Annotated in this window: 46 protein-coding genes and 1 tRNA gene (1 of these 47 cut by a window edge); 24 read left to right on the plus strand and 23 right to left on the minus strand. The window is 66.3% G+C overall.

From position 1 onward, the window contains the following. Positions 1-811, plus strand: partial view of a glutamate-5-semialdehyde dehydrogenase gene (locus TW83_RS00700; protein WP_045980843.1) — the 3' portion only. Its footprint begins 455 nt before the window's first position; 811 of the gene's 1,266 nt are visible here — the last part of the coding sequence; its start codon lies off the left edge, out of view; the stop codon is at positions 809-811. Here the strand turns inward: TW83_RS00700 and TW83_RS00705 are convergent. Continuing rightward, positions 808-1,431 carry a histidine phosphotransferase family protein gene (locus TW83_RS00705; protein WP_045980844.1) on the minus strand — a complete coding sequence of 208 codons (624 nt, stop codon included), beginning with the start codon at positions 1,429-1,431 and terminating at the stop codon, positions 808-810. The two genes, TW83_RS00700 and TW83_RS00705, sit on opposite strands and share 4 nt — an antisense overlap. Positions 1,432-1,473: 42 nt before the next feature. Here TW83_RS00705 and TW83_RS00710 point away from each other — a divergent pair, with 42 nt between their 5' ends. The 4 genes from TW83_RS00710 (at position 1,474) to TW83_RS00725 (ending at position 5,755) form a co-directional block, all read left to right on the plus strand. After that, on the plus strand, positions 1,474-1,653 hold the full coding sequence (locus TW83_RS00710) for a DUF3553 domain-containing protein (RefSeq protein WP_045980845.1): 180 nt from the start codon (positions 1,474-1,476) through the stop codon (positions 1,651-1,653). 187 nt (positions 1,654-1,840) lie between these two features. Beyond that, positions 1,841-2,566, plus strand: coding sequence for a GNAT family N-acyltransferase (locus TW83_RS00715; protein WP_045980884.1), 726 nt, complete (start codon positions 1,841-1,843; stop codon positions 2,564-2,566). Beyond that, complete coding sequence (locus tag TW83_RS00720) at positions 2,563-3,396, plus strand: lysophospholipid acyltransferase family protein (protein WP_045980846.1); 834 nt, start codon at positions 2,563-2,565, stop codon at positions 3,394-3,396. Before TW83_RS00715 ends, TW83_RS00720 begins: the two co-directional genes overlap by 4 nt. Before the next feature lie 94 nt (positions 3,397-3,490). Further along, a complete protein-coding gene (locus tag TW83_RS00725) occupies positions 3,491-5,755 on the plus strand; it encodes an adenosylcobalamin-dependent ribonucleoside-diphosphate reductase (RefSeq protein ID WP_045980847.1) in 2,265 nt (754 codons plus the stop codon). 266 nt (positions 5,756-6,021) lie between these two features. Here TW83_RS00725 and TW83_RS22225 read toward each other — a convergent pair whose 3' ends face one another. From TW83_RS22225 to TW83_RS00735, 3 genes are all read right to left on the minus strand, one after another. Continuing rightward, on the minus strand, positions 6,022-6,150 hold the full coding sequence (locus tag TW83_RS22225) for a hypothetical protein (RefSeq protein ID WP_255352761.1): 129 nt from the start codon (positions 6,148-6,150) through the stop codon (positions 6,022-6,024). Positions 6,151-6,460: 310 nt separating this feature from the next. Beyond that, positions 6,461-7,003: a CAP domain-containing protein gene (locus TW83_RS00730; protein WP_084697150.1), complete on the minus strand. Its 543-nt coding sequence runs from the start codon at positions 7,001-7,003 to the stop codon at positions 6,461-6,463. A 91-nt stretch (positions 7,004-7,094) separates the two neighbouring features. After that, positions 7,095-7,295: a hypothetical protein gene (locus tag TW83_RS00735; RefSeq protein WP_045980848.1), complete on the minus strand. Its 201-nt coding sequence runs from the start codon at positions 7,293-7,295 to the stop codon at positions 7,095-7,097. Positions 7,296-7,844: 549 nt separating this feature from the next. Between TW83_RS00735 and TW83_RS00740 the strand changes: the two genes are divergently transcribed. Together TW83_RS00740 and TW83_RS00745 are read left to right on the plus strand one after the other, a co-directional pair. Then, complete coding sequence (locus tag TW83_RS00740) at positions 7,845-8,996, plus strand: efflux RND transporter periplasmic adaptor subunit (protein WP_052714524.1); 1,152 nt, start codon at positions 7,845-7,847, stop codon at positions 8,994-8,996. Then, entirely contained in the window at positions 8,993-12,103 is a 3,111-nt protein-coding gene (locus TW83_RS00745; RefSeq protein WP_045980849.1) for an efflux RND transporter permease subunit, read from the plus strand. The genes TW83_RS00740 and TW83_RS00745 overlap by 4 nt, the downstream gene beginning before the upstream one ends. Before the next feature lie 34 nt (positions 12,104-12,137). On the opposite strand, the gene TW83_RS00750 is transcribed toward TW83_RS00745, so the two are convergent. The 7 genes from TW83_RS00750 to TW83_RS00780 all read right to left on the minus strand — a co-directional run bounded on the left by TW83_RS00750 (position 12,138) and on the right by TW83_RS00780 (position 19,915). Next, positions 12,138-13,121 (minus strand): ABC transporter substrate-binding protein, encoded by a 984-nt coding sequence (locus TW83_RS00750; RefSeq protein ID WP_045980850.1) that lies wholly within the window; start codon positions 13,119-13,121, stop codon positions 12,138-12,140. Between the two features lie 52 nt (positions 13,122-13,173). Further along, positions 13,174-14,106 (minus strand): ABC transporter permease, encoded by a 933-nt coding sequence (locus TW83_RS00755; protein WP_084697152.1) that lies wholly within the window; start codon positions 14,104-14,106, stop codon positions 13,174-13,176. Further along, on the minus strand, positions 14,103-14,972 hold the full coding sequence (locus tag TW83_RS00760; RefSeq protein ID WP_045980851.1) for an ABC transporter permease: 870 nt from the start codon (positions 14,970-14,972) through the stop codon (positions 14,103-14,105). Before TW83_RS00760 ends, TW83_RS00755 begins: the two co-directional genes overlap by 4 nt. After that, entirely contained in the window at positions 14,965-15,738 is a 774-nt protein-coding gene (locus TW83_RS00765) for an ABC transporter ATP-binding protein (protein ID WP_045980852.1), read from the minus strand. The genes TW83_RS00760 and TW83_RS00765 overlap by 8 nt, the downstream gene beginning before the upstream one ends. Before the next feature lies 1 nt (position 15,739). Then, positions 15,740-17,191 (minus strand): dihydropyrimidinase, encoded by a 1,452-nt coding sequence (gene hydA, locus TW83_RS00770; RefSeq protein ID WP_045980853.1) that lies wholly within the window; start codon positions 17,189-17,191, stop codon positions 15,740-15,742. Between the two features lie 69 nt (positions 17,192-17,260). Continuing rightward, the gene (locus TW83_RS00775) at positions 17,261-18,505 is read right to left on the minus strand and encodes a Zn-dependent hydrolase (protein ID WP_045980888.1); all 1,245 of its coding nucleotides are present in this window, start codon (positions 18,503-18,505) and stop codon (positions 17,261-17,263) included. Between the two features lie 84 nt (positions 18,506-18,589). Beyond that, a complete protein-coding gene (locus TW83_RS00780; RefSeq protein ID WP_045980854.1) occupies positions 18,590-19,915 on the minus strand; it encodes an aspartate aminotransferase family protein in 1,326 nt (441 codons plus the stop codon). Positions 19,916-20,056: 141 nt separating this feature from the next. Between TW83_RS00780 and TW83_RS00785 the strand changes: the two genes are divergently transcribed. Then, on the plus strand, positions 20,057-20,674 hold the full coding sequence (locus TW83_RS00785) for a TetR family transcriptional regulator C-terminal domain-containing protein (protein WP_232303252.1): 618 nt from the start codon (positions 20,057-20,059) through the stop codon (positions 20,672-20,674). Here TW83_RS00785 and TW83_RS19200 read toward each other — a convergent pair. Together TW83_RS19200 and TW83_RS00795 are read right to left on the minus strand one after the other, a co-directional pair. Then, complete coding sequence (locus tag TW83_RS19200; RefSeq protein ID WP_052714525.1) at positions 20,671-21,255, minus strand: TetR/AcrR family transcriptional regulator; 585 nt, start codon at positions 21,253-21,255, stop codon at positions 20,671-20,673. The genes TW83_RS00785 and TW83_RS19200 overlap by 4 nt on opposite strands. 133 nt (positions 21,256-21,388) lie before the next feature. Continuing rightward, positions 21,389-21,952, minus strand: coding sequence for a DUF882 domain-containing protein (locus TW83_RS00795; protein WP_045980855.1), 564 nt, complete (start codon positions 21,950-21,952; stop codon positions 21,389-21,391). A 303-nt stretch (positions 21,953-22,255) separates the two neighbouring features. Here TW83_RS00795 and TW83_RS00800 point away from each other — a divergent pair, with 303 nt between their 5' ends. The 4 genes from TW83_RS00800 to TW83_RS00815 all read left to right on the plus strand — a co-directional run bounded on the left by TW83_RS00800 (position 22,256) and on the right by TW83_RS00815 (position 26,656). Next, complete coding sequence (locus tag TW83_RS00800) at positions 22,256-23,911, plus strand: L,D-transpeptidase family protein (RefSeq protein ID WP_239441253.1); 1,656 nt, start codon at positions 22,256-22,258, stop codon at positions 23,909-23,911. Between the two features lie 70 nt (positions 23,912-23,981). Further along, positions 23,982-25,082 (plus strand): UDP-3-O-(3-hydroxymyristoyl)glucosamine N-acyltransferase, encoded by a 1,101-nt coding sequence (gene lpxD / locus TW83_RS00805; protein ID WP_045980856.1) that lies wholly within the window; start codon positions 23,982-23,984, stop codon positions 25,080-25,082. Positions 25,083-25,094: 12 nt separating this feature from the next. Then, complete coding sequence (locus TW83_RS00810) at positions 25,095-25,361, plus strand: phosphopantetheine-binding protein (protein ID WP_045980857.1); 267 nt, start codon at positions 25,095-25,097, stop codon at positions 25,359-25,361. An 86-nt stretch (positions 25,362-25,447) separates the two neighbouring features. Continuing rightward, positions 25,448-26,656 (plus strand): beta-ketoacyl-[acyl-carrier-protein] synthase family protein, encoded by a 1,209-nt coding sequence (locus TW83_RS00815; protein WP_045980892.1) that lies wholly within the window; start codon positions 25,448-25,450, stop codon positions 26,654-26,656. Between the two features lie 75 nt (positions 26,657-26,731). Here TW83_RS00815 and TW83_RS00820 read toward each other — a convergent pair whose 3' ends face one another. After that, positions 26,732-27,532: an invasion associated locus B family protein gene (locus TW83_RS00820; protein ID WP_052714529.1), complete on the minus strand. Its 801-nt coding sequence runs from the start codon at positions 27,530-27,532 to the stop codon at positions 26,732-26,734. Between the two features lie 464 nt (positions 27,533-27,996). Here TW83_RS00820 and TW83_RS00825 point away from each other — a divergent pair, with 464 nt between their 5' ends. Further along, positions 27,997-29,547 (plus strand): helicase HerA-like domain-containing protein, encoded by a 1,551-nt coding sequence (locus TW83_RS00825; protein ID WP_045980858.1) that lies wholly within the window; start codon positions 27,997-27,999, stop codon positions 29,545-29,547. Between the two features lie 3 nt (positions 29,548-29,550). Here the strand turns inward: TW83_RS00825 and TW83_RS00830 are convergent, their stop codons facing one another. Continuing rightward, the gene (locus TW83_RS00830; protein ID WP_045980859.1) at positions 29,551-29,886 is read right to left on the minus strand and encodes a DUF6477 family protein; all 336 of its coding nucleotides are present in this window, start codon (positions 29,884-29,886) and stop codon (positions 29,551-29,553) included. A gap of 216 nt (positions 29,887-30,102) precedes the next feature. Between TW83_RS00830 and TW83_RS00835 the strand changes: the two genes are divergently transcribed. The 6 genes from TW83_RS00835 to TW83_RS00860 all read left to right on the plus strand — a co-directional run bounded on the left by TW83_RS00835 (position 30,103) and on the right by TW83_RS00860 (position 34,689). Then, positions 30,103-31,248 (plus strand): DUF6456 domain-containing protein, encoded by a 1,146-nt coding sequence (locus TW83_RS00835; protein ID WP_157001287.1) that lies wholly within the window; start codon positions 30,103-30,105, stop codon positions 31,246-31,248. Between the two features lie 74 nt (positions 31,249-31,322). Continuing rightward, on the plus strand, positions 31,323-32,231 hold the full coding sequence (locus TW83_RS00840; RefSeq protein ID WP_045980860.1) for a hydrogen peroxide-inducible genes activator: 909 nt from the start codon (positions 31,323-31,325) through the stop codon (positions 32,229-32,231). 93 nt (positions 32,232-32,324) lie between these two features. Next, on the plus strand, positions 32,325-33,281 hold the full coding sequence (lipA, locus tag TW83_RS00845; protein WP_148911670.1) for a lipoyl synthase: 957 nt from the start codon (positions 32,325-32,327) through the stop codon (positions 33,279-33,281). Between the two features lie 110 nt (positions 33,282-33,391). Beyond that, a tRNA-Leu gene (locus TW83_RS00850) sits at positions 33,392-33,475 on the plus strand. A gap of 112 nt (positions 33,476-33,587) precedes the next feature. Beyond that, the gene (locus TW83_RS00855) at positions 33,588-34,019 is read left to right on the plus strand and encodes a DUF883 family protein (protein ID WP_045980861.1); all 432 of its coding nucleotides are present in this window, start codon (positions 33,588-33,590) and stop codon (positions 34,017-34,019) included. A gap of 10 nt (positions 34,020-34,029) precedes the next feature. Then, positions 34,030-34,689, plus strand: coding sequence for a hypothetical protein (locus TW83_RS00860; RefSeq protein WP_045980862.1), 660 nt, complete (start codon positions 34,030-34,032; stop codon positions 34,687-34,689). 36 nt (positions 34,690-34,725) lie between these two features. Here TW83_RS00860 and grxD read toward each other — a convergent pair whose 3' ends face one another. The 3 genes from grxD to TW83_RS21745 all read right to left on the minus strand — a co-directional run bounded on the left by grxD (position 34,726) and on the right by TW83_RS21745 (position 35,651). Further along, positions 34,726-35,088, minus strand: a complete 363-nt coding sequence (gene grxD, locus TW83_RS00865; RefSeq protein WP_045980863.1) for a Grx4 family monothiol glutaredoxin — start codon at positions 35,086-35,088, stop codon at positions 34,726-34,728. 33 nt (positions 35,089-35,121) lie between these two features. Next, complete coding sequence (locus tag TW83_RS00870) at positions 35,122-35,364, minus strand: BolA/IbaG family iron-sulfur metabolism protein (protein ID WP_045980864.1); 243 nt, start codon at positions 35,362-35,364, stop codon at positions 35,122-35,124. A 119-nt stretch (positions 35,365-35,483) separates the two neighbouring features. Continuing rightward, entirely contained in the window at positions 35,484-35,651 is a 168-nt protein-coding gene (locus TW83_RS21745; RefSeq protein WP_164871427.1) for a hypothetical protein, read from the minus strand. Between the two features lie 220 nt (positions 35,652-35,871). Between TW83_RS21745 and TW83_RS00875 the strand changes: the two genes are divergently transcribed. From TW83_RS00875 to TW83_RS00885, 3 genes are all read left to right on the plus strand, one after another. Beyond that, positions 35,872-36,426, plus strand: a complete 555-nt coding sequence (locus TW83_RS00875; RefSeq protein WP_045980865.1) for a thioredoxin family protein — start codon at positions 35,872-35,874, stop codon at positions 36,424-36,426. After that, complete coding sequence (gph, locus tag TW83_RS00880) at positions 36,423-37,100, plus strand: phosphoglycolate phosphatase (protein ID WP_045980866.1); 678 nt, start codon at positions 36,423-36,425, stop codon at positions 37,098-37,100. Before TW83_RS00875 ends, gph begins: the two co-directional genes overlap by 4 nt. Before the next feature lie 69 nt (positions 37,101-37,169). Continuing rightward, complete coding sequence (locus TW83_RS00885; protein ID WP_045980867.1) at positions 37,170-37,598, plus strand: TIGR01244 family sulfur transferase; 429 nt, start codon at positions 37,170-37,172, stop codon at positions 37,596-37,598. A gap of 33 nt (positions 37,599-37,631) precedes the next feature. Here the strand turns inward: TW83_RS00885 and TW83_RS00890 are convergent, their stop codons facing one another. The 5 genes from TW83_RS00890 to TW83_RS00910 form a co-directional block, all read right to left on the minus strand. Further along, positions 37,632-37,976 carry a hypothetical protein gene (locus TW83_RS00890; protein WP_239441254.1) on the minus strand — a complete coding sequence of 115 codons (345 nt, stop codon included), beginning with the start codon at positions 37,974-37,976 and terminating at the stop codon, positions 37,632-37,634. Positions 37,977-38,121: 145 nt separating this feature from the next. Beyond that, entirely contained in the window at positions 38,122-39,426 is a 1,305-nt protein-coding gene (locus tag TW83_RS00895; RefSeq protein WP_045980868.1) for a DUF3422 domain-containing protein, read from the minus strand. 123 nt (positions 39,427-39,549) lie between these two features. Continuing rightward, positions 39,550-40,992, minus strand: coding sequence for an NAD(P)(+) transhydrogenase (Re/Si-specific) subunit beta (locus tag TW83_RS00900; protein WP_045980869.1), 1,443 nt, complete (start codon positions 40,990-40,992; stop codon positions 39,550-39,552). 12 nt (positions 40,993-41,004) lie between these two features. Further along, positions 41,005-42,579 (minus strand): Re/Si-specific NAD(P)(+) transhydrogenase subunit alpha, encoded by a 1,575-nt coding sequence (locus TW83_RS00905; RefSeq protein WP_045980870.1) that lies wholly within the window; start codon positions 42,577-42,579, stop codon positions 41,005-41,007. A 195-nt stretch (positions 42,580-42,774) separates the two neighbouring features. Then, a complete protein-coding gene (locus TW83_RS00910) occupies positions 42,775-43,425 on the minus strand; it encodes a hypothetical protein (RefSeq protein WP_045980871.1) in 651 nt (216 codons plus the stop codon). A gap of 182 nt (positions 43,426-43,607) precedes the next feature. Between TW83_RS00910 and pepN the strand changes: the two genes are divergently transcribed. Next, entirely contained in the window at positions 43,608-46,181 is a 2,574-nt protein-coding gene (pepN, locus tag TW83_RS00915; protein ID WP_045980897.1) for an aminopeptidase N, read from the plus strand. Between the two features lie 10 nt (positions 46,182-46,191). Then, the gene (locus TW83_RS00920; RefSeq protein ID WP_045980872.1) at positions 46,192-47,103 is read left to right on the plus strand and encodes a 1-acyl-sn-glycerol-3-phosphate acyltransferase; all 912 of its coding nucleotides are present in this window, start codon (positions 46,192-46,194) and stop codon (positions 47,101-47,103) included. Positions 47,104-47,145 lie beyond the last annotated feature (42 nt).

Here is a 47,145-nt window from a genome sequence, read left to right on the forward strand (position 1 = left end):
CGGCGGTTCGGAAAGCCTGCATTCCAGCAGCGCGATCCATGCCTGCATGGTCGAGGGTCTTCGCGCGGCGGGCCTGCCGGAAACCGCCATCCAGATGGTGCCCACGCGCGACCGCACGGCGGTCAGCGCCATGCTGGGCGCACAGGGGCTGATCGACGTGATCATCCCGCGTGGCGGCAAGGGGCTGGTCGGGCTGGTGCAGGACCAGGCCCGCGTGCCGGTCTTTGCGCATCTGGAGGGGATCTGCCACATCTATGCCGACGCCGCGGCCGATCTGGAAAAGGCGCGGCGCGTGGTGCTGAACGCCAAGACGCGGCGCACCGGTGTCTGCGGGTCGGCCGAATGCCTGCTGATCGACAGGGCGTTCCATGACCGCCATGGCGACGTCCTGATCCGCGACCTGCTGGAGGCGGGGGTCGAGGTGCGTGCGGATGGCGATCTGGCGCGCATCCCCGGCACCGTGCCGGCCAAGCCCGACGATTTCGGGCGCGAGTTCCTGGACATGATCATCGCCGCCAAGCTGGTGGACGGGGTCGAGGAGGCCATCGCCCATATCCGCCGCCATGGCAGCCAGCACACCGAATCGATCCTGACCGAGGATGACGCGACCGCCGAACGGTTCTTTGCCGGGTTGGACAGCGCGATCCTGATGCGGAACGCCTCGACCCAGTTCGCGGACGGTGGAGAGTTCGGCATGGGCGCCGAGATCGGCATCGCCACGGGCAAGATGCATGCCCGCGGGCCGGTGGGGGCGGAACAGTTGACCAGCTTCAAATATCTGGTCACGGGCGACGGGACGATCCGCGCCTAGAACGCGATCTCGCCCCCGGTGTCGTCGAATTCATGGCGCAGGGGGCGGTTCTCGGCCCGCGCGGCCTCGGCCAGCAGGGCGAAATGCACCTCGGACGGGGCGAGGGTGCGGGGTTGCGGACCGTCCAGCCAGCCCCACAGGGTCGGATCGACCTTGCTGCGGTCGCACTCCGCGACCAGCCGCCATTGCGGGCCGTCCCGCAGCACGATCACCCGGCCGCCCCAGGGCATCGCGCTTTCCATGCACATCACCGCCAGCACCAGCATGCGGATCTCGGGCCGCGCGAAATCGCCTGCGGCGTCCAGGGTGATCGTCAGGCGGCCCTGTGCGGCGATCCCGTCCAGCAGACGGCGCAACTCGGCCAGCCCGATCCGCTGTTCGCCCTGCGCCATGCCGAACGCCATGCGATAGGCCTGGATGCGTGCGCGTGCCGCACCCACCGCTTCAGAGATCAGGCGCAGTTCGGGAGATTGGGCCAGGCCCGGAAAATCGGGCGACATCTCCAGCAGCTCGACCCCGTTGCCGATGGCCCCCAGGGGCGACACCAGGTCATGGCATAGCCGCGATCCCAGCAGTGCGGCCAGATCGCCCGCAGCGATCCGCGTTGTATCGACCGTCATGTATGATTACCTTCCAAAGTGCAGAGAAATGGAGTTTTCGCGGTGAACGATATCCTGGAACCCGGCATGATCGTGCGTCATCCCGGCGCGCCCGAATGGGGCGAGGGGCAGGTCCAGTCCCGGATCGGCGACCGCATCACCGTGAACTTTACCGAGGCCGGCAAGCAGGTCATCGACGGACGCCGCGTGGCGTTGCAGGTCCTGCGCATGGGCGACATGTAAACTCCTGATATTGCTTGCGCGACGATGCAACTGAAGGTTGCGCGATGCAAGCGGAACTTGGGCCGCACGTGTTGCATTGGCCGCGCGGCTTTCCTAGACAGGCCGCAGCCCAAGCACCGAGGCCATCGTGAACCGCGCCGACCCTGCCTTTTTCCAGATCCGCCTTGCCACGACGCCCCGCGACCTGATGGCCGCGCAGCGCCTGCGCTATCGCGTGTTCGTCGAGGAGCTGGGCGGCACAGGCCCGCTGGTCGATCACGACGCCCGGCTGGAACGGGACGAGTTCGACCCCGTCGTCGACCACCTGTGCCTGATCGACACGCGCCGCGACGCGGAGGCGCTGGATCACGTGGTCGGCGTCTATCGCCTGCTGCGCAGCGATGTGGCGGTCGATTTCGGGCGGTTCTACTGCGACGGCGAATACGACCTGGCCCCGCTGCGCGACAGCGGCCGACCGCTGCTGGAACTGGGGCGATCCTGTGTCGATCCCGATCACCGGGGCGGGGCGGCGATGTTCCTGATGTGGAACGCGCTGGCCGACTATGTGCTGGACCACGGCATCCAGATCCTGTTCGGCGTGGCCAGCTTTCACGGCACGGACCCGACGCTGCTGGCACCGTCGCTGTCGTGGCTGCACCACCATCACCTGGCCCCGCCGGACCTGCGGCCCCGGGCGCGGCCCGACGGGTTCCAGACCATGGACCTGATCGCCCCCGACCGCCTGGACCGGCGCGAGGCGCTGGTCGGGATGCCTGCGCTGATCAAGGCCTATCTGCGCCTTGGCGGTCTGGTGGGCGAGGGGGCGTTCATCGACCGTGCCTTCAACACGACCGATGTGTTCCTGCTGATGGACACGGGCGCGATGTCCGCCAAGCACAAGCAATTCTACGAAAGCCGCTGGCAGCCGACATGAGCCCGACCTGGCGCGATGCCGAACCGCCTGTGCCGGCCCGCCCGCGCGGGCTGCGCGACTGGCTGCGGGTGATCCGCCGCGGCGTGCCGGCGGTTCTGGTGCTGATGCTGGGCGTGCTGCTGATCCTGCCGCTGCGCGGGATCGAGCGACTGGTGCATGGCCGCCGCCGCCCCTGGACCGGACCGCATGTCCAGATCGTCTGCCGCCTGGTTCTGGCCTGCATCGGCCTGAGTTGGCGGCGCGAGGGGACGCCCCTGCGAGGCCCCGGCGCGGTCGTGGCGAACCATTCCAGTTGGCTGGACATCCTGACGCTGAACGCCGCCCTGCCGGTCTTCTTCGTCAGCAAGGCCGAGGTCGCCCGCTGGCCCGGCATCAACATCCTGACCCGCGTGACCGACACGCATTTCGTGACACGCGACCCGAAACTGGCCCGTGCGCAGGCGCTGGAATTTGCCGAACTCATCCGCGCCGGGCATCGCCTGCTGTTCTTCCCCGAAGGCACGTCCAGCGACGGACGCCGCGTCCTGCCGTTCAAGCCGACCCTGTTCCAGGGGTTTCTGGCCAACGACCTGCCCGCCGGTCTGGCGATCCAGCCGGTCAGTGCCGTGTATCACGCGCCGCCGGGGCAGGACCCGCGATTCTATGGCTGGTGGGCGGATATGGATCTGGGGCCGCACCTGCTGTCGATTCTTGCGGCAAGACGCCACGGGTATGTGACCGTCCGGCTGCACCCCCCGATTCCCGTCGCAGGAAACGACCGCAAGACCCTTTCGGCAGCATGCTATTCTGCGATAGAAGCCGATTTTCGCGGTCTTGCCACACCGGCCTGAAACCATCGGGCCGACCCCTGTCAAGACCTTGCCAGCTGCGTTTTGACGCTATATCTGGTGTCCAACCCTGAACAAACCACCAAGGAATGAGCGTATGACCCGCTTTGCCGCCCCCATCGCCGAACAGATCTGGGACATGAAGTACCGGATGAAGGATTCCGAGGGGCAGGCCGTCGACGGGTCGGTCGAGGACAGCTGGCGTCGCGTCGCGCGCGACCTGGCGCGCGTGGAAAGCGACCCGGCCAAGTGGGAGGACAAGTTCTATTCCGCGCTGGAGGACTTCAAGTACCTGCCCGCGGGCCGCATCCTGGCCGGTGCCGGAACGGGCCGGTCGGTCACGCTGTTCAACTGCTTCGTCATGGGCACCATCCCCGACAGCATGGGCGGCATCTTCGACATGCTGAAGGAGGCCGCTCTGACCATGCAGCAGGGCGGCGGCATCGGTTACGACTTCAGCACGATCCGCCCGCGGGGCGCGGTGGTCAAGGGCGTGGCGGCCGATGCGTCGGGCCCGCTGTCCTTCATGGATGTCTGGGATGCGATGTGCCGCACGATCATGTCGGCCGGCTCGCGCCGTGGCGCGATGATGGCGACGATGCGCTGCGACCACCCGGACGTGGAACAGTTCATCTTGGCCAAGCAGGACAGTGCGCGCCTGCGCATGTTCAACCTGTCGGTGCTGATCACCGACGATTTCATGGATGCCGTGCGCGCCGATGCGCCTTGGGACCTGAAGTTCGAGGGCCGGGTCTACAGCACCGTCCAGGCGCTGGACCTGTGGAACCGGATCATGAAGGCGACCTATGATTTCGCCGAGCCGGGCGTGATCTTCATCGACCGGATCAACAAGGCCAACAACCTGTCCTATGTCGAGACGATCGCGGCCACCAACCCCTGCGGCGAGCAGCCCCTGCCGCCCTATGGCGCCTGCCTGCTGGGCTCGATCAACCTGGCCCGGCTGGTCAAGAATCCGTTCACCGAGACGGCCGAACTGGACCCCGAAGGCCTGGACGATCTTGTCCGCACGGCGGTCCGGATGATGGACAACGTGGTCGATGCATCGAAATTCCCGCTGGACGCGCAGGCCGAGGAGGCCCGCAACAAGCGTCGCATCGGCTTGGGCGTGACCGGTCTGGCGGACGCGCTGCTGATGCTGGGCCTGCGCTACGGCGCCGATGACGCGGTTGCGCAGACCCGCGTCTGGATGAAGGCCATCGCGCGGTCTGCCTATCTGGCATCCGTCGATCTGGCCAAGGAGAAGGGCGCCTTCCCGCTATTCGACGCCAAGAAATACCTGGCCTCGGGCTTCATGTCCAAGATGGACGCCGACGTCCGCGACGCGATCGCCAAGCACGGCATCCGCAATGCCCTGCTGACCTCGATCGCGCCGACGGGCACGATCAGCCTCTATGCGGGCAACGTGTCGTCGGGGATCGAGCCGGTCTTCGCCTATGCCTACAAGCGCAAGGTCCTGCAGAAGGACGGTTCGCGGACAGAGGAGGAGGTCGTCGATTACGCCGTGCAGATGTGGCGCGACCTGAAGGGCGACGCGGCGCTGCCCGATTACTTCGTGAACGCGCAGACGCTGGCACCCAAGGACCACGTCGCCATGCAGGCCGCGGCGCAGGAATGGGTCGACAGCTCGATCTCGAAGACCATCAACTGCCCCGAGGACATCAGCTTCGAGGCGTTCAAGGACGTCTACATGGCGGCGTGGGATCTGGGCTGCAAAGGCTGCACGACCTATCGTCCGAACGACGTGACCGGCTCGGTGCTGTCCGTCAGCGAGACGACCGAAAAGGCGCCGGAGGCCGACAAGGGCGCGGATGTCGTCTATCTGACCGAGCCGCTGGACCGTCCCGCGGCGCTGGAGGGCGCGACATACAAGCTGAAATGGCCGGGGTCGGAGCACGCGATCTACATCACGATCAACGACATCATCCACGGCAACCACCGCCGCCCGTTCGAGATCTTCATCAACTCCAAGAACATGGAGCATTACGCCTGGACGGTCGCGCTGACGCGCATGGTCTCGGCCGTGTTCCGCCGCGGGGGCGACGTGTCCTTCGTGGTCGAGGAGTTGAAGGCGGTCTTCGATCCGCGCGGCGGGGCCTGGATGCAGGGCCGCTATGTCCCCTCGATCCTGGCAGCCATCGGCGGCGTGATCGAACGCCACCTGATCGAGACGGGCTTCCTGGCGGGCGAGGGGCTGGGCCTCAAGTCCGACCCGCAGGCCGAAGTGATGGCCGTGGGCGAGGCGCCGCGCGGCCCCGCCTGCTCCAGCTGCGGTCAGTACGGTATGCGCATGGTCGAGGGCTGCATGACCTGCCCCAGCTGCGGCCATTCCAAATGCGGCTGATCTGAAGCGGTCTGCAGGCGATCATGAGTGGAAAAGGCGGTCCATCTGGGCCGCCTTTTGTTCATGATCGGCGCAGCCCTACGCGTCTGGCGATTGATATTGTCGCGGAGTGAGGCGCCATGAAGGGGCAGAGGTCAGCCATCATGAACCACCGGAGATGGGTGCAGCTCCGCTGATCCCCATCCCGCATCACGTTCATGCCCATGTGTCACGCGCGTTTATGATCAGCCACCGACACCGTCAGACGCGCTGCCTCACCGCGATGGTCATTTGCCCTTGGCAGCAACGGCCGCCGAGACGACATCCTTGGTGCTGGGCGCCGAAGCGTTCGTCTTGGGCTTCTGCTTCTTCGGCTTCTTTTCGTCGCGTTTGCGTTTGTCCATGCCCTTGGCCATGTTCGTTTCTCCAATAGCCGCCGGGGACCGGCGGGTGGAAACGATACGCCTTTGCAGGAAAAAGGACAGACACGTCGGCGGCATCACCGCCGTTTCGGGGTGATCAGGGCTCGAAGCCTGGCTCGTACTCGACGAAGGCGCTCATGCACAGATCGGCGCAGGGGTCTTTCGGAGCGGCGCAGGCGGACAGCGCCAGGATGGCGCAGAGGGACAGGCGAAACATGATACTGACTCCGATACTATCGTAGCCTTATATAGGTCATTTGTTCAATTTGCTAACCTGTCTTTCCGGTCAGGACAGGCATCGCCCCTATCTGCCGCGTGGCGCCGCATAGACCGCCGCCCAGTAACGCGTGCGCCCATCCGCGCCGAGCGCCTGCCCGATGCCGAAGTTGCTGACCTGCGGGATCATGATGTTCGAGACATGGCCCGCAGAGGCGTTCCATTCCGCCAGCACCCGATCCAGGCCGAACGGCCCCGCGGCGATGTTTTCTGCCGTGACGGTGGGCGCATAGCCAAGCGCCTTGACCCGCTGCGACGGGCCCGAGCTGCGGCTGCCCGCATGGGTCATGCGGCCGCGTTGCGCCATGTCGCAGGCATGCCGTGCCGCGGCGCGCGCCAGCAGATCGTTCGCCTGCACCGGGGGCAGGCCGGATCGCTGCCGAAGCGCGTTGGTCACCCGCACCCCGGCCGCCTGCTGGTCCGCCGTCGTGGCAGGGCAGGTGGCAGGACCGGGCGCCGAGGCCTGGACGTCGATCGTCGATGCCGGCCCGGTCGGGGCCGATGCACAAGCAGCCGTCAGCAGCGCCAAGGTCAGCACCCCGCAACGACCGTAGGGACCAGATGCCGACATCAGGAGCTCCCGTCATGATTGCATTATGTGCCATTTGACACGCATAAGGCATGCCCTGTCACCTGTTTTGTGCAGACCTTGGCCGAAACCGTCAGCGCGGCGGAACTTGGGCGGCAGACGACTCCACCACCGGGCGGTCACGGGCGCAGTTATGGGTCGCGGCGCTGTCGGCGATCCGGCGGGCGCGCCGGTTCGCCGCGGCGCCATCATGGTCGGACACGTAGCCCATCATGCATGCGGCGCGGTCGTCCGGCTGACCGACCCTGGAGACGACCAGGATCGCGTGCTTCACCTGCCATCGGCATCGGCCAAGTGAAAGCGCTGGATGGCCGCGACGGGGACGGGCCGGCTGCCGACCTGCGCCATGCGCCATTCCCCGGTGGGCCCCCGCATGGCCGAAGGCACCGAATGTCGGCATGCCCGGCCCGTCGGCATGGCCATAGGTCACCGCCTCGCGGCCGTCGGTCTGACACAGCAGATAGGGCTATCCCGCAACGCCGGGGCAGGACAGATCCGCCCGACTGCCCTCGTCCGGTGGCGACCGGTCGATCACGCGGCAATTGCGCGCCGGTCCGTTCGTTTTCTAGATGCTGGTCAGCCCGCCTAGGCAGGGTGCGCCAAGGCGATCAGGATCGCTGCGGCGCATTGTGTCATCAATCCTCTCTGGCCGTGGTTCCGGCAGGGGAACGCGCGGGGGCGGGCATGGATCTTGGCTACGGCGGACGCCTTGACGCAGGGGACAAGGGTCACGACTGTTGACCTGCGCGTTCCAAGAAACCATCTAGGATGACAAGACCGCCCGGTGCCATGGCCGGGGCGGGGCCCCTGACATGGATTGACGATGACGCGGTACCTGTCCTCCTCGACGCTCGCCTTTCTGGCGATCCTGGGCTTTCTGGCCTTCTGGATCGGTGGCGGCATGCTGAACCGTGAACCCCCCGCCGAGGCCGCCCCGGTCGAGGTGGCGGTTCCCCATGTCGCGGCCAGCATGTCCGTCGCCGAGGAGATCGTGCCGCGGACGGTGCTGTTCGGGAATGTTGTGCCAGACCAGACGTCGATCCTGCGGGCGCGCACCGCAGGGATCGTCGAGGAGGTCGTGCGCCAGGGCCACGTTGCCGAACAGGGCGAGCAATTGGCGCTGCTGTCGGCCGACGACCGCGAAGCCGGCGTGGCGCGCGCCGAGGCGGCCGTGGGATCGGCCGAGCGCGACTATGACGCCGCGCGGCAGTTGCGGGAACGGGGCGTGACCTCGGAGGCGGAGCTGCAGTCGCGCTTCGCACAGCTGGAATCGGCCCGGGCCGAACTGCGCGCGGCCCAGTTGGAACTGCAGAACACCCGTCTGACCGCCCCGATCAGCGGCACCGTCAGCAACGTCATGGCCGAACTGGGCAGCTTCGTGGATGCGGGCGGAGAGGTCCTTGAGATCGTGCGCAACGATCCCCTGATCGCCCAGATCGAGGTCCGCCAGTCCGAGATCACCTCGGTCGCGCTTGGCCAATCCGCACAGGTCGTGTTCCAGGGCGGCCGCGAGGCCGAGGGCCGCGTGCGCTTCATCGCGCCGGTCGCCACGGCCGAGACGCGCACCTTCCGCGTCGAGGTCGAGGTTCCGAACCCAGACAATGCCGTGCCCGCGGGCCTCAGCGCGCAGATATCGCTGGCGATGGACGCGGTGCGCGCGCATCGGCTGTCGCCGGCGCTGATCCGGCTGGATGACGCCGGGCGGATCGGCGTGTTCGTTGTGGCCGAAGACGGCCAGACCCTGCGTTTCGCGCCGGTCCAGATCGTGCAGGCCCGCGCCGAGGCGATCTGGGTCACCGGGCTGGAGGACCGCGCGCGGGTCGTCACCATCTCTCAGGGCGCATTGAGCGATGGGCAGCAGGCCCGTGTCAGCGACACGCCCGAACCCTATCGCGATGTCGTGGGCGACGGGGCGACCGATGCGGCGGCGCTTCTGGGCACGGCCCAGGCATCTGACGCCGTGGCCGGCCCATGAACGGGATCATCGCGGCGGGCTTTTCCCGCGCCCGCACGGTGATGATGGTGATGGTGGGCCTGCTGCTGGCGGGCTTCACGGCCTATGTCACCATCCCCAAGGAATCGATGCCCGAGGTCGACATCCCGATCTTCATCGTGAACGTCACCTATAGCGGCGTCAGCGCCGAGGATGCCGCCACCCTGCTGGCCGAACCGATCGAGCGGCAGGTGAACGCGCTGGAGGGGCTGCGGCGGATGGAGACCGTGGCCAGCGAGGGTTTCGCCTCGGTCACATTGGAGTTCCGCCCCGGCTTCGATCAGGCGCAGGCGTTGCAGTCGGTCAAGGATGCGGTCGATGACGCGGGCCCGGACATTCCGCCCGAGGCCGACGGCCCCTTCGTGCGCGAGATCGACATGGCGCTGTTCCCGATCCTGACGGTGGCGCTGTCCGGCCCCGTCCCGGAACGCGAGCTGATCCGCCTTGGCCGCGCGTTGAGCGACGAGATAGAGACCGTCAGCGGCGTCCTGCAGGCCGACCTGACCGGAGAGCGCGAGGACCAGCTGGAGATCCTGATCGATCCGCTGGCGCTGGAGACCTATGGCATCTCTCCGGGGCAACTTTCGCAGGCGATCCAGGCCAACAACCAGCTGATCGCGGCGGGGTCCTTCGACACCGGGGCCGGCCGCATCGGGGTGTCGATCCCCGGCACCGTCGTCCGCCTGGACGAGATCATGTCGATCCCGGTGCTGGTCGACGGGGCCACCGTGCTGCGCGTTCAGGACGTGGCCGAGGTGCGTCAGACTTTTAAAGATCCGGTCAGCTTTGCCCGCATCGACGGACAGCCCGCCCTCGCCATCGACGTGCGCAAGACGGTGGGCGCGAACGTGATCGACACCGTCGCCGCGGTCCGCAACGTGGTGGCGCAGACCCGCGCCGACTGGCCCGAACAGGTCGGCGTCGTCTTCATGAACGACCAGTCCAAGGAGATGCGCACCCTTCTGTCGGACCTGCAGAACAACGTGATCGCGGCGGTGGTGTTGGTGATGCTGGTCACCGTGCTGTTTCTGGGCTTGCGTGCATCGCTGCTGGTGGCGGTGGCCATCCCAGGATCGTTCCTGGGCGGCATCCTGATCATCTGGGCGCTTGGTTTCACGCTGAACGTGATCGTGCTGTTCGCGCTGATCCTGGTGGTCGGCATGCTGGTCGACGGCGCCATCGTGGTGGTCGAGATGGGCGAACGCCTGATCGCCAAGGGTCATGGCAAGGCCGAGGCCTACCTGCTGGCGGCGCAGCGGATGGCATGGCCGATCACCTCGTCCACCGCGACCACGCTGGCGGTGTTCTTTCCGCTGCTGTTCTGGCCGGGGCTGGCCGGACAGTTCATGTTCTATCTGCCCGCCACAATGATCGCCACGCTGCTGATGTCGCTGCTGATGGCGCTGGTCTTCGTGCCGGTGACGGGCAGCGTCGTGGGCGGGGGGCAGGCGCTGCCGCCCGAACCAGATCCCGACGACACGTCGGGCGCGATGGCGCGCCTGTCGATCTGGACCATCGCACGGCCCGGCGCCACGTTGGGGCTGTCGATCCTGACGGTGCTGGTGATCCTCTATGCCTATTCGCACCTGAACCGCGGGGTCGAGTTCTTTCCCGAGACCGACGCCGAGCGCGCGCAGGTCCAGATCACCGCGAACGGCAACCTCTCCGTCCAGGAGAGCGACCGATTGGTGCGCCTGATCGAGGAACAGGTCCTGGGTTTCGAGGGCATCGAGCGCGTCTATTCCCGCACCATCGGCAGCGTCGAGGAGCGTGTCCGCTCCAGCCTCTCCAGCGACGTGATCGGCCAGATTCAGGTCGAGTTCACCGACTGGCGCACCCGCGCCCCCTCGACCGAGGTGATCGACCAGCTGCGCGCCGCCACGGCGGAGGTGCCGGGCCTGGGCATCCAGATCGAGGCCGCGGCATCCGGGCCCGGTGCGTCCCGCCCGGTCCAGATCGAGATATCGGCCTCCAATCGCCCGGCACTGCAGCAGGCGTCGGCCAAGATCGAACAGCTGATGCAGGCACAGGGCCGCTTCGTTGACATCGCCAACGACACGCCCCGACCCAACCCCGAGATCCGGCTGGTCGTCGACCGAGAGGAATCGGCGCGCTTCGGCATCGACATGAACACCATCGGCACCGCGGTCCAGCTGCTGACGACGGGGGTGAACTTAGGCACCTACCTTCCCGATTTCGCCGATGACGAGGTCGACATCGCCCTGCGCTATCCGTCAGATCAGCGCAATCTGGAGAACCTGTCGTCATTGCGTGTCGCCGGTCCGTCCGGCGCGCAGGTGCCCATTTCCAACATGGTGCAGATGATCCCGGCGCCTGCACCCTCTGCCATCACCCGCATCGCCGCGAGAGAAACCCAGACCCTGACCGCGGACCTGGCCCCGGGCGCCACGCTGCAGGCCGAGTTGGCGCTCATCCAAGCCAGCATCGACCAGGCCGATCTGCCCGACGACGTCGAGGTCACGTTCGGAGGAGAGATCGAGGACCAACAGGAGGCGATGACCTTCCTGATGGGGGCGTTCGTCGCGGCGATCTTCCTGATGTTCACCATCCTGCTGATCCAGATGAACAGCTTTTATCAGGCGCTGCTGGTGCTGACGGCGATCGTGTTCTCTATCTCGGGAGTGTTCCTTGGGCTGATGATCCGGCAGGAAGCATTCTCGATCGTGATGAGCGGCATCGGCATCATGGCCCTGGCGGGCGTCGTGGTGAACAACAACATCGTGCTGATCGACGCCTATAACGAATATCGCGGGGCCGGCGACGATCCGGACCGCGCGGCGCGGCGTGCGGCGTCGGAACGGGTGCGTCCGGTGCTGTTGACGGCCGGCACGACGGTCATCGGCCTGGTGCCGATGGTGCTGGGCATAACCATCGATTTCACCGGCCGCGACCTGTTTCTGGGCGCGCCTTCGGGCCAGTTCTGGATCCAGCTGTCGACGGGGATCGCAGGGGGGCTGGTGGTGGCGACTGCGGTCACGCTGATCCTGACGCCGACGCTGCTGGCATGGGACGGACGCAGGCGCGTCCGCAGGCAGGCGCGACGCGCGGCGGCGCAGCCAGCGGAATAAGGCGGGCCGCCCGATGGGGTGGCCCGCCCGTCGTTCAGTCGAAGGCGCGGTCGGTGATGGTCGACACCCACGCCCCTTCGGGGGCGGCCTGGATCACCGGGTCGGACCCGCCCGACAGCAGGATATCGACGGTGCGCTGGTAATCGGCCTTGGCCAGGGTGCCGTCCGAACCTTCCAGCAGCTTGGCGATCTCGGTCATCATGCGGGTTTGATGCTCCAGGGTCTGGGCGCCGGTCTCGTCGTTGTCCAGGACGATCTGGGCGGCCTCCTCGGGGTTCTCGGCCGCGTATTGCCAGCCGCGCATGCTGGCGCGGACAAAGCCCACCAGGTCGGTCACCTTCTCGCTGTCCTCCAGCGTCTCCTCCAGCACGTAAAGGCCATCCTCAAGGGTGGCCACGCCCTGGTCCTCGTACTTGAAGGTCACCAGGTCGTTCTCGGCGATGCCGGCGTCGATCACCTGCCAGTACTCGTTGTAGGTCATCGTGCTGATGCAGGCCGCCTGTTTCTGCAGCAGGGGATCGACATTGAAGCCCTGCTTCAGCACGGTCACACCCTCGGGGCCGCCCTCGGTCGACAGGCCAAGCGTGTTCATCCAGGACAGGAACGGATATTCGTTGCCCGCGAACCAGACGCCCAGGGTCTTGCCCGCGAAATCGGTCGCCGGATCGCTGATGCCGCTTTCCTTCAGACAGGTCAGCATCATGCCCGACGCCTTGAAGGGCTGGGCGATGTTCACCATCGGCAGGCCCTTTTCGCGCGCGGCCAGCGCCGCAGGCATCCACTCGACGATCACGTCCGCGCCGCCGCCGGCCAGAACCTGGGTCGGGGCAATGTCAGGACCGCCCGGCAGGATGGTCAGGTTGACGCCCTCTTCCTCGTAGAAACCCTTTTCCTGCGCGACGTAATAGCCCGCGAACTGGGCCTGCGTGACCCATTTCAGCTGCAGCGTCAGATCGCCCGCCTGCGCCCCTCCGGCCATCAGCGCAAGGGCCGCGGCCCCGGTCATCAGTCGTGTCATTTCCCATCTCTCCTGTTGGTGGGATCCGCCCCGGATGGGGATGCGGCCCTGGTTAGTTGCGCTGCGACGGGTGCCAGAACGTCACCTTCTTCTCGATCAGCGCAACGATGCCATAGAACAGCGTTCCCGCCAGCGCCGCCACGACAATTTCGGCCCAGACCAACGGCAGGTCCAGACGCCCCACCGCGGTCGAGATGCGGAAACCCATGCCGCGCGTCGGGCTGCCGAAGAATTCGGCAACGATCGCCCCGATCAGGGCCAGCGTGGTGGTGATCTTCAACCCGTTGAACAGAAAGGGCATCGCGGCGGGCAGACGCAGCTTCCACAGCGCCGCGCCATAGGGGGCGGCCCAGCTGGCCATCAGGTCGCGCTGCATCGCATCGGTGGCGCGCAGGCCCGCGACCATGTTCACCAGGATCGGGAAGAAGACCATCACCACCACGACCGCGGCCTTGGACTGCCAGTCGAAGCCGAACCACATCACCAGGATCGGAGCGATGCCGACGATGGGCAGGGCGGCGACGAAATTGCCGATGGGCAGCAGCCCGCGCTGCAGGAAGGGACTGCGGTCGATGGCGATGGCGGTCAGAATCGCCGCCGCCGCCCCGATCATCCAGCCGGTCAGCGCCCCCTTGAGGATCGTCTGGACGAAATCGGTCCACAGAATGCCGGTATTGGCCGCGAAACTGGCCGCGATCTGGCTGGGTGCGGGCAGGATCACGGTCGGGATCGCATAGGCGCGGACCGCCATCTCCCACAGCAGGATGATCGTGCCGCCAAAGATGATCGGCACGACGGCGCGCGTGGCGGGCGTGTCGAACCCGGCCAGCCACGCGTTGAACAGCCACGCGATCAGCCACACCGCCACCAGCGGCGCGGCCGTCGGCGCCAGCCAATGCGCGGCGACCAAGGCGACGATGCCCCCCGCGACCGCCTGGATGTTCTGCAGGAACCAATAGGTCCGACCAAGGCGCAGCTCTGTCATCGTGCCAACCCCATGCGGCTGAGGGTGCGTCGCTCCAGCCATCCGACGATGGCCACAAGGCCCGCGGCCAGCAGGGCCGCGACGAACAGCGCCGACCAGATCTGGACGGTCTGGCCGTAATAGCTGCCCGACAGCAGGCGCGCGCCCAGGCCCGCGGTCGCCCCGGCGGGCAGTTCGCCCACGATGGTTCCGACCAGCGCCGCGGCGATCGCGACCTTGAGGCTGGCGAACAGGTAGGGCAGCGACGACGGCAGCCGCAGCCGCCAAAAGACCTGGGCGTTGCTGGCGCTCCAGCTGCGCATCTGGTCCAGCTGCATCGCATCGGGGGTGCGCAGGCCTTTGACCATGCCGACCAGCACCGGAAAGAACGACAGCCATGCGGCGATGATCGCCTTGGGCAAAAGGCCCGTGACACCCATGCTGGACAGGACCACGATGACCATCGGCGCGATGGCCAGGATCGGAACGGTCTGGCTGGCCACGGCCCAGGGCATGACAGACTGGTCCATGCTGCGGCTGTGGACGATGCCGATCGCCAAAAGGATACCCGCGCCGGTGCCGATGGCAAAGCCTGCCAGCGTCGCGGACAGGGTCACCCAAGCATGCCAGACCAGGCTGCGGCGCGAGGTGATGGCCTGACCGGCCAGCCCCTCCCACAGGCCGACGGCCACCTGGTGGGGGGCGGGCAGCACGGGGCGTTCCTGGACCAAGGTGCGCGCGACAAGGTCGGGCAGGGTCAGCGTCACCTCGGCCCGGGCAGCCTGGTCACGCTCCCACTGGGCGTTCATGCGGATCGCGGCCAGATACCAGACGGCGACGATGGCCAGCAGCACCGTCATCACGGGCACAAGCCGCCCCCTAGTCATGGCTGTGCCCGTCGCGCAGCCCCTCGCGGACCTCGTGGGCCAGGGCGATGAACTCGGGGGTGTCGCGGATGTCCAGCGGACGGTCCGGGGGCAGGGTGCTTTCGATCACGCGGGTGATGCGGCCCGGACGCGGCGACATGACGACGATCTTGGTCGACAGATAGACCGCCTCGGGGATCGAATGCGTGACAAAGCCGATGGTCTTGCCGGTCTTGCGCCACAGGGCCAGCAGCGCCTCGTTCAGGCGGTCGCGCACGATCTCGTCCAAGGCGCCGAAGGGTTCGTCCATCAGCAGGATGTCGGCGTCGAAGGCCAGCGCGCGGGCGATGCTGGCGCGTTGCTGCATGCCGCCCGACAGCTGCCACGGAAACTTGCCGCCAAAGCCCGACAGTTCGACCAGGTCCATGACCCGGGCGATGCGTTCCGCGCGGTCGGCCTTTGAAAACCCCATGATCTCCAGCGGCAGAGAGATGTTCCCCGCGATCGTCCGCCACGGATAAAGCCCCGGTGCCTGGAACACGTACCCATAGGCGCGCGCCCGTCGGGCCGCGTCCGGCTCCATCCCGTTGACGCGCAGGGTACCGTCGGTGGGCGTCTCCAGCGCGGCGATGCTGCGCAGGAACGTGGTCTTGCCGCATCCCGACGGCCCGATGAAGCTGACGAATTCGCCGGGCGCGATGGACAGGTCCACGTCCTTGAGGGCGTGCACCGGCCCGTCGGCGGTCTGGAAGGTCAGGCTGACGCCGCTTGCCTCGATGACGGTCAAGTCACACCCCGCTTGCGGGAATGCCGCCGCGCTGGATCGGGCGCGGCGCGGTCAGGTCCTTCCAGGCGGACAGCGCGCGGTTCACCTGACCGCGCGGCTCGCGGGCCACGAATTCGCCGTGCCCCTCGCGGCTGTCGACCGTGCCCTCGGTCGCCGCGACGACGCCGCGGCTCAGGGTAAAGCGCGGCAGGCCCTTGACGGTCTGCCCCTCGAACACGTTGTAATCAATCGCCGATTGCTGGGCACCGGCAGTGATCGTCTTGGTCGCCTCGGGGTCCCAGACCACCAGGTCCGCGTCGCTGCCGACCAGGACCGCGCCCTTTTTCGGGTACATCCCCAGGATCTTGGCGATGTTGGTCGAGGCGACGGCCACGAACTCGTTCGGCGTCAGCCGCCCCGTGCCGACCCCATGCGTCCACAGCATCGGCATCCGATCCTCAAGACCCCCGGTGCCGTTCGGGATCTTGGTGAAATCGCCGATGCCGGTACGTTTCTGATCGGTTGTGAAGGCGCAATGGTCGGTCGCCACGACCGAGAGGCTGCCCGACTGCAGACCGGCCCACAGGCTGTCCTGATGCTGCTTGTTGCGGAACGGCGGCGACATGACCCGGCGTGCGGCATGATCCCAATCCGCGTTGAAATACTCGGATTCGTCCAGCGTCAGGTGCTGGATCAGCGGCTCGCCCCAGACCCGCTTGCCTTGGGCGCGAGCCCGGCGGATCGCCTCATGGCTGTCCTCGCAGCTGACATGGACCACATACAGCGGCACACCCGCCATGTCGGCCACCATGATCGCGCGGTTCGTGGCCTCGCCCTCGACCTGGGGCGGGCGGGAATAGGCGTGGGCCTCGGGGCCGGTGTTCCCCTCGGCCACCAGTCGTGCGGACAGTTCTGCCACGACATCGCCGTTCTCGGCATGGACCATCGCCACGCCGCCCAGATCGCCCACCCGACGGAACGACGCGAACAACTCGTCATCATTCACCATCAAGGCGCCCTTGTAGGCCATGAAATGCTTGAAGCTGGTGATACCGCGGTCCACGACCGCCTGCATCTCGTCGAACACCTGCTGGCCCCACCACGTGACCGCCATGTGATAGCTGTAATCGCAATGCGCGCGCCCGGACTTGTTGTCCCACATCTGCAGCGCATCCAGCAGTCCCTGGCCCGGCGACGGCAGCGCGAAATCCACGACCATCGTCGTGCCGCCCGCCAGTGCCGCCCGCGTCCCGCTCTCGAAATCGTCGGCCGAATAGGTGCCCATGAAGGGCATCTCCAGATGCGTGTGCGGGTCGATCCCGCCCGGCATGATCAGGCAGCCGCCCGCGTCCAGGACGGTGTCACCGACCAGCCCCTGACCGATCGCGGCAATACGCCCCCCCTCGATCAGCACGTCGGCCTGATAGCTCAGATCCGCCGTGACGATGGTTCCGCCCCTGATGACCGTGCTCATGGCATCCCTCTTCTTCTTTGTCCAAATACCCTGGGGGTCCGGGGGTGAAACCCCCGGCCTCGGTCCGCGTCAGCGGACGATCTCAGCCGCGTCCAGCACCGCGTGCAGCAGCACGTCGCATCCCGCACGCGCCCAGTCCGGCGTGATCGCCTCGGCCTCGTTGTGGCTCAGCCCGCCTTCGCAGGGGCACATGATCATCACTGTCGGCGCAACCTTGGCGATCCAGCAGGCGTCATGCCCCGCGCCCGACACGATATCCATGTAGCTATAGCCAAGCTTCTCGGCCGCGCCGCGCACCTTGCCGACCAGGTCGGGATCAAAGGTCACCGGGTCGAAATGCCCCACCGGCTCGATCTCGATCCCCAGCCCCAGTTCCGCGGCGATTTCAGCGGCCTCCGCTTCCAACCTCGACCGCATCGACGTCAGCTTCTCCAGATCGGGCGACCGGAAATCGATGCAGAAAACCGCCTTTCCCGGAATGACATTGCGGCTGTTCGGGAAAAGGTTGGCTTGGCCGACGGCGCCGACCGCATCCGGCTGGTGGTCCATCGCGATGCGATGCACCGCCTCTATGATCCGCGCCATGCCAAGGCCCGCATTCACGCGCATCGCCATGGGCGTGCTGCCGGTATGAGCATCCTTGCCGGTCAGCGTCACCTGCAGCCACCACAGCCCCTGGCCATGGGTGACCACGCCGATCTGCTTGCCCTCTGCCTCTAGGATCGGGCCCTGTTCGATATGCAGTTCGAACATCGCGTGGATCTTGCGGTCGCCCGGCGCTTCGGGTCCGCGCCAGCCGATCCTGTCCAACTCGTCGCCGAAACGCTTGCCATCGGCATCCTGCCGGCTGTTGGCGTAATCCTCTGTCAAGGCGCCCGCAAAGACGCCCGACGCCAACATGGCGGGCGCGAAACGCGCGCCTTCCTCGTTGGTCCAGTTCGTCACTACGATGGGGCGGCGCGTGCGGATGCCCAGGTCCCGGATCGACCGGATGACCTCCAGCCCGGCAAGGACGCCCAGCACCCCGTCATAACGCCCGCCGGTCGGCTGCGTGTCCAGGTGGCTGCCGATATAGACGGGGTCCAGATCGGGCTCGACCCCCTCATGGCGCATGAACATGCTGCCCATCCGGTCGACGCCCATCGTCATGCCGGCTTCTTCGCACCAGCGCTGGAAAAGGCTACGTCCCTCGGCATCGGCATCGGTCAGGGTCTGGCGGTTGCAGCCCCCCGCGATGCCGGGGCCGATCTGGGCCATCTGGTCCAGACTGTCCCACAGCCGGTCGCCATCGACGGTCATGTTCGCAGCCGTCATCACGCCACTTGCGTCGCTCATTCGCAGTCCTTCCTGTCGGGCCGCCCCGTTCTGTCGCGGGGTCGGCTGGATGGGTTTGGCCGCTTACGCGGCGGTCTTCAGCACCTCGCCAAGGGTGCCGATCAGATGATCGATCTGCGCCTCGCTGATGATCAGGGGTGGCGACATGGCGATGATGTCGCCCGTCACGCGGATCAGGATGCCGGCCTCGAACGCGCGCACAAAGATGTCGAAGGCGCGCTTGCCCGGCTGACCCTCGATCGGCGCCAGCTCCACGGCGCCGATCAGGCCCATGTTGCGGATGTCGATCACGTTCGGATGGTCCCGCAGCCCGTGGATCGCCTCTTGCCAATAGGTTTCCAGCGACGCGGCGCGCGTCAGCAGACCTTCTTCGGCATAGGTGTCCAAGGTTGCGATGGCCGCCGCGCAGCTGATCGGGTTCCCGGAATAGGTATAGCCGTGGAACAGTTCGATGATGTGCTCGGGGCCCTGCATGAACGCGTCATAGATCTCCGCGGTGGCCAGGACCGCGCCCATCGGGATCACGCCGTTGGTCAGGCCCTTGGCGCAGGTGATCATGTCGGGGACAACGCCGAAATGCTGGGCCGCGAACGGGCTGCCCAAGCGTCCGAAACCGGTGATCACCTCGTCGAAGATCAGCAGGATGCCGTGCTTTTTCGTGATCGCGCGCAGCTTTTCCAGATAGCCCTTGGGCGGCATCAGGACGCCGGTCGAACCGGCCATCGGTTCGACGATGACGGCGGCAATCGTCTCGGCTCCGTGCAGGGCCACGATGCGCTCCAGCTCGTCGGCCAGGTTGGCGCCGTGTTCCGGCTGCCCTTTGGTGAAGACGTTCTCGGGCAGATGGGTGTGGGGCATGTGGTCGACGCCCGCCAGCAATGTGCCGAAATGGCGGCGGTTGTTCACGATGCCCCCGACCGAGATCCCGCCGAAGCCCACGCCGTGATAGCCCCGCTCGCGCCCGATCAGCCGCGTGCGGGCCGCGTCGCCCCGCGCCCGGTGATAGGCCAGCGCGATCTTCAGCGCGGTATCGACGGCCTCGCTGCCCGAATTCGTGTAGAAGACATGGTCCATCCCGTCGGGCGCGATGTCCACGATGCGGTTGGCCAGCTCGAACGCCAGCGGATGGCCCATCTGGAAGGCGGGGGCATAATCCAGCTCTCCGACCTGGGCCTGCACGGCCTCGGTGATCCTGGGGCGGCAGTGGCCGGCGTTGCAGCACCACAGGCCTGCCGTCCCGTCCAAGATCTGGCGACCGTCTGCGGCCGTGTAATGCATGTCCTTGGACGCAACCAACATCCGCGGCGCCGACTTGAACTGACGGTTCGCGGTATAGGGCATCCAGAAGGCGCGCAGGTCATTCGGGGCGGGCTTGCGGTCAAGCGGCATGGGCATCGTCCTCACGGATTATTGACCAAACGGTCAGGATCAGGCTAGCACGGGGCAGGGGGCAGTCAAGCGTCCTGACAAGCCGGATGACAATTCCGACCGATCTGCCCAAAATCGGATCATGCCAGAGCCGGAGCTTCGATGACAGAGACCAGCATGCCCCAGATGACCCGGATTCAGCAGAAAAACAGGGAGCTGATCCTGAACGGGGCGTTGGAGGCGTTTTCGGCCAACGGACTGCGCGGCGCGACCATCGACCAGATCGCGCGGGCCGCGGGTCTGTCCAAGCCGAACGTGCTGTACTATTTCGGCTCCAAAGACGAAATCCACAAGGCGCTGCTGACGACCCTGCTGGAGATGTGGCTGGCGCCGATGCGCCAGATCGACCCCGACGGAGAGCCGCTGGCCGAGGTGCTGCGCTATGTGCAGGCCAAGCTGTCGATGTCGCAGGACTATCCCCGCGAAAGCCGCCTGTTCGCCCATGAGATCCTGCAGGGTGCGCCGCACCTGACCGAAATCCTGGGCGGCGATCTGCGACAGATCGTCGACCGGACGGTCGCGGTTCTGGAAGGCTGGATGGACCAAGGGCTGCTCGCGCGGGTCGAGCCGCGCCACCTGATCTTCTCGATCTGGTCGATGACCCAGCACTATGCCGATTTCGAGACGCAGGTCCGCGCCGTCCTAGGCGACGGCCGCGACCCCGTGGCCGAGGGCGCGGCATTCCTGGACGATCTGTACCGAAAGCTGCTGACGCCCTAGCTGGGCTTGTCCAACATTTCGGCCGCCGTCAGGATCAGCGACAGGTTCTCATGCGCTGCGGCGATGAAATCCTCGCGCGCGCCCGACACCCAATCCTTGGTCGCGGCGTTCGTCGCGGCGATGATAGCGGCGGCCAGGATCTCGATCACGCGTTCGTCCGAGCCGGGCATCCGCCGATGCAGCAGCGTACGCATCTGCGCGCGGCGCGCCAGCATGGCGCTGTTGCGCAGCGCCTCCAGCTTGGGGTCCTTGTCGGACAGGGCCAACATCGCGCCGATCAGCTCTCGTTCGTTCAGATATCGGGCCAGATGCGCCTCGATCAGCAGGCCCAGATCCTCGATCAGGCGACCCTTGCCGGCGATGAAGATCTCGGACGCCTCGGGCGGATAGTCGGGCGGCGGACCCATCAGGGCCGCCTCCTTGTAGGGGTAGTAGTTGAAGAAGGTCCGCGTGCTGATGCCCGCGTGGCGAGCGATCGCCTCGGTCGTGACATTGGGAAGACCGTCGCGGACGGCCAGTTCGATGGCTGCGGCCTGGATTTTCTTGGCGGTTTTGAAACGGCGCGTCTCGAGGGGGCTCATGCAGGTCCGATCTTGTCTTGTTGTTCCGGCCAGCGTCGCAAGCCAGCGTTGCGGCGGCAAGCCCGAAAAATGCGGAAAACGCCGTCTGCGGGTGGCAGAGGGCGTTTGCGCCTTGCGAAAAGGTCGTCTGAAATCAGCTGCCCCAAGTGCGGACGGGACCGCAATCCATGTGCACGAAGTTCGACCGGCTGTAGCGTCCCACGCCACCGGCGCGGCAGGCCACGGCAGCCTGGTACATCTGCCCGACCGAGCGCGACTTCAGCCGCAGGTCGGCCGCCTTGCCCGTCAGGTGCAGCGAGTTCTGCGCCACGCCGCTGGACTGGCGCCGCAGCATCGCGTTGGTGCGGGGCGAGCGGTATCCCGACAGCATCATGTAGGGTTCGTTGGTCTGCAGCAGGCGCGAGGACGCGGCCGCCACGTCGATCATCCGCGGGTCGATGCCGATCACCTCGCCCGTGCGCCAGTCGCGCATGAACACGTTGATCTCGTTCAGGGCCTCGCGGATGTATTTCCCGTCGACCCAATAGACCGTGTCGATGCTCTCGCCGGTCCGACCGTTGTACATCTTGACCCGCCGCATGTCGCCCGCATTGCCGCGCAAAAATCCGAAGGCATTCGCCATCACCGGGGTCGCCGCAACACTGGTTGCCGCGAACACACCCAAGATGCCGCGACGGGAGATAATGTCCATTGTCATGTCAGATCGCCTGTCCTGCTTCGTTTTTTTAAGCCGGCGACACGTCGCGGCCTGTCGTGGTTTATCCCCGACCTGATTAACAATATGTCAAAAACGCGTGCGCGACGAAACGGATTCTGCCGGGATGGCCGATCCTAACCCGAATTTCGGCAAGATTTCGCCTAAAACGGGTAATGTTGCACATCGGCGGCGACGCTGTGGCGTTTTGGCAACCACTGCTTTTCCACTGCACAAACAGATGCGTGGGGTGTGGCGCGCGCACGGCGGTCGTGGGACAATACGGGCAGAATTTCGGAGGTTCAGATGGCGGTTCGAATGGTCCGGGGCGTGCTGGCGCTGACACTGGCGGGGGTCGTCGGCTGGCTTCCTGTTGTGTCCGGCGCACGCGAACCTCTCGCTGCCGTGAGCGTGGCCGCGGCGCCACGGCTGGATTTCACGCCGCAACAGATGGCCTTGGCGCTGGCAGTGTCGGACGACGCCGATCTTGCCTCGTTCTATGGCAGCAACGGGTTGCGCCCGATCTTCCTTGGCCCCGAGGGAGAGGCCCGGCGACTCGCCTTGCGGGACGCGATCGGGAACGCCCCGCGCCATGGCATCCCCGTTGCCCGATACCAGCCCGACCGCCTGACGGCGACCGAAGGCCTTGCGGCCGAGATCGCCCATGCCCATGCCCTGTCACGCCTGCTGCGCGATCTGACCGGCGGCGTGCTGAACCCGACGCGCGTCGACCCCGAGATCAAGCGACAGCCCGTGCGGACCGCGGTCGTCCCGCTGCTGGCGCGGTTCGAGGCGGCGGCGGATCCTGCGGCGGTCCTTGCCGGGGCCGGACCGGACCATCCGGCCTATCTTGCGCTGCAACAGGCGCTGTCCGGGCCGGCCGACCTAGCCGTCCCACAAGGCCTGCCGCGTATCGCGACCGGTGTCTGGCGGCCCGGCCAAAGGGCCGCGGCGATCGCCGACCTGCGCACGCGCCTGGTGGCCATCGGGTTTGCCGCCGATGCGCCGGATGCCACGCTGTATGACGATGCCCTTGCGCGGGCGGTCTCCGATTATCAGCGTGCGGCCGGCCTGCCGGATGACGGCGTCGCGGGCCCGCGGACCATCGCGGCGCTGAACGGCGATGGCGGCACCGGACAGGACGCGCGGCAACGCGCGATCCTGGTGGCGATGGAGCGGATGCGCTGGATGGCGTCCGAGGATCTGGACAGCCGCCATGTCTGGGTGAACATCCCGGAATTCAGCACGACCATCGTGGAAGACGGGGCCGAGGTGTTCCGCACCCGCAGCGTCATGGGCAAGGACACGCCCGACATGCGCACGCCGGAATTTTCCGAGATGATGGCCAATGTCGTGGTCAATCCCAGCTGGAACGTGCCGCGGTCCATCGCCGTTCGCGACTATCTGCCCCGCCTGCAGGCGAACCGCCATGCGCTGTCGCATCTGGACGTGGTGGATGGCGCGGGGCGGGTGCTGGCGCGGGACGGCATCGATTTTGGCCGCTATAGCGCCGCCAGCTTTCCGTTCAGGCTGCGCCAGAAGCCAAGCGACGACAATGCCCTTGGCGTGGTCAAGTTCATCTTCCCCAACCCCTGGAACATCTATCTGCACGACACGCCGTCCAAGCACCTGTTTGCGAACCGGGTGCGGGCGGAATCGAATGGCTGCATCCGCATCGGCGATCCGGTCGATCTGGCCCGCGCGCTGCTGTCGCGCCAGACCGATGATCCGGCGGCGATGTTCCAGCGCGCCCGCGACCGGGCACGCGAGACCTGGCTGAAGCTGACGCCGCCGGTTCCCGTGCATCTGGTCTATTTCACCGCCTGGCCCGGCCCGGACGGGCGCATCCGGCTGTTCGACGACATCTATGGCCGCGACGCCCGCATCTGGGAGGCGCTGCAGGCCCAGGGCTTTGGCGCGGCGGCGCCCGCCATGGTCGCGGACCTGAACCCGGGGTTGTGACCCGCCCCGGAACGCGGGCACTGGAAGCAGCCTTGCAAACAGGCTAAGTCCTTGCGCGAAAGGGGGGGCCATGGTCCTGACAATGGGTGAACTGGCGCGGGCTCTGGACGCGCAATGCTGGGGCGACCAGTCGATCCGCGTGACGGGTGCGGCGGAACCCGCGGCGGTCGGTCCGGTCGACGCGGGTGGCGGCACGCTGGCCATGGCCATGGCGCCCAAATACGCCGCGGCGTTGAAGCCCGGCAGCATCGCCATTCTGGCCGAGGGGATGGACCCCGAGGCCTATGGCCTGAAGGCCGCCATCTTTGCCCCCCGCCCGCGGCTGGTCATGGCCGGTCTGACGCGGGCTTTCGACCGCGGCCCGGACATCGCGCCGGGCATCCATCCGACCGCGGTCATCGACCCCACGGCCACGATCGGCGACGGCGCGGCGATCGCGCCCTTTGTCGTCATCGGCGCGCATGTGCGGATCGGACAGGGCGCCCGCATCGGGGCGCATGTCAGCATCGGTCGCGGCGCCCGCATCGGCGATCAGGCATTGATCCATCCGGGCGTGCGGATCGGCCATGACGTGACCGCGGGCGACCGTCTGATCGTGCAGCCGGGCGCGTCCATCGGCGGCGACGGGTTTTCCTTCGTCACCCCCGAGGAGTCGGGGATCGAGGAGATCCGCCGCACCCTGGGTGCCCGTGCCGCGGTCAACCAGCAGCACTGGACGCGCATCCATTCGCTTGGCGCGGTCGAGCTGGGTCATGACGTCGAGATCGGCGCGAACGCCACCATCGACCGCGGCACGATCCGGTCGACCCGCGTGGGCGACGGCACCAAGATCGACAACCTTGTGATGCTGGGCCACAACGTCGTCGTGGGCCGTGACTGCCTGCTGTGCAGCCAGGTGGGCGTGGCCGGATCGTCGGTGATCGGCGACAGGGTCGTGCTGGCCGGGCAGGTGGGCGTCAACGACAACATCCAGATCGGGGACGACGTCATTGCGGGCGGTGCCGCCAAGATCTTCACCCGCGTGCCGGCAGGCCGGGTGATCCTGGGCAACCCCGCGGTCAAGATGGAGACCCAGCTGGAGATCCAGAAGGCCATGCGGCGGCTGCCGCGTTTCGCACAACAGCTGTCCAAGCTTCAGGAAACCGTTACACGCCTGTTGGAAAAGGGCTGAACAGGAGGCGACATGACAGACGACATCACGCAGCGCATTCGGGCCATCATCGCGGAGCAGGCGATGCTGGAACCCGACCAGATCACCGATGACGCGACCCCCGCCGAACTGGGCATCGACAGCCTGGGCCTGGTCGAATCGATCTTTGCCATCGAGGAAGAGTTCGACATCTCGATCCCGTTCAACGCAAACGAACCCGAGAAGTCCGACTTCGACATCTCGAACATGGGCACGATCATCGCCGCGGTGCATCGGCTGGTCGCGGAAAAGGCGGAATGACCGCCCCCGTGGACGAAGCGCTGATCGACGCAGGCCGCGCGGCACCCGCGATCCGGCCTGCGGCCGAGACGACCGGCCGCGGCGGGCTGCGCCGTGTGGTGATCACCGGCGCCGGCACGATCAACGCGCTTGGCCACGATGTCGCCACCACCCTGGAGGCGTTCCGCGAGGGTCGCTGCGGGATCACGCAACTGGATTTTCGCGATGTCGATCGCCTGTCGATCCAGATCGGCGGACAGGTCCACGACTGGACGCCCGAGACCTATTTCAACCGCCAGCAGATCCTGCTCTATGACAAGTTCACCCAGTTCACCCTGTTGGCCGCCAAGCAGGCGGTCGAGCAGTCGGGCCTGCATTTTCAGGGCGCGCTTGGCCTGCGGTCGGGGGTCATCCTGGGAACGGCCGGCGGTGGCCTGAACACCTGGGACGAGAACTATCGCGCTGTCTATGAGGAGGGGAAGAACCGCGTCCATCCCTTCGTGGTCCCCAAGCTGATGAACAATGCCGCGGCCAGCCATGTCAGCATGGAATTCGGCCTGCGCGGCCCCGCCTTCACCGTCGCCACCGCCTGCGCCAGCAGCAATCATGCGATGGGCCTGGCGTTCCAGATGGTGCGGTCGGGCGCGGCCGACGTCATGCTGTCGGGCGGGTCCGATGCGATGCTGTGCTTTGGCGGCGTTAAGGCATGGGAGGGGCTGCGCGTGATGTCCAAGGACGCCTGCCGCCCCTTCAGCGCCAACCGCAACGGCATGGTCCAGGGCGAAGGCGCGGGCGTCTTTGTGTTCGAGGATTTCGAACACGCCCGGGCGCGTGGCGCCGAGATCCTGGCCGAGGTCGTGGGCTTTGCCATGTCGTCGGATGCGCAGGACATCGTCATGCCATCGGCCCAGGGCGCCGAGCGCGCGATCACCGGGGCGATGGTCGATGCCGGCCTGAACCGCGAGGATATCGGCTATATCAATGCCCACGGAACGGGCACCGCCGCGAATGACAAGACGGAATGTGCGGCGGTGGCCCATGCCTTTGGCCATCACGCGGACCGGTTGATGATGTCGTCGACTAAGTCGATGCACGGCCATCTGATCGGCGGCACCGGCGCGGTCGAACTGCTGGCCTGCATCATGGCGCTGCGCGACGGGGTGATCGCGCCCACGATCGGCTATCAGGAGGCCGACCCCGAATGTGCGCTGGACGTCGTTCCCAACGAGGCCCGTGAGGCGCGGGTCGATGCCGTCCTGTCCAATGCCTTCGCCTTTGGCGGACTGAACGCGGTCATCGCCCTGCGCCGCGTCTGATCGTCATGCGGGACGCATGAAAAAGGCCGCGTCCAGGGGACGCGGCCTTTTCCGTTCATGCGATGGCAGGGGCGATCACTCGGCCGGTGCGTCCTCGGCGGGGGCATCCTCTGCCGGTTCTGCATCGGCGGCCGGGGCGGGCGCGGGTGCGGCGGCATAGGCGGCCAGTTCATCGAACGCGGCGGTGAAGCCGGTCAGCGACATGCTCAGCTGGACCGGCGAATCCGGGTCGCCACCGAAGGGCAGCAGCTGCACGGCTGCGGTGCTGCCGGCCTTCATGCTTGCCAGTTCCTGGTTGGTGAAGCCAAGGCGCGCGACGCAGCCGACCGGCGCGCAGAAGCTGAACGGATAGCCGCGCATCTCGCCCGATCCGATCTGGAAGCCCAGGCCGTCGATCAGGTCCGTCTCCAGCGGTGCGACAAGGGTGGCGCCGGCAGCGACGTCGCCGTTCGACAGGGGAACCATGGTCAGTTCGGCAACCGGGTTGTCGTCGGCATCGGTCAGCAGCTTGTACATCTCGCACGGATCCTTGCCCTGATCGGCGCGGATGCAGCGGATGGTCCAATCGCCATGCTCGGACTTGGCATAATAGCTGCCAGGTCCGTTCGGATCGCGCGCGGGCTGACCCGCGGGCGCGTTCTCGGCCGCAGGGGCATCGGCGGGCGCGGCTGGTGTCTCTGCATCGGCAGGTGCGGTGGCCGGCGATTCCGCGGCGGGGGCATCTGCGGCCGGTGCGGCGGTTGCAGGCGCATCGGCGGCGGGGGCTTCCGCCGCGGGGGTTTCGGGCGTGTCCGGCGCCGGGGTGTCCTGGGCGAATGCGGGCCCGGTGATCAGGGCGAGGGCGGCCAACAGCGCGTGCGAATGTCTGATGAACATCAATCTTTCTTTCTTTTGCTCAACGCATTGGGGCTGATCTAGCACGGCGCCGGTGCCTTGTCAGTCCCCTGCCACGACACGCCCTGTCACCAACCCTTGAGGTCATGACATTGCACGGGACTGCACATTGAAGAAGTTGCGTGGGAACCGAACCGGCCGGACACGCGTCATGAATTGACGCGAAAGGCCGTGGCTTCCACCACGGCCCCCGACGCGTTGCGTTATTCTCCCTGCCGGACTGGCCGGTCATCATTGAGACGCACGCTAATCGCGTTGGCGTGATCCGTCAACGGTCTATGGATTTCCCCCCGATCACATAAAAAAGCCGCGCCCGAGGGCGCGGCAGTCCAACAGGGAGGAAGGTCCGGGTCACGGCTGCGATCCGGACAACTTCATCTTGCCATGAAAGCGTTAAAATTGTCTTTTCAAGGCGTGCGTTGCGCAATTTGTTGGTGGGGGATGCGATGGGCTCGGTTCTGGACCTGGATGCGGGAACGATCTTCGTGGGCGGCGCCGGCGCCGAATACGCGACCCCCGAGACGATGCTGCTGAAGCTGGCAAACCGGCACGGGCTGGTCGCGGGTGCGACGGGGACGGGCAAGACCGTCACCCTGCAGACCCTGGCAGAAAGCCTGTCGGCGGCGGGCGTTCCGGTGTTCCTGGCGGATGTGAAGGGGGATCTGGCGGGGCTGGCCAAGGCGGGATCGGATCAAGGCAAGCTGCACGAGCCTTTCCTTGCGAGGGCCGGTCAGATCGGGATCGATCTGACCTATGCATCCTATCCGGTGACGTTCTGGGATGTCTGGGGCCAACAGGGCCATCCCGTCCGCACCACGCCGGCCGAGATGGGACCGCTGCTGCTGTCGCGCCTGCTGGACCTGACGGAAGCGCAGGAGGGCGTCATGGCGATCGCCTTCCGCGTCGCCGACGAGGAGGGGCTGCCGCTTCTGGACCTCAAGGACCTGCAGTCGATGCTTGTCTGGGTTGGACAGAACGCCGCCGACCTGTCGACGCGCTATGGCAATGTCAGCACCGCCAGCGTTGGCGCGATCCAGCGCGCGTTGCTGGTGCTGGAGACCGAGGGTGGAGCGAACCTGTTCGGTGAGCCTGCGCTGGCCCTGACCGACATCATCCGCCAGGATGCGGACGGGCGCGGCGTCATCAGCATCCTGTCGGCAGAGCGCCTGATGAACGCACCCCGCCTGTACGCGACATTCCTGCTGTGGCTGCTGTCGGAGTTGTTCGAGCAGCTGCCCGAAGTGGGCGATCCGGACAAGCCCCGCGTCGCGTTCTTCTTTGACGAGGCGCATCTGCTGTTCGACGACGCGCCGAAGGCCCTGATCGAAAAGGTCGAGCGGGTGGCACGATTGATCCGGTCGAAAGGCGTCAGCATCTGGTTCGTCACCCAGAACCCCGCCGACATTCCCGAATCGGTGCTTGGCCAATTGGGCAACCGGGTTCAGCACGCGCTGCGTGCGTTCACCGCCAAGGATCAGAAGGCCTTGCGCGATGCGGCGCAGAACTATCGGACCAACCCGGATTTCGACATCGCCGAGACGATCCAGCAGGTGGGGACGGGCGAGGCCGTGACCTCTTTCCTGCAGCCGAAAGGTGTGCCGGGCATCGCGCAGCGGACGCTGATCCGGCCGCCGTTCAGTCAGGTCGGCCCGATCACGGATCAGGAGCGCGCGGCGATCCGGGCCACGTCCCCGATGGGGCCGAAATACGACACCGCCCTGGATCGCGATTCCGCGCACGAGATGCTCGCACGCAAGACCCAGGCCGCAGCCCAGGCGGCCAGTGCGAAGAAGGATGACGACGGGTTGTTCGACATGCCCGCGGGTGCGGGACGGGGGCGACCATATCAGGCGCCGGCACGCGAGAAGGCTGCGCCGCGCGGGCGGTCCGACAGCATCGTGCAGACCTTTGGCAAGAGCCTTGCCCGGCAGTTGGGGACCCGGACCGGGCAGGCGCTGGTCCGGGGCGTTCTGGGTTCCCTGATCAAGAAGCGCTGATGGTCACAGCGCGATGGCCGTAGCCGGCATCGGCGCGGCGTCGATCGCGGCACGCATCTCTGCCAGGATGGCGATGACCAGCAGGACGTGGCGGCGCAGGTCGTATTCGGCGGCCTGGGTCACGCGCATGTCGTTCTGGATCTGCTCCTCGGCCCGCAGGCGGGACAGGACGGCGCCTGGCGCGGGGCAGCGGTCGCTGCGCAGCAGGCGGGGCAGGTCGCGATCGCGCTTCCAGGTCTTCTGACCTTCGCGGGCGGCCCGGATCAGCGTTCCGGGACGGCGCAGGCCCTGATTCGTCGGGCGGGGGCGAAAAACGATCACGTTCGAGACTGCGGTCATGGGGCTGATCCTTTGCGTTTGCCACGGGGTCACCTTCACACAACCTTGAGGTGTGTTGCCAAAAGCCCTGCCGCAGCGCGCGGTAGAGCAAGGTTTCTTTAGGAATTGTTAGGGAATGTTGCGGCTATGTGCAGAAACACCCTGTTAACCACAGGGAAAGATTTCAACCCAGGGTAGTCTACTGCCGGGCTGCCCGAGGACGACAAGGGACCTGACATGACCATATTGACCGGTGATTTCGCAATCCACACGGGCATCGCGGAGCACCGTGCGCAGGTGCAAGGGCAGACCTGCGCGCAAGACGACCTGAGCGAGGACGCGCGCCTTTACCTGCGCCATGTCGACCAGGGGGTGACGATCCGTGCCCTGGCGCGCGAGGCCGGTGTTCATGCCTCGACCATCCTGCGCCGTATCCGCCGGTTCGAGGCGCGCCGCGACGATCCGCTGGTGGATGCCGCGCTGGCCCCGCGGCCCGAGGGGGCCAATGCGCCTGATGAGCGTCAGGCCCTGCGCGTGCTGCGCCGGCTGGCAGAGCCGGGTGCGTGCATGGCATCGGCCCCCGGCATGGACAAGGCGATCGTCACGCGCGACGACATCCGCACCGCCGTCCTGGAACGCGCCCTGGCAGAGATGATGGCGCTGAAGGGATGGGTCGTGCAGACGCGGGGCGGGGGGCGCATCCAGCGCTATGTCATCGCGCCGGCAGGGCGCGAGGCCCTGCGCCAGATGCTGCGGTCGCCCCGCCAGCGCAGCGCCGTGCCGGGGCCATCGTCGTTTGCGGACGCCCACCCGGTCCACGAGGACGCCCAGCCCGTCCACGGCATGGCCGAGGCCCAGGCGGCCTTTGACCACGGCGACCGTCACCGGGTGTGGGAGGATCGCGTGATCGACGACCCCGAGGATGGTCGCCGCCGCCAGACCCGGGTGAACATCGCGGAAAGCCCGCTTCTGGTGCTGGCGCGGCGGCGTGACCATGATGGGCAGGCATTCCTGACCCCAGGCATGGTCACCGCGGGCGAACGCCTGCGCGAGGATTTCGAGCTGGCCCAGATGGGTCCGCGCGTCACCCAGAACTGGGACGGCTTCATGACCTCGGGGATCGACGTGTCGCGCGGCGGCGGCGGTTATCGTGGCGGACCGGAATCGGCGCGCGACCGGGTGGCCGTCGCGCTGCGCGACCTTGGCCCGGGCATGGGCGACATCGTCCTGCGGGTGTGCTGCTTTCTGGAGGGGATCGAGATGACGGAACGGCGTCTTGGCTGGTCCGCACGGTCTGGAAAGATCGTCCTGCGTCTGGCCCTGATGCGGCTGGAGCGGCACTATGAGGAAACCTACGGCAAGGGATCGCGGCTGATCGGCTGAAGGTCATTGCCGCAGACGGGGGCTGGTCGATAAGATGGTGGGCGTTGACCGCGCGTCGTTGATCAGGCCCCCTTATGAATATCACTCTGCGCCAGCTGCGCTATTTCCTGTCCCTGGCGCAGCACACCCATTTCACACGCGCTGCCGAATCGATCAATGTCACGCAACCCGCGCTGTCCATGCAGATCCGCGCGCTGGAGGAGGAGATCGGCGCCCGTCTGGTCGAACGCACCCCGCAGGGTGTCGTCCTGACCCCGCAGGGCCGCGCGCTGCAGGACCACGCCCAACGGGTCATGGCCGCGATGACCGATCTGGAACAGGACTTGCGGCAGCCGGGGCAGGGCGGCCGGTTGATGCTGGGCATGATCCCCACCGTCGCGCCCTATCTGCTGCCCGAGGCGCTGCCCCTTTTGCGGGCGCGCGACATCGGGCGCGACCTGCATCTGCGCGAGGCGCAGACCGACCGCCTGCTGGACGAACTGCAGGCGGGGCGGCTGGATGCCATCGTTGTCGCCAGCCCGCCCGAGGGGCCGGGCCTGCAGGCCATACCGCTGTTCGCCGACCGCTTTCTGCTAGCCGGCAGCGCGGCGCGAATCGCCGATCTGCGCAGCCGACCGCTGTCTTCTGACGCGCTGGATCCCGGCCAGCTTCTGTTGCTGGACGAGGGGCATTGCCTTGGCGACCAGGCCCTGGAGGTCTGCGGGCTGAACCGCCGCGCGGCGCGGCTGGACCTGGGGGCCGCGTCGCTGTCGACCCTGTGCCGCCTTGCCGCCCAGGGCATGGGCCTGACCTTCCTGCCAGAGATCGCCCGCCGGCAGGAGCTGGCGGCGGCACCCGGCCTGACGGCCGTAAGGTTTCCCGACCCCCAGCCCGCGCGGCAGGTCATGCTGATGCGCCGCGCATCGACTCCGGGGCAGGGCTGGTTCGACGATCTGGCCCGCCTGCTGACCGCGGCGGCGCGTCCGCTGCTGGATCTGGGCTGATCGCAAGGCAGCCATGTGGACGCAGGGGCAGGGGATGCGTTGCCAAATCGTTGCAAAGCCCCTATTTCTGCCCGAACCGCGACCGAAAGGACCATGACCTTGCGCGACCTCAGGATCCCGGATCAGCGCCACCCGGAAAAGGCGCACCGACCCGATCAGGCCCAGCCCAAGAAGCCGGACTGGATTCGCGTCAAGGCGCCCACCTCTGCGGGGTACAAGCAGACGCGCGACCTGCTGCGCGAGAACCGCCTGTCGACCGTCTGCGAGGAGGCCGGCTGTCCCAATGTCGGCGAATGCTGGAGCCAGGGCCACGCCACCATGATGATCATGGGCGAGATCTGCACCCGCGGCTGCACCTTCTGCAACGTCGCGACGGGTAAGCCGCAGGCGCTGGACACATTCGAACCCGGCCGCGTCGCCCATGCCGTGCAGAAGCTGGGCCTGAACCACGTCGTGATCACCAGCGTCGATCGCGACGACTTGGACGATGGCGGGGCAGAGCATTTTGCCCAGACCATCCGGGCGATCCGCCACCGCTCTCCGACCTCCACGATCGAGGTGCTGGTGCCCGACTTTCTGAAGTCAAAGCCTGGCGCCTTGGAGACCGTGGTCGAGGCGCGTCCCGACGTGTTCAACCACAACCTTGAAACGGTCCCGGGCCTGTACCCGGAGGTCCGTCCCGGCGCCCGCTATTTTCATTCACTGCGCCTGCTGCAGCGGGTCAAGGAACTGGACCCGTCGATGTTCACCAAATCCGGCATCATGGTCGGATTGGGAGAGGATCGCCAAGGCGTGCTGCAGGTCATGGACGACATGCGGGCGGCTGACATCGACTTCATCACCATCGGCCAGTATCTGCAGCCCAGCCCCAAGCACCATCGCGTCGACCGCTTCGTCACGCCCGAAGAATTTTCGGGCTATGAGAAAGCCGCCTATGGCAAGGGTTTCCTGATGGTGTCGGCGACGCCACTGACCCGGTCGTCGTATCATGCGGGCGATGACTTTGCGCAGCTTCGCGACGCACGACTGGTCAAGTTGGGTCGCGCCTGAGGCCGCGGGGCAGGGGGCGCACGCCGCCCCTTGCAAATCGTCGCGACTGGATTTACGCCAAGCCCAACGGTCCGCACGGACCGCTGCCGAAAGGGCGCCGGGACCAGTCCGGGGGCGTGGCGGAATGGTAGACGCGACGGATTCAAAATCCGTTTCAGCAATGAGTGCCGGTTCGAGTCCGGCCGCCCCTACCACGCCCTTTCGCGTTCAGCACTGGCAAAGATTTTGCTGCAGTGCGGGAACAATCCAGACCTTGTGACGGTTTGTCCATCGACGGTGACAAGACGCCGATGAAAGGACATTACCATGGCACATAACCCCACTGCTGACGACATCAAACGCGACGCCCGTTCGGCTGCAAACGAAGCCCACGGCGATCTGAAGGATGGTGCCCGCAAGATTGCGGACGACGTTCGTGACACCGCGCGCGAACTGTCCGACAATTCGGGTGCGGCACGCCTGAAAGAGCGTGGCGCAGCACTGGCCGATGATGCCGTCGAAACGGGCAAGTACTATGCCGAACGCGCCCGCGAGACCGGTCAGGAATACGCCGATCGCGCGCGTCTTGAGGCAGAGCGCCTGTACGAAGCAGGCCAGCAAAAGGCGACCGAAGTCGCTCACTACGCTGAAGAGCGTTATGATGAAGTGTCCGAGATGGTTCGCCGCAACCCGGCGCAGGCCTTGGGTATCGCGGCCGGTGTCGGCTTCCTGGTCGGTCTGCTGATCTCGCGTCGCTGAGGTCGGGCATATGTTCGATTTCGCCCGACGCGTTCAGGAAGCTGTCGGCGACACGGTCCGGCGCACGGCCATGAAGGCCGTCGCCGGAATGGTCGGATTGATGGCTGGCGGGTTCTTGACAGCTGCCCTGTGGTCGTGGCTGGCCAACGATCTTGATTGGGGCTCGACCTTGGCGTCGTTGACCATCGGCGGAGGTTTGATCCTGCTGATGATCATCCTTCTGGCCATGGCGGCAAAGCGCAAGCACACTATGCCGACAACTGATGATCTGAAACATGAGGTCGAAGCTCGGGTTTCTTTGGCGACCGATGCGGCGGCGACTCGTGCGCGGGCGGAAGCGACGCGAATTGTCGAACTGGCCGAAGCGAAGGCACATTCGCTGATGGATCAGGCTGGCTCTCGCGCGACCAAATTCGCTTCGGATGCCGAGAAAAAGCTGTTTGGCAGCGTCCGCAATACCGCCCACGCTGCCGGTCTGACGTCTTCCAACGTTACTGCTGCAAAGCAGTCGTTTCAAAACGGCGCGCATCAGTTACGCCAAGCGACCGACAGCAATGCTGGAACGATGACCAAGCTGGTTGGAGCGTTCGCTGTCGGTGTCACGTTGGCTGCAGCAATGCAGGAACGTCGACATGACAGGATGGATTACGATCCCGACGACATGATATGAAAAAGGGCGCCTCGGCGCCCTTTTTTCTGTTCCAGATCAGGCATTTGCCTCTCGGATCTTGTTGGCTGCGTCCTTGTCGAACGCGACGCCCTTTTTTTCCAGCAGCTGATCAAGCTCTCCGGACAATGTCATCTCGGTGATGATGTCACAGCCACCCACGAACTCACCCTTGACGTAAAGCTGGGGAATGGTGGGCCAGTCGGAGAAATCCTTGATCCCTTGGCGAATGTCAGCGTCCGATAATACGTTTACGCCCTCATAGGGCACGCCCATATAGTTCAGAACGCCGGCAACTCTGCTCGAAAAGCCGCATTGGGGCATCTCGGGCGTGCCTTTCATGAACAGGACCACGTCGTTGCGGTCGATCATGTCCTGGATGCGCGTGTTCGCGTCGTTCATATCGGCAATCCTTGTAATGGGGCAGGGGGCGCGTCAGTCAGGCGCCTTGGTGGTCAGGGCAAGCGCGTGCAACTCTCCGGCAGGGCCGTCCATCTTGCCCTTAAGGGCGGCATAGACGGCGCGCTGTTGCTGCACGCGGTTCAGCCCGCGAAAGCTTTCGTCGATAACTTCTGCGGCATAGTGGTTTCCATCACCGGCCAGATCAGTGATCGTGATCTTTGCCTGGGGAAAAGAGACCCGCAGAAGGGTTTCGATATCATGCGCTTCCATGGCCATGGGCGGATCCTTGTCTTTGTCACATATGATGTAGGGGATGCCGGCAAGGGCTGCAAGACCGGCACGAAAACGGCCGCGTTCCAGAGAAACGCGGCCGCCACGATTAATCTTATCAAGGTTTACTGCGTTGCGCTGACCGCACCCACGGTTCCGCCGACAACCGCGCCGGCCGGACCCGCCACGGCCGCACCGCCAAGACCGCCGGTCGCAGCGCGCTCGCCAACCGTCGTTCCGCATGCCGAAAGGGCCAGCATCGCGCCGCACAGTCCTAAAGCCACATATTTCATGATGAATGTCCTTTGATGTCAGGTTCTGTCAAACAGACGCAAACCAAGGGTCACAGGTTCCGGGATTGCCGTACAAAGGCCATCGAAAGCAGGGGAAGCTTTTTCTGATAATCTGTATTATGTAACAGAACTGTCTCTCTGGTCCGCCTTTCAACCTTTTCACCACTTGTCCCTATGGCACGTATCTTTCAAGGTTCCGGAAAGTGGATCGGAGGATCACATGGCCGTATCGCCACCTGTCTGCGATTTCGATGCGCCTTGGCACGGCTTTGCGCTGCGCGATACTGATGGAAACGTCGTCACGCTTTCGAAGGTCGCCGGATCGCGCGGGACGCTGGTGATGTTCATCTGCAACCATTGCCCCTATGTCAGGTCGATCCTGGACCGCATCGTCCGCGATGCGCATGCGCTGATGGACCACGGCATCGGCGTCGTTGCCATTTCTTCGAACGACGTCGCGGCCTATCCGGAGGATAGCCCGGCGCATATGAGAGACTTGGCGCAGCGAAACGGTTTTCGCTTTCCCTACCTGTACGATGCAAATCAGTCGGTCGCACGGGCCTATGGCGCCGAATGCACGCCTGACTTTTTTGGCTATTCCGCCGACGGTCGGCTGCAGTATCGCGGTCGACTGGATGCCTCGACCCGCACGGCGGCGGCGACGGACGCCCGCCGCGACCTTTATCTGGCCATGGTGCAGATCGCGGAAACCGGGCAAGGTCCGCGCGATCAGGTCGCATCGATGGGATGCTCGATCAAATGGAAGGCCGCATGACCATGGACAGACCCTGCCCGATCGTATTCGACCTGGACGGCACGCTGATTGACAGCGCGCCCGACATCCACGCCTGCGTGAACGCGGTCCTGCGCCAGCATCAGATCGCACCGCTGCCCCTGGCGCGAGTGCGCAGCTTCATCGGTGGCGGTGTCGAGCTGCTGTGGACTCGGATCATCGTCGCCTGCGGTATCGAGCCGGTGCATCGGCCCGCGCTGATCGCGGCCTTCATGGCGCGCTATCATGATGCCACGGCCCTGACGCGCCTGTTTCCGGGCGTGATCGAGGCTGTGGGGCGGTTGGCCGATGCGGGTCATCCCCTAGGCATCTGCACCAACAAGCCGATGGGCCCGACGCGCAGCGTGCTGCAGCATTTCGCGCTGGATCGTCTGTTCCCTGTCGTTGTCGGAGGGGACAGCCTGCCGCAGCGCAAGCCCGACCCCGCGCCCTTGCGCCTGGCCCTGCAAATGCTGGGCGTGGAGGGGAATGCACCCCGTGCGCTCTATGTCGGTGACAGTGAATTTGACGCGAATTGCGCGGCGGCGGTGCCAGTGCCGTTCCTGATCTATTCGGGCGGCTATCGCATGACGGCCATCGCCGATCTGCCGCATCACGCGGCCTTCGATCGCTTTGACGATCTGCCGGGTCTGGTGGATCAGGCGATGGCGCTCTAGGCAGCCGGCTTGACAACCGGCGACGAAAGACGCCACTTCGGGGCGGACCCGTGCACGAAAGGCCCCATGATGGATCTGCGCCAAATCAGCCCCAACCTTGCCGTCTCTCCGCAGATCCTGCCTGAGGATGTCCCGGCCTTGGCCGATGCGGGGTTCAAGGTCCTGGTCAACAACCGCCCCGACGAGGAGGTCGAGGCCGAGATCGATCACGATGCGATGGCACAGGCGGCAGAGGCTGCCGGAATGCGCTATCACTACCTGCCGTTCCACCCGGGCCAGATCACGCCGCAACTGATCGCGGATTTTGGGACGGCGACCGTGGGACAGGGGCCGGTGATCGCATATTGTCGGTCCGGCAACCGCAGCACGGTCCTGTGGGCGCTGACGCAGGCCGGGCGCATGCCCGAGGATGAGATCCTGAAGACGGCCGACGCCGCCGGGTACGACCTCAGCGGCGTGCGGCCGTTGATTGCGTCGCTGGCCAGCCGCAAGGGATAGGCAGGGCAATGCCCCCTGCCCTGCCCGGTGTCGTCAGGCAGGCACGCCAAATGACCGCTTGACATTTGCGGTCCAGCCAAGTCCGGAAATATCGTCGGCACGAATCGCCGGGCGCTTCATCACGCTCGGCTTTTCGCCCATCATGGCGACCGGATCGGCCGCGCGCTCGTCGTCGGACATGCCGCGCCATGTCAGGCTGGCGCAGTTGATGATCTTGTCGCCGAACTTCGCGACAAGGGCCGCGCGTTCCTCCGCGGACAACGGCTCCTTCTGGACATCGCGGAACTGTACCGTCCATCCGTTGTCCTGCAGGTCGGCCTGCGCCTTCTGGCAGGTCGAACAATGGGCAAGGCCGTACATCGTCAGCGTCTTGGACATGGATACCTCGTCAGATCAGGGGAACGAAGGGCACGCCGCAGGCAGTCAGGGTCAGGGTTGCCAGCAGGGCAAGGGTCAGGCGCATCGGTCGTGGTCCTTCATGGGTCAGGCCCGATGTATCGCCCCCCGCAGCTGGTGCCACAAGTCACAAATCGTCGCTGCCGGGGTCGTGGAACTGTGCGCGCACCCGGCGCATCGCCCACCAGACGCCCAGCACCGTCAGGGGCGTCAGCACGGCGACGACCAGCGTCTTGTCCAGCCCCGCGCGCCCCGCCAGCGGCGCCAGCGCATAGCTCAGCAGGCCCACCGCGTAATAGCTGATGGCGACGACCGACAGCCCCTCGACCGTGTGCTGCAGCCGCAGCTGCATGTCGGCGCGGCGGTCCATGCGGTGCATGATCTTCTGGTTCTGGGCGCTGCGTTCGACATCGACGCGCGTGCGCAGCAGCTCGGCCGCGCGGGCGGTGCGTTCCAGCATCGTGGCCAGCCGCCGTTCCGCCGATTTCGCGGTGCGCATGGCCGGCTGGTACCGCCTGCGCATGAATTCGGTCAGCATCTGGCGGTCCAGAAACCGCGTCTCCCGCAGGGCGGCGATCCGATCATGCACAATCGCCTCATAGGCGCTGTTGGCACCGAACCGGAAGGAATGCAGGACGGCCTGCGCCTCCAGCTGGGTCGAGACCGCCAGCAGGTCATGCAGCAGCTGTTCCGCGGGCTGCGCGTCGTCGGTCATCGATTCCAGGATCGCGGTCAGGCGCGGCTCCAGCTCGTTCAGGCGGTTGCCCAGACCGCGCGCGCGCCCAAGGCCCAGCATCGACATAGCGCGATAGGTCTCCAGCTCGACCAGGCGATGCACCAGGCGCCCGATGCGGCCGTCCGACGTGCCGGGCCGCACGAAGATCGCGAACCGCATCCAGCCGTCCGCGTCGATGCGGAAATCACCCGCGACCATCGCGGTCTCGTCCAGCACCCAGATCGCGGCCAGGCTGTCGCGCGCGAACCAGCCGTCGATGCGGGCCAGCGCCTCGGCCGGGTCATCGGGCAGCAGGTCGACCTGGATCATCACCGCCGCGACGCGCTTGCCCGGCGCGGCGTGCTGCCAGGCATCGGGAAAGATCGCCGCCGCCGATGGATCGAACGGACGGATCGGAAGACCCGGCGTCATCGCCATATAGGTCACGAACTCGGTGTGGCTCTCCCAATTCAGTTCGTGACGGCCAAGCTGGCCCTGGTAGTGGCTGTCATCGGGATCGGGGCGTGGACCGCCATGGCGGCTGACCAGTTCGCCCAGATGCGCCAGATCCTGCGCCCGGTCGCGGTTGGCGGCGTCGCGCGGTTCCTTGAACGCCACGAAGACCGCGGTCGCCGGCGCGGTGATCCGCGGCGAGGGCCGGGCATGCAGTTCGTTGACCAGCGCATAGCGCAGGGGATGTTCTGTGGCCGGGTTCATCTGCCGCTCCTGAAGACGGGGCAACGGCCCCTGCCCCATTTCAAGACCACCGCGACAGGCGGCACAAGTGGGAACGCCCGCCGGCTGTGAACCGGCGGGCGTCCGTGGCACGATTGCGCCGGATCAGTCGATCATGGGAAGCAGCTTGTTGATGCTGTCCTTGGCGTCGCCATAGAACATCCGGGTATTCTCCTTGAAGAACAGCGGGTTCTCGATGCCGCTATAGCCGGTGCCCTGCCCGCGCTTGGACACGAAGACCTGCTTGGCGCGCCACACCTCCAGCACGGGCATGCCGGCGATGGGGCTGTTCGGATCGTCTTGGGCCGCGGGGTTCACGATATCATTCGACCCGATGATGATGACGACGTCGGTCGAGGGGAAATCCTCGTTGATCTCGTCCATCTCCAGCACGATGTCATAGGGGACCTTGGCCTCGGCCAGCAGCACGTTCATGTGGCCCGGCAGACGCCCCGCGACGGGGTGGATGGCAAAACGCACCGTCTTGCCCGCCGCGCGCAGCTTGCGCGTCAGTTCGCTGACCGCACCCTGCGCCTGCGCGACCGCCATGCCATAGCCCGGCACGATTACGACGCTGTCCGCCTCGTTCAGCGCGGATGCCACGCCGTCCGCATCGATGGCGATCTGCTCGCCCTCGATCTCGGCTGCGGGGCCGGTCTCTCCGCCGAAACCGCCCAGGATCACGCTGACGAAGTTCCGGTTCATCGCCTTGCACATGATGTAGGACAGGATCGCACCCGAAGATCCGACCAGCGCGCCCGTCACGATCAGCAGGTCGTTCGACAGGGTAAAGCCGATCATCGCCGCCGCCCAACCAGAATAGCTGTTCAGCATCGACACCACGACCGGCATGTCCGCGCCGCCGATGCCCATGATCAGGTGATAGCCGATGAAGAACGCCAGCAGCGTCACCAGGATCAGCCAGAATACCGCGGGACCGACGCCGGTGAAATACAGCACCCCGATCAGCAGCGACAGCGCCAGCGCGCCCGCGTTCAGCATGTGGCCGCCCGGCAGCTTCTTGGGCTTGCCGTCGACGCGGCCCGCCAGCTTGCCGAAGGCCACGACCGACCCGGTGAAGGTCACCGCGCCGATGAAGATGCCCAGGAAGACCTCGATCTTCAGCATGGCGATCTCGGGGGCGGTCTTGTGGGCCAGCAGGGCCGCAAAACCGGTCAGTTCGGCCTCGAACCCTTCGGCACGCAGGCGCAGGACGCGCGACAGTTCGATCTGGGCATTGAAGCCGACAAAGACCGCAGCCAGACCGACCAGCGAATGCATCGCCGCGACCAGCTGGGGCATCTCGGTCATCTGCACGCGCTTGGCGACCAGCCAGCCGCCGGTGCCGCCGATGGCAATCATGATCAGCGACAGCAGCCAGTTGCCCGCGCCCGGCCCGAACAGCGTCGCCACGACCGCAAGGCCCATGCCGACGATGCCGTACCAGATCGCGCGCTTGGCGCTTTCCTGTCCCGACAGCCCGCCAAGCGACAGGATGAACAGGACCGAGGCGACCACATAGGCCGCAGTGGTGAATCCGTATTCCATTGTCCCGACCCCTTACGACTTCTGGAACATGGCAAGCATGCGCCGGGTGACCATGAAGCCACCAAAGATGTTGACCGATGCCATCAGCACGGCCAGCGCGCCCAGGATCACGACCCAGGCCGATCCCGACCCGATCTGCATCAGCGCGCCCAGGATGATGATCGAACTGATCGCGTTCGTGATGGCCATCAGCGGCGTGTGCAGCGAATGCGCCACGTTCCAGATCACCCGGAAGCCCACGAAACAGGCCAGCACGAAGACGATGAAATGCGACATGAAGCTGGCGGGCGCGATCAGCCCGATCAGCAGCACGACCAGGCCACCGCCCAGCAGAAGCTTGATCTGGCTGGCGGTCTCGGCCTTGAAGGCCGCGGCGTCGGCGGCGCGGCGTTCGTCGGGGGTCAGCTCCTTCTTCTTCTCCTTGGGCTTCTGCGCAGCGATGGCGGCGACCTTGGGCGGCGGGGGCGGCCAAGTGACGTCATGATCATGCACGACCGTCGCACCGCGGATGACGTCGTCCTCCATGTTGTGGACGATGACGCCATCCTTCTTGGGCGTCAGGTCGGCCACGAAATGGCGGATGTTGTTGCCGTACAGCTCGGAGGCCTGCGCGCCCATGCGCGACGGAAAGTCGGTATAGCCGACGATGACCACGCCGTTGTCGGTGACGATGCGTTCGTCCGGCACGGTCAGGTCGCAGTTGCCGCCCTTTTCGGCCGCCAGATCGATGATGACGCTGCCCTGCTTCATCATGGCCACCATGTCGGCGGTCCATAGCTTGGGCGCGTCGCGTCCGGGGATCAGCGCCGTGGTGATGACGATGTCCATCTGGGGTGCCAACTCGCGGAACCGGGCCAGCTGCTTCTCGCGGAACTCGGGGCTCGACGGCGCGGCATAGCCGCCCGTGGCGGCGCCGTCCTGCGCGGGCGCGTCGAACTCCAGATAGACGAACTCGGCACCCATCGATTCGATCTGTTCGGCCACTTCGGGGCGCACGTCAAAGGCATGGACCTGCGCGCCAAGGCTGACCGAGGTGCCGATGGCCGCAAGACCCGCGACCCCTGCCCCCACGACCAGCACCTTGGCCGGCGGGACCTTGCCTGCTGCCGTCACCTGTCCGGTGAAGAAGCGGCCAAAGTTGTTCGCCGCCTCGATGACGGCGCGGTAGCCTGCGATGTTGGCCATCGACGACAGCGCGTCCATCTTCTGCGCGCGGCTGATGCGCGGCACCATGTCCATGGCGATCGCGGTGATGCCCTGGTCTTTGGCCTGCGCCAGCAGTTCGGCGTTCTGCGCCGGATAGAAGAACGAGATCAGCGTCTGCCCCGCCTTCATCTGGCCGATCTCGGCCGTGGTCGGCTGGCGTACCTTGGCCACCACATCCACCGCATCGATCAGCTCCGCCGCGGTCTGGCAGACCGTCACGCCGGCACCGCGATAGTCTTCGTCAGCGAAACCCGCGCGCGCGCCCGCGCCGCTTTCCACGAACACGTCATGTCCCAGCTTGCCCAGATGCGCGGCGGTGGATGGCGTGATCGCCACCCGCGCCTCGCCCTCGAAGCTTTCCCTCGTTGCGCCAATCTTCATGGCTCTGATGCCCCCCGGTTTGATGATCTTTCGTCGCAAACGTCATAGCATCGCGAAATATTGTTTCACAAGGCTGCGCTGTCGCGACCGGCTCGGAAAGACCATGGCGGCGGCTTGGGAACAACCGGTCCAGCGCATGTGAAAACGGCCCGGATGCGGATGCATCCGGGCCGTTCCATGACCTGACCGGTCGGATCAGTTGGCCGGGGCCGGCGTCGTGGTGGTCGCCGGCGCGGTGGTCGCAGGCGCAGGGGTGGTCGCGGGCTCTTCGACGCTGACGGCGTCGTCAACGGCGTCAGCCGCACTGTCGGCTGCCTCTGCTGCGGCATCCGCTGCGTTCGATGCGGCCTCGCCTGCACCGTCAACGGCGTTGTCGATCGCGGTGCCGGCTGCGTCGGCTGCGTTGCCTGCAGCTTCGACCGCGCTGTCAGCAGCGGCGCCGGCGGCATCGGCGGCGTCGTCGGCTGCACTGGCGGCACCGGCGGCGGCATCATCGGCGGCCTCGGACGCGCTCTCGGCTGCAGCCTCTGCTTCGGCTGCCGCGTTGTCGGCAGCGGCTTCGGCCTCGGAGGCCGCAGCATCGACTTCGGGTTCTTCGACAACGGCAGGGGCCGTGGTCGTCTCGGGGGCGGGTTCGGTGGTCGTCACGGTGGTGGTGTCACCTTCGACGACGGTCGTGTCATCAGCCATGAAACGCTGCAGCACGAAATAGGCCAGCGCCAGCGCCAGCAGGACACCGATGATCAGCGGCATCGCGGACGACTTGCGCTCCACCGGCTCGACATAGGTTTCCTTGGGGGTGGTGCCGGGTTTCACGCGGTTCGGATCGTTGGGATCATAGCTCATGCAGGTCTCCGATTCAGACTGTATTTTGACCGGGTTAGGTCGCGAAGCTGTGGCGTGTGACCGTTCGGCTGTCAACCGCCAACGCCCGACGCCACGCCTTGCGAGCCGGCGTTCAGGCGATTAACACCGACTAAAGGCCGGGGTTCCGCTTGCGGCCGCATTTTTACGAAAGGCCGCTGACCATGTCCGTCGAGAAACCGCAGCCTGTCCAGCACCTTGCCGATTACCGTCCCTGGCCGTTCACCCTGTCACAGACCCGGCTGGACGTGACCCTGGCCCCGCGCGACACGGTCGTTCTGACCGAACTGGACCTGGAACCGTCGGACCAGCCGGTCGATCTGGTGCTGGATGGCGGCGCGGGGCTGCGGTTGCAGTCGCTGCGCATCGACGGGCTGACCGTGGACCCGGCCCACGTCCTTCGCGACGACGAGACGCTGACCATCCGCGCCGCCGCCCTGCCCCGCGTGCCCTTCACGCTGGCGACCGACGTGCGCATCGATCCGCAGGACAACACCGCCTTCGAGGGCCTGTATCTGTCGGGCGGCATCTTCTGCACCCAGTGCGAGGCCGAGGGGTTTCGCCACATCACCTTCTATCCCGACCGCCCGGACGTGATGACCACGTTCCGCGTGACGCTGCGCAGCGACCTGGCGGTGCTGCTGTCGAATGGCAACCCCGTGCGCGCCCAGGACGGGGTCGCGGAATGGAACGATCCCTGGCCCAAGCCTGCCTATCTGTTCGCGCTGGTGGCGGGCGATCTGGTGGCGGTCAGCGACAGCTTTACCACCCGGTCGGGGCGTGCGGTCGATCTGAACGTCTGGGTCCGTCCCGACGATCAGGACCGCGCGGGCTTTGCGATGGAGAGCCTGATCAAGTCGATGCGCTGGGACGAGGACGTCTATGGCCGCGAATATGACCTGGATGTGTTCAACATCGTCGCAGTCGACGATTTCAATATGGGTGCCATGGAAAACAAGGGGTTGAACATCTTCAACTCGAAACTGGTGCTGGCCTCTCCGGATACCGCGACCGATGGCGACTACGAGCGGATTGAGGCGGTGATCGCGCACGAGTATTTCCACAACTGGACCGGCAACCGCATCACCTGCCGCGACTGGTTCCAGCTGTGCCTCAAGGAAGGGCTGACGGTCTTTCGCGACCAGCAGTTCACCAGCGACCTGCGCTCGGCCGCGGTCAAGCGGATCGAGGATGTGCAGACCCTGCGCGCGCGGCAGTTCCGCGAGGATCAGGGTCCGCTGGCCCATCCCCCGCGTCCCGACCGGTACGAGGAGATCAACAACTTCTATACTGCGACGGTCTATGAGAAGGGCGCCGAGGTCATCGGCATGCTGAAGCGGCTGGTTGGTGACGACGGCTATGCCCGCGCGCTGGACCTGTATTTTGACCGCCACGACGGCGATGCCGCCACCATCGAGGATTGGCTGAAGGTCTTCGAAGATGCCACCGGCCGCGACCTTGCCCAATTCAAGCGCTGGTACACCGACGCCGGGACCCCTGTCCTGACCCTGCAGGAAACCTGGCAGGACGGCACGCTGACGCTGGACTTCACGCAGCAGACGCCGCCCACTCCCGGTCAACCCGACAAGCCGGCCCGCGTCATTCCGATCGCGGTCGGCCTGATCGGCCCGAACGGCGACGAGGTCGCCCCGACCCGCGTCCTGGAGATGACCGAGGATCGGCAAAGCTTTAGCTTCGAAGGTCTGGGCGCACGGCCCGTCGCCTCGGTCCTGCGCGGGTTCTCTGCCCCCGTGATGCTGCAGCGGCAGATGGACGATGCGACGCGGGCCTTCCTGCTGGCCCATGACACCGACCCCTTTGCCCGGTGGGAGGCAGGGCGCGAACTGGCGCTGTCCGCCTTGACCCAGCTGGCGCGCGGAGCGGATGCGGGCGACGACTACATTACCGCGATCGGCGCGCTGGCCGGCGATGCCGATGCCGATCCGGCATTCCGTGCGCTGTGCCTGAACCTGCCCGGCGAGGAGGAGATCGCGACCCGTCTGGCCACCACCGGCACCACGCCCGACCCCGATGCGATCCACCAGGCGCGTGCGGGGCTGGCCCGCCGCATTGCCATGGCGCATCAGGATCTGCTGGCGGAACTGTACGACACGATGACCGTGCCGGGCGCCTATTCCCCCGATGCGGACGCGGCTGCGCGCCGGTCGCTGCGCATCGCGGCGCTGGGGTTGCTGGGGCGGATCGACGGCGGCGACCGGGCCGAGGTGCTGTTCGGCATCGCGGGCAACATGACCGAACGCATGGCCGCACTGGCCGTGCTGCTGCGCCTTGGCCGCGGCGACAGCGCGTTGCGGATGCTGCACGACGAGTTCGCCGACAACCGGCTGGTCATGGACAAATGGTTCGGCATCCAGGTCATGGCCGCGCCCCCGTCTGACGCCGTCGCCATCGCGGAACGGCTGGCCGCGCGCCCCGATTTCGACTGGAAGAACCCCAACCGCTTTCGCGCGCTGCTGGGCGGTCTGGCGGCGAACCATGCGGGGTTTCACGCGGCCGACGGGTCGGGCTATGCATTCACGGCGAATTGGCTGATGCGCATGGATGCGGTCAATCCCCAGATCGCCGCGCGCATGTCCACCGCGTTCGAGACATGGCCCCGCTATGACGCCGCGCGCCGCGATCACGCGCGCAATGCATTGGAACGGATCGCATCTCTCGCGGGTTTGAGCCGCAATACACGCGAGATGGTCTCGCGCATGATCGCTGCGGGACGCTGAGGGGGACGCGATGGGCAAGCATGAGGAGGCCCGCGCCGAGATGCAGGCGCGCCTGGACCCGCTGATCGCGGAGCGGGCGCCTTGGCTGTTTTCCGGACGTCCCCGCGACCGCGTGGCGCGGTGGGCGATGATGCATCTTCTGCGCTATCCCCGCACCGTCGATCTGGGCGCCGAGTTTCGCGAATTGCCCCCGGCCGAGATCTTCCGTCGGATGAGCGACCTGATCGTCCGCGATCTGCAGGTCGAAGGGTTGGAGCATATCCCTGCCACCGGCCCTGCCCTGATCGTGGCCAACCATCCCACCGGCATCGCGGACGGGATCTTCCTGAATGCGGTGATCTCGCAGCTGCGCGACGACGTGTTCATCTATGCCAACCACGACATGATCCGCGTCTTGCCGCAGATGATCGACATGATCGCCCCCGTCGAATGGCGGGTCGAAAAGCGCAGCCATGCCAAGACCCGCGCGACGATGGACTATACCCGCGACGCGATTGCGGCGGGCCGGATAGGTCTGATCTTTCCGTCGGGCCGCCTTGCCAAGCGCACCGGCCTGACCCTGAACGAGCGTCCCTGGATGGCAAGCGCCGCAATGATCGCCCGCAAGTTCGATCTGCCGGTGATCCCGCTGCGCATCCGTGCGCGCAATTCGGCGCTGTTCTACCTGTTCGACAAGATCCATCCGACGCTGCGCGACGTGACGCTGTTCAACGAGGTGCTGAACAAGACCGGCCAACCCTATCGCGTAACCATCGGCGCACCGATCATGCCCGCGGATCTGCCGCGCAGCAGCGACGAGGCGATCCTGGCGTTGCGGCAGGCCGTCCTGTCCCTGCCCACGCCGGGCAGCACCGCGATCCGCCTGACCCGCAGCCGCGGCGTCGCCCGCCTGACCGGAGCACGGCGCCCCGTCGGCGGCTGATTGCGTCCCGCGACGGCCGGGGGGCCAGCCCCCCGGACCCCC

The organism is Paracoccus sp. S4493 (genome assembly GCF_000967735.1).
GTDB classification, from domain to species: domain Bacteria; phylum Pseudomonadota; class Alphaproteobacteria; order Rhodobacterales; family Rhodobacteraceae; genus Paracoccus; species Paracoccus marcusii.

What these genes read in the sequence shown, in the direction of transcription:
- TW83_RS00920 (WP_045980872.1), top strand. Translation starts at nt 46,192, where the DNA reads ATGGGCAAGCATGAGGAGGCCCGCGCCGAGATGCAGGCGCGCCTGGAC.
- TW83_RS00855 (WP_045980861.1), top strand. Translation starts at nt 33,588, where the DNA reads ATGGCACATAACCCCACTGCTGACGACATCAAACGCGACGCCCGTTCG.
- TW83_RS00740 (WP_052714524.1), top strand. Translation starts at nt 7,845, where the DNA reads ATGACGCGGTACCTGTCCTCCTCGACGCTCGCCTTTCTGGCGATCCTG.
- TW83_RS00720 (WP_045980846.1), top strand. Translation starts at nt 2,563, where the DNA reads ATGAGCCCGACCTGGCGCGATGCCGAACCGCCTGTGCCGGCCCGCCCG.
- TW83_RS00900 (WP_045980869.1), bottom strand. Translation starts at nt 40,992, where the DNA reads ATGGAATACGGATTCACCACTGCGGCCTATGTGGTCGCCTCGGTCCTG.
- TW83_RS00715 (WP_045980884.1), top strand. Translation starts at nt 1,841, where the DNA reads ATGGCCGCGCAGCGCCTGCGCTATCGCGTGTTCGTCGAGGAGCTGGGC.
- TW83_RS00755 (WP_084697152.1), bottom strand. Translation starts at nt 14,106, where the DNA reads ATGACAGAGCTGCGCCTTGGTCGGACCTATTGGTTCCTGCAGAACATC.
- TW83_RS00870 (WP_045980864.1), bottom strand. Translation starts at nt 35,364, where the DNA reads ATGGCCATGGAAGCGCATGATATCGAAACCCTTCTGCGGGTCTCTTTT.
- TW83_RS00895 (WP_045980868.1), bottom strand. Translation starts at nt 39,426, where the DNA reads ATGAACCCGGCCACAGAACATCCCCTGCGCTATGCGCTGGTCAACGAA.
- TW83_RS00775 (WP_045980888.1), bottom strand. Translation starts at nt 18,505, where the DNA reads ATGACGGCTGCGAACATGACCGTCGATGGCGACCGGCTGTGGGACAGT.
- TW83_RS00725 (WP_045980847.1), top strand. Translation starts at nt 3,491, where the DNA reads ATGACCCGCTTTGCCGCCCCCATCGCCGAACAGATCTGGGACATGAAG.
- lipA (WP_148911670.1), top strand. Translation starts at nt 32,325, where the DNA reads ATGACCTTGCGCGACCTCAGGATCCCGGATCAGCGCCACCCGGAAAAG.
- TW83_RS00760 (WP_045980851.1), bottom strand. Translation starts at nt 14,972, where the DNA reads ATGACTAGGGGGCGGCTTGTGCCCGTGATGACGGTGCTGCTGGCCATC.
- TW83_RS00875 (WP_045980865.1), top strand. Translation starts at nt 35,872, where the DNA reads ATGGCCGTATCGCCACCTGTCTGCGATTTCGATGCGCCTTGGCACGGC.
- TW83_RS00860 (WP_045980862.1), top strand. Translation starts at nt 34,030, where the DNA reads ATGTTCGATTTCGCCCGACGCGTTCAGGAAGCTGTCGGCGACACGGTC.
- TW83_RS00810 (WP_045980857.1), top strand. Translation starts at nt 25,095, where the DNA reads ATGACAGACGACATCACGCAGCGCATTCGGGCCATCATCGCGGAGCAG.
- TW83_RS00885 (WP_045980867.1), top strand. Translation starts at nt 37,170, where the DNA reads ATGGATCTGCGCCAAATCAGCCCCAACCTTGCCGTCTCTCCGCAGATC.
- TW83_RS00705 (WP_045980844.1), bottom strand. Translation starts at nt 1,431, where the DNA reads ATGACGGTCGATACAACGCGGATCGCTGCGGGCGATCTGGCCGCACTG.
- TW83_RS00835 (WP_157001287.1), top strand. Translation starts at nt 30,103, where the DNA reads ATGACCATATTGACCGGTGATTTCGCAATCCACACGGGCATCGCGGAG.
- TW83_RS00840 (WP_045980860.1), top strand. Translation starts at nt 31,323, where the DNA reads ATGAATATCACTCTGCGCCAGCTGCGCTATTTCCTGTCCCTGGCGCAG.
- TW83_RS00780 (WP_045980854.1), bottom strand. Translation starts at nt 19,915, where the DNA reads ATGCCGCTTGACCGCAAGCCCGCCCCGAATGACCTGCGCGCCTTCTGG.
- lpxD (WP_045980856.1), top strand. Translation starts at nt 23,982, where the DNA reads ATGGTCCTGACAATGGGTGAACTGGCGCGGGCTCTGGACGCGCAATGC.
- TW83_RS00800 (WP_239441253.1), top strand. Translation starts at nt 22,256, where the DNA reads ATGGCGGTTCGAATGGTCCGGGGCGTGCTGGCGCTGACACTGGCGGGG.
- TW83_RS21745 (WP_164871427.1), bottom strand. Translation starts at nt 35,651, where the DNA reads ATGAAATATGTGGCTTTAGGACTGTGCGGCGCGATGCTGGCCCTTTCG.
- TW83_RS00820 (WP_052714529.1), bottom strand. Translation starts at nt 27,532, where the DNA reads ATGTTCATCAGACATTCGCACGCGCTGTTGGCCGCCCTCGCCCTGATC.
- pepN (WP_045980897.1), top strand. Translation starts at nt 43,608, where the DNA reads ATGTCCGTCGAGAAACCGCAGCCTGTCCAGCACCTTGCCGATTACCGT.
- TW83_RS00730 (WP_084697150.1), bottom strand. Translation starts at nt 7,003, where the DNA reads ATGTCGGCATCTGGTCCCTACGGTCGTTGCGGGGTGCTGACCTTGGCG.
- TW83_RS00905 (WP_045980870.1), bottom strand. Translation starts at nt 42,579, where the DNA reads ATGAAGATTGGCGCAACGAGGGAAAGCTTCGAGGGCGAGGCGCGGGTG.
- grxD (WP_045980863.1), bottom strand. Translation starts at nt 35,088, where the DNA reads ATGAACGACGCGAACACGCGCATCCAGGACATGATCGACCGCAACGAC.
- TW83_RS00910 (WP_045980871.1), bottom strand. Translation starts at nt 43,425, where the DNA reads ATGAGCTATGATCCCAACGATCCGAACCGCGTGAAACCCGGCACCACC.
- TW83_RS00745 (WP_045980849.1), top strand. Translation starts at nt 8,993, where the DNA reads ATGAACGGGATCATCGCGGCGGGCTTTTCCCGCGCCCGCACGGTGATG.
- hydA (WP_045980853.1), bottom strand. Translation starts at nt 17,191, where the DNA reads ATGAGCACGGTCATCAGGGGCGGAACCATCGTCACGGCGGATCTGAGC.
- TW83_RS00795 (WP_045980855.1), bottom strand. Translation starts at nt 21,952, where the DNA reads ATGACAATGGACATTATCTCCCGTCGCGGCATCTTGGGTGTGTTCGCG.
- TW83_RS00830 (WP_045980859.1), bottom strand. Translation starts at nt 29,886, where the DNA reads ATGACCGCAGTCTCGAACGTGATCGTTTTTCGCCCCCGCCCGACGAAT.
- TW83_RS00750 (WP_045980850.1), bottom strand. Translation starts at nt 13,121, where the DNA reads ATGACACGACTGATGACCGGGGCCGCGGCCCTTGCGCTGATGGCCGGA.
- TW83_RS19200 (WP_052714525.1), bottom strand. Translation starts at nt 21,255, where the DNA reads ATGAGCCCCCTCGAGACGCGCCGTTTCAAAACCGCCAAGAAAATCCAG.
- TW83_RS00825 (WP_045980858.1), top strand. Translation starts at nt 27,997, where the DNA reads ATGGGCTCGGTTCTGGACCTGGATGCGGGAACGATCTTCGTGGGCGGC.
- TW83_RS00785 (WP_232303252.1), top strand. Translation starts at nt 20,057, where the DNA reads ATGACAGAGACCAGCATGCCCCAGATGACCCGGATTCAGCAGAAAAAC.
- TW83_RS00890 (WP_239441254.1), bottom strand. Translation starts at nt 37,976, where the DNA reads ATGTCCAAGACGCTGACGATGTACGGCCTTGCCCATTGTTCGACCTGC.
- TW83_RS22225 (WP_255352761.1), bottom strand. Translation starts at nt 6,150, where the DNA reads ATGGCCAAGGGCATGGACAAACGCAAACGCGACGAAAAGAAGCCGAAG.
- gph (WP_045980866.1), top strand. Translation starts at nt 36,423, where the DNA reads ATGACCATGGACAGACCCTGCCCGATCGTATTCGACCTGGACGGCACG.